This window comes from Candidatus Palauibacter polyketidifaciens, assembly GCF_947581785.1.
In the GTDB taxonomy this organism is placed as follows: domain Bacteria; phylum Gemmatimonadota; class Gemmatimonadetes; order Palauibacterales; family Palauibacteraceae; genus Palauibacter; species Palauibacter polyketidifaciens.
Map to the genome: position 1 here is coordinate 1 of NZ_CANPVO010000020.1, position 57671 is coordinate 57671.

50 protein-coding genes are annotated in these 57671 nt (G+C 69.1%); 21 read left to right on the plus strand and 29 right to left on the minus strand.

Features of this window, described 5'->3' with window-relative positions; genetic code table 11:
- Both RN729_RS06290 and RN729_RS06295 read left to right on the plus strand, forming a co-directional pair.
- The coding region (locus RN729_RS06290; protein ID WP_310782827.1) for an ATP-binding cassette domain-containing protein at positions 1–437 on the plus strand (437 nt) is incomplete at its 5' end.
- On the plus strand, positions 437–1888 hold the full coding sequence (locus RN729_RS06295) for an ABC transporter permease (protein ID WP_310782828.1): 1452 nt from the start codon (positions 437–439) through the stop codon (positions 1886–1888). The genes RN729_RS06290 and RN729_RS06295, both read left to right, overlap by 1 nt.
- Before the next feature lie 79 nt (positions 1889–1967).
- Here RN729_RS06295 and folE2 read toward each other — a convergent pair whose 3' ends face one another.
- Positions 1968–2792 carry a GTP cyclohydrolase FolE2 gene (gene folE2 / locus RN729_RS06300; RefSeq protein ID WP_310782829.1) on the minus strand — a complete coding sequence of 275 codons (825 nt, stop codon included), beginning with the start codon at positions 2790–2792 and terminating at the stop codon, positions 1968–1970.
- Positions 2793–2885: 93 nt separating this feature from the next.
- On the opposite strand from folE2, the gene mog reads away from it, so the two are divergent.
- The 4 genes from mog (at position 2886) to RN729_RS06320 (ending at position 6836) form a co-directional block, all read left to right on the plus strand.
- Entirely contained in the window at positions 2886–3440 is a 555-nt protein-coding gene (gene mog / locus RN729_RS06305; RefSeq protein WP_310782830.1) for a molybdopterin adenylyltransferase, read from the plus strand.
- Positions 3441–3550: 110 nt separating this feature from the next.
- Positions 3551–4876 carry an argininosuccinate synthase gene (locus tag RN729_RS06310; RefSeq protein WP_310782831.1) on the plus strand — a complete coding sequence of 442 codons (1326 nt, stop codon included), beginning with the start codon at positions 3551–3553 and terminating at the stop codon, positions 4874–4876.
- A gap of 9 nt (positions 4877–4885) precedes the next feature.
- Positions 4886–6352 (plus strand): argininosuccinate lyase, encoded by a 1467-nt coding sequence (gene argH / locus RN729_RS06315; protein WP_310782832.1) that lies wholly within the window; start codon positions 4886–4888, stop codon positions 6350–6352.
- A 16-nt stretch (positions 6353–6368) separates the two neighbouring features.
- Positions 6369–6836, plus strand: coding sequence for a hypothetical protein (locus RN729_RS06320; RefSeq protein ID WP_310782833.1), 468 nt, complete (start codon positions 6369–6371; stop codon positions 6834–6836).
- A 43-nt stretch (positions 6837–6879) separates the two neighbouring features.
- On the opposite strand, the gene RN729_RS06325 is transcribed toward RN729_RS06320, so the two are convergent.
- The gene (locus RN729_RS06325) at positions 6880–8412 is read right to left on the minus strand and encodes an amidohydrolase family protein (RefSeq protein WP_310782834.1); all 1533 of its coding nucleotides are present in this window, start codon (positions 8410–8412) and stop codon (positions 6880–6882) included.
- On the minus strand, positions 8409–9806 hold the full coding sequence (locus tag RN729_RS06330; protein WP_310782835.1) for an FAD-linked oxidase C-terminal domain-containing protein: 1398 nt from the start codon (positions 9804–9806) through the stop codon (positions 8409–8411). The genes RN729_RS06325 and RN729_RS06330 overlap by 4 nt, the downstream gene beginning before the upstream one ends.
- Positions 9807–9913: 107 nt before the next feature.
- Between RN729_RS06330 and RN729_RS06335 the strand changes: the two genes are divergently transcribed.
- Positions 9914–10390, plus strand: coding sequence for a DUF2269 family protein (locus RN729_RS06335; RefSeq protein ID WP_310782836.1), 477 nt, complete (start codon positions 9914–9916; stop codon positions 10388–10390).
- 6 nt (positions 10391–10396) lie between these two features.
- Here RN729_RS06335 and RN729_RS06340 read toward each other — a convergent pair whose 3' ends face one another.
- The gene (locus RN729_RS06340; protein WP_310782837.1) at positions 10397–12664 is read right to left on the minus strand and encodes a DUF2723 domain-containing protein; all 2268 of its coding nucleotides are present in this window, start codon (positions 12662–12664) and stop codon (positions 10397–10399) included.
- A gap of 50 nt (positions 12665–12714) precedes the next feature.
- Positions 12715–15042, minus strand: a complete 2328-nt coding sequence (locus RN729_RS06345) for a DUF2723 domain-containing protein (RefSeq protein ID WP_310782943.1) — start codon at positions 15040–15042, stop codon at positions 12715–12717.
- 166 nt (positions 15043–15208) lie between these two features.
- Here RN729_RS06345 and RN729_RS06350 point away from each other — a divergent pair, with 166 nt between their 5' ends.
- On the plus strand, positions 15209–15430 hold the full coding sequence (locus RN729_RS06350) for a type II toxin-antitoxin system HicB family antitoxin (RefSeq protein ID WP_310782838.1): 222 nt from the start codon (positions 15209–15211) through the stop codon (positions 15428–15430).
- Positions 15427–15621, plus strand: a complete 195-nt coding sequence (locus tag RN729_RS06355; protein ID WP_310782839.1) for a type II toxin-antitoxin system HicA family toxin — start codon at positions 15427–15429, stop codon at positions 15619–15621. The genes RN729_RS06350 and RN729_RS06355 overlap by 4 nt, the downstream gene beginning before the upstream one ends.
- A gap of 30 nt (positions 15622–15651) precedes the next feature.
- Here RN729_RS06355 and RN729_RS06360 read toward each other — a convergent pair whose 3' ends face one another.
- From RN729_RS06360 to rocD, 11 genes are all read right to left on the minus strand, one after another.
- Positions 15652–16878 (minus strand): hypothetical protein, encoded by a 1227-nt coding sequence (locus RN729_RS06360; protein ID WP_310782841.1) that lies wholly within the window; start codon positions 16876–16878, stop codon positions 15652–15654.
- Positions 16879–16904: 26 nt separating this feature from the next.
- The gene (locus tag RN729_RS06365; protein WP_310782843.1) at positions 16905–18113 is read right to left on the minus strand and encodes a hypothetical protein; all 1209 of its coding nucleotides are present in this window, start codon (positions 18111–18113) and stop codon (positions 16905–16907) included.
- Positions 18114–18125: 12 nt separating this feature from the next.
- Positions 18126–19256, minus strand: a complete 1131-nt coding sequence (locus RN729_RS06370) for a 6-bladed beta-propeller (protein WP_310782845.1) — start codon at positions 19254–19256, stop codon at positions 18126–18128.
- Positions 19257–19270: 14 nt separating this feature from the next.
- Entirely contained in the window at positions 19271–20497 is a 1227-nt protein-coding gene (locus RN729_RS06375; RefSeq protein ID WP_310782847.1) for a hypothetical protein, read from the minus strand.
- A 57-nt stretch (positions 20498–20554) separates the two neighbouring features.
- Complete coding sequence (locus tag RN729_RS06380; RefSeq protein WP_310782849.1) at positions 20555–21790, minus strand: hypothetical protein; 1236 nt, start codon at positions 21788–21790, stop codon at positions 20555–20557.
- Positions 21787–22893 (minus strand): hypothetical protein, encoded by a 1107-nt coding sequence (locus RN729_RS06385; protein WP_310782851.1) that lies wholly within the window; start codon positions 22891–22893, stop codon positions 21787–21789. Before RN729_RS06385 ends, RN729_RS06380 begins: the two co-directional genes overlap by 4 nt.
- On the minus strand, positions 22893–24146 hold the full coding sequence (locus RN729_RS06390; protein WP_310782853.1) for a hypothetical protein: 1254 nt from the start codon (positions 24144–24146) through the stop codon (positions 22893–22895). The genes RN729_RS06385 and RN729_RS06390 overlap by 1 nt, the downstream gene beginning before the upstream one ends.
- A gap of 14 nt (positions 24147–24160) precedes the next feature.
- On the minus strand, positions 24161–26020 hold the full coding sequence (locus RN729_RS06395; RefSeq protein ID WP_310782855.1) for a HEAT repeat domain-containing protein: 1860 nt from the start codon (positions 26018–26020) through the stop codon (positions 24161–24163).
- A 34-nt stretch (positions 26021–26054) separates the two neighbouring features.
- Positions 26055–27059: a hypothetical protein gene (locus RN729_RS06400; protein ID WP_310782857.1), complete on the minus strand. Its 1005-nt coding sequence runs from the start codon at positions 27057–27059 to the stop codon at positions 26055–26057.
- Positions 27053–27595, minus strand: coding sequence for a sigma-70 family RNA polymerase sigma factor (locus RN729_RS06405; protein WP_310782858.1), 543 nt, complete (start codon positions 27593–27595; stop codon positions 27053–27055). Before RN729_RS06405 ends, RN729_RS06400 begins: the two co-directional genes overlap by 7 nt.
- A gap of 224 nt (positions 27596–27819) precedes the next feature.
- Complete coding sequence (rocD, locus tag RN729_RS06410; protein WP_310782860.1) at positions 27820–29037, minus strand: ornithine--oxo-acid transaminase; 1218 nt, start codon at positions 29035–29037, stop codon at positions 27820–27822.
- Positions 29038–29227: 190 nt separating this feature from the next.
- Between rocD and RN729_RS06415 the strand changes: the two genes are divergently transcribed.
- Positions 29228–30715: an anthranilate synthase component I family protein gene (locus RN729_RS06415; protein WP_310782862.1), complete on the plus strand. Its 1488-nt coding sequence runs from the start codon at positions 29228–29230 to the stop codon at positions 30713–30715.
- Between the two features lie 10 nt (positions 30716–30725).
- Here the strand turns inward: RN729_RS06415 and RN729_RS06420 are convergent, their stop codons facing one another.
- On the minus strand, positions 30726–31100 hold the full coding sequence (locus RN729_RS06420; protein ID WP_310782864.1) for a hypothetical protein: 375 nt from the start codon (positions 31098–31100) through the stop codon (positions 30726–30728).
- 217 nt (positions 31101–31317) lie between these two features.
- On the opposite strand from RN729_RS06420, the gene RN729_RS06425 reads away from it, so the two are divergent.
- Together RN729_RS06425 and RN729_RS06430 are read left to right on the plus strand one after the other, a co-directional pair.
- A complete protein-coding gene (locus RN729_RS06425; protein WP_310782866.1) occupies positions 31318–33297 on the plus strand; it encodes a von Willebrand factor type A domain-containing protein in 1980 nt (659 codons plus the stop codon).
- 75 nt (positions 33298–33372) lie between these two features.
- A complete protein-coding gene (locus RN729_RS06430; protein WP_310782868.1) occupies positions 33373–34113 on the plus strand; it encodes a ubiquinone/menaquinone biosynthesis methyltransferase in 741 nt (246 codons plus the stop codon).
- A gap of 48 nt (positions 34114–34161) precedes the next feature.
- Here the strand turns inward: RN729_RS06430 and RN729_RS06435 are convergent, their stop codons facing one another.
- Positions 34162–34353: an AbrB/MazE/SpoVT family DNA-binding domain-containing protein gene (locus RN729_RS06435; protein ID WP_310782870.1), complete on the minus strand. Its 192-nt coding sequence runs from the start codon at positions 34351–34353 to the stop codon at positions 34162–34164.
- Positions 34354–34511: 158 nt separating this feature from the next.
- On the opposite strand from RN729_RS06435, the gene RN729_RS06440 reads away from it, so the two are divergent.
- The 5 genes from RN729_RS06440 (at position 34512) to RN729_RS06460 (ending at position 39458) form a co-directional block, all read left to right on the plus strand.
- Positions 34512–35462 (plus strand): ATP-binding cassette domain-containing protein, encoded by a 951-nt coding sequence (locus RN729_RS06440; protein WP_310782871.1) that lies wholly within the window; start codon positions 34512–34514, stop codon positions 35460–35462.
- Entirely contained in the window at positions 35459–36790 is a 1332-nt protein-coding gene (locus RN729_RS06445) for an ABC transporter permease (protein WP_310782872.1), read from the plus strand. The genes RN729_RS06440 and RN729_RS06445 overlap by 4 nt, the downstream gene beginning before the upstream one ends.
- A 62-nt stretch (positions 36791–36852) precedes the next feature.
- Positions 36853–37629 carry a substrate-binding domain-containing protein gene (locus RN729_RS06450; protein WP_310782875.1) on the plus strand — a complete coding sequence of 259 codons (777 nt, stop codon included), beginning with the start codon at positions 36853–36855 and terminating at the stop codon, positions 37627–37629.
- Positions 37630–37638: 9 nt separating this feature from the next.
- Complete coding sequence (locus RN729_RS06455) at positions 37639–38337, plus strand: ABC transporter permease (protein ID WP_310782877.1); 699 nt, start codon at positions 37639–37641, stop codon at positions 38335–38337.
- Complete coding sequence (locus RN729_RS06460; protein WP_310782879.1) at positions 38334–39458, plus strand: ABC transporter ATP-binding protein; 1125 nt, start codon at positions 38334–38336, stop codon at positions 39456–39458. The genes RN729_RS06455 and RN729_RS06460 overlap by 4 nt, the downstream gene beginning before the upstream one ends.
- Here RN729_RS06460 and RN729_RS06465 read toward each other — a convergent pair.
- Complete coding sequence (locus RN729_RS06465; protein ID WP_310782881.1) at positions 39455–40687, minus strand: TonB-dependent receptor; 1233 nt, start codon at positions 40685–40687, stop codon at positions 39455–39457. The two genes, RN729_RS06460 and RN729_RS06465, sit on opposite strands and share 4 nt — an antisense overlap.
- Before the next feature lie 186 nt (positions 40688–40873).
- On the opposite strand from RN729_RS06465, the gene RN729_RS06470 reads away from it, so the two are divergent.
- The gene (locus RN729_RS06470; RefSeq protein ID WP_310782883.1) at positions 40874–41326 is read left to right on the plus strand and encodes a hypothetical protein; all 453 of its coding nucleotides are present in this window, start codon (positions 40874–40876) and stop codon (positions 41324–41326) included.
- A 45-nt stretch (positions 41327–41371) separates the two neighbouring features.
- Here the strand turns inward: RN729_RS06470 and RN729_RS06475 are convergent, their stop codons facing one another.
- Positions 41372–41641 (minus strand): hypothetical protein, encoded by a 270-nt coding sequence (locus RN729_RS06475; protein ID WP_310782886.1) that lies wholly within the window; start codon positions 41639–41641, stop codon positions 41372–41374.
- Positions 41638–41928 (minus strand): hypothetical protein, encoded by a 291-nt coding sequence (locus RN729_RS06480; protein WP_310782888.1) that lies wholly within the window; start codon positions 41926–41928, stop codon positions 41638–41640. Before RN729_RS06480 ends, RN729_RS06475 begins: the two co-directional genes overlap by 4 nt.
- Before the next feature lie 182 nt (positions 41929–42110).
- On the opposite strand from RN729_RS06480, the gene RN729_RS06485 reads away from it, so the two are divergent.
- From RN729_RS06485 to RN729_RS06495, 3 genes are read left to right on the plus strand one after another with little or no spacing between them, the layout of a single operon-like run.
- Positions 42111–43298 (plus strand): serine hydrolase domain-containing protein, encoded by a 1188-nt coding sequence (locus tag RN729_RS06485; RefSeq protein WP_310782889.1) that lies wholly within the window; start codon positions 42111–42113, stop codon positions 43296–43298.
- A complete protein-coding gene (locus RN729_RS06490; protein WP_310782891.1) occupies positions 43295–44365 on the plus strand; it encodes a carboxypeptidase regulatory-like domain-containing protein in 1071 nt (356 codons plus the stop codon). The genes RN729_RS06485 and RN729_RS06490 overlap by 4 nt, the downstream gene beginning before the upstream one ends.
- Before the next feature lie 46 nt (positions 44366–44411).
- Positions 44412–45839, plus strand: coding sequence for an MATE family efflux transporter (locus tag RN729_RS06495; RefSeq protein WP_310782893.1), 1428 nt, complete (start codon positions 44412–44414; stop codon positions 45837–45839).
- A 19-nt stretch (positions 45840–45858) separates the two neighbouring features.
- Here RN729_RS06495 and RN729_RS06500 read toward each other — a convergent pair whose 3' ends face one another.
- The 8 genes from RN729_RS06500 to RN729_RS06535 form a co-directional block, all read right to left on the minus strand.
- Entirely contained in the window at positions 45859–47274 is a 1416-nt protein-coding gene (locus RN729_RS06500; protein WP_310782895.1) for a carboxypeptidase regulatory-like domain-containing protein, read from the minus strand.
- Between the two features lie 19 nt (positions 47275–47293).
- Positions 47294–48700: a carboxypeptidase-like regulatory domain-containing protein gene (locus RN729_RS06505; RefSeq protein WP_310782896.1), complete on the minus strand. Its 1407-nt coding sequence runs from the start codon at positions 48698–48700 to the stop codon at positions 47294–47296.
- Between the two features lie 125 nt (positions 48701–48825).
- Complete coding sequence (locus RN729_RS06510; protein WP_310782897.1) at positions 48826–50145, minus strand: 6-bladed beta-propeller; 1320 nt, start codon at positions 50143–50145, stop codon at positions 48826–48828.
- Between the two features lie 94 nt (positions 50146–50239).
- Positions 50240–51568 carry a M56 family metallopeptidase gene (locus RN729_RS06515; RefSeq protein ID WP_310782899.1) on the minus strand — a complete coding sequence of 443 codons (1329 nt, stop codon included), beginning with the start codon at positions 51566–51568 and terminating at the stop codon, positions 50240–50242.
- A gap of 53 nt (positions 51569–51621) precedes the next feature.
- Entirely contained in the window at positions 51622–53568 is a 1947-nt protein-coding gene (locus RN729_RS06520; RefSeq protein ID WP_310782901.1) for a TonB family protein, read from the minus strand.
- Between the two features lie 4 nt (positions 53569–53572).
- Positions 53573–53944: a BlaI/MecI/CopY family transcriptional regulator gene (locus tag RN729_RS06525; protein ID WP_310782904.1), complete on the minus strand. Its 372-nt coding sequence runs from the start codon at positions 53942–53944 to the stop codon at positions 53573–53575.
- A 204-nt stretch (positions 53945–54148) separates the two neighbouring features.
- On the minus strand, positions 54149–57157 hold the full coding sequence (locus RN729_RS06530; RefSeq protein ID WP_310782906.1) for a BTAD domain-containing putative transcriptional regulator: 3009 nt from the start codon (positions 57155–57157) through the stop codon (positions 54149–54151).
- Between the two features lie 175 nt (positions 57158–57332).
- Positions 57333–57620 carry a NifU N-terminal domain-containing protein gene (locus RN729_RS06535; RefSeq protein ID WP_310782908.1) on the minus strand — a complete coding sequence of 96 codons (288 nt, stop codon included), beginning with the start codon at positions 57618–57620 and terminating at the stop codon, positions 57333–57335.
- Between the last annotated feature and the right edge of the window lie 51 nt (positions 57621–57671).

Here is a 57671-nt window from a genome sequence, read left to right on the forward strand (position 1 = left end):
AGCACATCGGCTACGTCTTCCAGATGTTCAACCTCATCCCCTACCTGTCGGTGCTCGACAACATCGCGCTCCCCGCACGCATGACCGCGGGACGCCGCGCCCGGCTGGACGGAGCGGGCGTGAGGGAAACCGCCGCGCAGCTCGCCGATCACCTCCACATCGGCGACCTGCTGAAGAAGCCGGTGACAGAACTCTCGGTGGGCCAGCAGCAGCGGGTCGCCGCCTGCCGGGCGCTGATCGGGTCTCCGGAACTCATCGTCGCCGATGAACCGACCTCCTCCCTGGACTTCGACCGCCGGGAGGCTTTCCTCGAACTGCTCTTTCAGGAGTGCGAGCGCGCCGGCGCCACGCTGGTGTTCGTGAGCCACGACCGCACCCTGGAGGGCATGTTCTCCCGCAGGATCTCGCTCCCCGACGTCAACAAGGCGGTGCTCTGATGCTGGTTTTCGACCTCGCGCTCAAGTCGCTCCGCAACCGCGCCTTCAGCACCTCGCTCACGGTGGGCTCCATCGCCCTCAGCGTCGCCCTCCTGATCGGCGTCGAGAACGTGCGCGCGGGCATGCGCGAGAGCTTCTCCAACACCATCAGCCAGACCGACCTCATCGTGGGCACCAAGGGCGGCACGATTCAGCTGCTGCTGTATTCGGTCTTCGGCATGGGAGCGCCGACGGAGAACGTCTCGTGGGAGGCTTACAGGGAGTGGGCGGACCACCCCGCGGTCGAGTGGACCATCCCCTACAGCCTTGGGGACAGCCACCGGGGGTTCCGGGTCATCGGCACGAACGAGGACTTCTTTCGCCACTACCGCTACCGCGGAGGACAGGAAATCGCGCTGGCGGAGGGACGGGCGAACGAGGGCCTGTTCGACGTGACGCTGGGCGCGGACGTGGCGGCCGAGCTGAACTACGCACTCGGCGACGAGATCGCGGTCACGCACGGGCTCGGCGAGGTGGGCTTCATCAACCACGACCACATGCCCTTCACGGTCACGGGCGTGCTCGCGAAGACGTTCACTCCCGTCGACCGCGCGATCTACGTGACGCTCGAGGGCATGGAGGCCATCCACTGGGAGGACGGCGCGCCGCCGGCGTCGGACGACGAGCACGACCACGAGGCGGAGGCGCAGGCGACTCCCGCAGACGACGGGCACGCCCACGACGAGGCGGAGGCGCAGGCGGCTCCCGCCGACGATGGCCACGCCCACGACGACGAGGCTGACGCGCAGGCGGCCCCCGCCGACGATGGCCACGCCCACGACGAGGCCGACGCGCAGGCGGCCCCCGCCGACGATGGCCACGCCCACACGGAGGATGTCTCGATCGAGGATGTCGAAGTCACGCAGGTCACCTCGTTCTTCGTGGGCACGACGAACCGCCGGGACGTGCTGCAGCTGCAGCGCGAGATCAACGACTTCGAGGACGAGCCGATGATGGCCGTGATCCCCGGAGCCGCGCTGAACGAGATGTGGCAGGGTCTGGCCTACGCCGAGACCGGGCTGCGGCTGGTGGCCATCTTCGTAGTCCTGGTAGGGCTGCTCGGGATGCTGGTCTCGCTCTACACGTCGCTCAACGAGCGGCGGCGGGAGATGGCGATCCTGCGCGCCGTCGGCGCCGGACCCAACCGGATCATCGCCCTGCTCGTGCTCGAATCGCTGTGCCTGGCCTCGGCCGGAGCGCTCGCGGGACTCACGCTGGTGTACGCGCTGCTCTCCGTCGCACAGCCCCTCGTCGAAGCGCAGGCGGGGCTCTTCATCCCGATCCGGCCGCCCGGTTCCATCGAGCTGCTCTTCCTCGGCGCCGTGGTGACGGCCGGATTCCTGATGGGCTTCGTACCCGCGCTCAAGGCCTACCGCACCGCCCTCCACGACGGGTTGGCGGTGCGGGTGTAGCCGGTCGAGGGCCGCCGGGAGCCCTCAGCCTGGCGGCAGCCCTCAGCCTGGCGGCAGCCCTCAGGCGTGGTGGCCGCTCTCAGCCGGCCGGCAGCTCTCGGCTCGACGCGCGGGCGGGCTCCTCCACCTGCGCGTACGCGTCGTGCTCGTGGATCGACTCGAAGTTGATCACGTTGACGCTGAACCAGGTCACCTGGTGCAGCGCGCGGAGACGGAGCGTGACCTCGCGAACCAGATCCTCGACGAACCGCGGATTGTCGTACGCGTGCTCCGTGACCCACTTCTCGTCGGCGCGCTTCAGCACCGGATAGAGCTCGCAGGAGGCCGACGCGTCCACCAGCGCCACGACGTCCTCGATCCACAGCTGCCCCGTGAAGCGCGTCTTGACGGTGACGATGCTGCGCTGGTTGTGCGCCCCGCGCGCACTGATCTCGCGGGAGCACGGACACAGCGTCGTCACGGGAATCTTGACCGTGAGGATGAAATCGTCCTCCACCCCGCTGGAGGCGTCAAAGGCGCAGTCGTACGACAGCAGGCCCGCCGCGCCGGTCACGGGAGCTTCCTTCTCCATGAAGTAGGGGAAGGAGATGCCGAGGTGGGCGGTCTCGGCATGCAGACGCTGGCGCATCGTGCGCAGGATTGCGGGCAGCGCTTCGACCGAGATCTCGTCATCGTAGGAATTGAGGATCTCCATGAAGCGGCTCATGTGGGTCCCCTTGAAGTCGTGGGGAAGGTCTACGGACATGTCGATGTTCGCGATCGTGTGCTGAGCCGCCTTCCGACGGTCCCTCACGGAGATGGGGAAGCGGACATTCTGTACGCCCACGCGGCTGATCGGCACCCTGCGGGTGTCGGGATGGGCCTGCACGTCGGCCAGCGGAGCCGCGTCGAGGATCTTCGTCATATGTCATCAACCTTACCGGGTTCATGCCGTCCATCGGGTTCCACGATCCAGCCAAACTATCGAAAACAGGGCGCGGGGGCTCATATTCCCGCCATGGACGATTCAGCGGAAGGGCCGGGCGGCGTCGTCGCCCGTATCGGCATCCTCTCGGTTTCGGACCGTGCCTCCCGAGGCGAGTACGAGGATCGGGGCGGTCCGGGGGTCGAGGCGTATCTCAGGGATGTCCTCACCTCCCCCTGGGAGGCGGCCACGCGCGTCATCCCCGACGAGACGGAGCTGATCCGCGCGACTCTGATCGAGCTGGTCGACGAGGCCGGGTGTTGTCTGGTCATCACCACCGGGGGCACCGGGCCCGCCCCGCGCGATGTCACCCCTGAGGCGACCACCGCGGTGCTCGACAAGGAACTCGCCGGTTTCGGCGAAGCGATGCGCGCGGTCTCCCGGCCCCACGTGCCGACCGCGATCCTCTCGCGCCAGACGGCGGGGGTGCGGGGTTCGGCGCTGATCATCAACCTCCCCGGGTCGCCCAAGGCCGTGCGCGAGTGCCTGGACGCGGTGTTCGCGGCGGTGCCCGACTGCGTCGACCTCATCGGCGGCCCCCGTCTGGAAACGGATTCGGACAGGGTAGAGGCCTATCGCCCCCACTGACCCGGTGCCACAGCGGGTAGCTTGCATAATTATTCACCATCTGGTATAATCTCCCACTTCTCAAGCGGTTCGTGAGCGATTCTCCCCACTGCCATTCTCGGGATCGATGCATGCATAAAGACACGACGAAGAACGTGAAGCGGGTCGCCCTCGCGTATTCCGGCGGCCTCGACACATCGGTAATGGTCACCTGGCTGAAGGAGAACTACGGCTGCGAAGTCGTCGCGGCCGTGGTGGATGTCGGACAGCGGGAAGACTTTGACGAGATCCGCGACAAGGCGTTGGCGACGGGAGCCGTCGCCTGCCGCGTCGTCGATCTCCGCGAGCGGTTCCTCACCGAGTGCGCGTTCCCGGCGCTCAAGGCGGGGGCCGTGTACGAGCGCCGCTACCTCCTCGGGACCTCCCTTGCCCGGCCCGTGATCGCGGCCGCCCAGGTCGAGGTCGCGCGGGAGTTCGACTGCGACGCCGTCGCGCACGGCTGCACCGGCAAGGGCAACGACCAGGTCCGCTTCGAACTCGCCTACCAGGCGCTCGCTCCGGACCTGGCCGTTATCGCCCCCTGGCGAGAATGGGAGATCACGTCGCGCGAGGACGCCTTCGCGTATGCCGCGGAACGGGACATCCCCGTACCGGGCAGCCCCCGGAAGCTCTACAGCATCGACCGGAATCTGTGGCACACCTCGTTCGAGGGCGGCATCCTCGAGGACCCGACGGCGGCGACGCCGGACGAGTTGCGCGAACTCACGGTGGACCCGGCCGAGGCGCCGGACACCCCGGAGGACGTCATGATCTCGTTCGAGCGCGGCGTTCCGGTCGCGCTCGATGGCGAAACGCTCGATCCGGTGACGCTCGTGCAGAGGCTCAACGAGACCGCCGGAGCCCACGGCGTGGGCCGGGTCGACCTCGTGGAGAACCGGCTCGTCGGCATGAAGAGCCGCGGGGTCTACGAGACGCCGGCCGGGACCGTCCTCCTCGCCGCGCTAGCGGACCTGGAGGCGCTCACCCTCGACCGGGACACGGCGGGCTTCAAGCGCGGCATCGCGGACCGGTATGGGGAACTCGTCTACCAGGGTCTCTGGTTCTCGCCATTGCGGGCGGCGTTCGACGCCTTCCTCGACGAGGCGCACGCCATGTCGACCGGAGAGGTGACCGTGCGGTTGTTCAAGGGTTCCGCGATGCCCGTCGCGCGGACGTCCCGCTACTCGCTGTACCGGGAGGACCTCGCCACGTTCGAGGAGGACTCGGTCTACGACCAGGCCGATGCGGGCGGGTTCGTCCGGCTGTGGGGCCTCCCTTCGAGTCTCGCCGCGCGCGTGCGGGCGAGGGCGGCGAGCGGCGACCGGGACTGGGCCGCGTCCGCTTCCGTCGAGACCGTCCGAAGCTCGGCGAAGCCGATGCAGCGGCCCGGGCGGGCGGTGGCATCCGGGTCGGGCTGAGGCCGCCCGATGCCGGATGACGCTCTCTGGGGAGGGCGCTTCACGGCGCCCGTACATCCGGCGATCCAGGAGTTCACGAACTCGCTGCCGTTCGACCGCCGGCTCGTCCGACACGACCTCCTCGCGAGCCTTGCGCACGCCCGCATGCTGCGCGAGGCGGAGATCCTCGCCGGGAGCGAGAGCGACCTGATTCTGTCCGGCCTGTCGGAGATCCTGCGGGAGGTGGAGACGGGCGAACTCGAGGTCGAGGGCCCGGACGAGGACGTGCACACCTGGATCGAACGCACGCTCGTCGAGCGCGTGGGGGACGCCGGCAAGCGGCTGCACACGGCGAGGAGCCGGAACGACCAGACGGCGGTCGCGCTGAGGCTGTACGTGCGCGAGCGCCTCGAGGACATCCTCTCCGGGGTCGCCGGCCTGCAGCGGGTGCTGACCGGCCAGGCGGCCGCGTTCCGCGAGGCTTTTTTGCCCGGCTACACGCACCTCCAGCCGGGGCAGCCGGTGAGCCTCGCGCACCACCTTCTCGCCCATGTGGCCTCGCTCGGCGCGGACGCGGAACGGCTTCGGGCGGCGCACCGGCTGGCCGGCGTGTCGCCGCTCGGCGCGGGGGCGCTCGCCGGCACGTCGTTCCCGATCGATCCGGCCCGCAGCGCCGCGCTGCTCGGGCTCGACCGCACCTTCGCCAACAGCATGCATATCGTCGGCGACCGCGACTACGTGCTCGATGCGGCCTACGCCTGCGCCATGCTCTCCGTGCATCTCTCCCGCTGGGCGGATGAGATCGTGCTCTGGTCGACGCGGGAGTTCGGGTTCATCGAACTGGACGACTCCGTGGCGCAGGGCAGCAGCATCATGCCGCAGAAGAAGAACCCCGAGGCGGCCGAGATCCTGCGCGGGAAGTCCGCCCGGGCGATCGGGAACGTGACGGCGCTGCTAGCGCTGATGAAGGGTCTTCCGCTCACGTTTAGCAGCGACTTTCAGGAAGACAAGGAACGCCTGTTCGACACGCTCGACACGGCGGACTGGTCCCTCGCCGCAGCGATTGCGGTGGCGCGGGGTGTTAACTTCCGGACGGACGTCATGGAGGACGCGCTCGCGGGCGGGATGCTGACCGCGACCGAACTCGCCGACCATCTCGTCCGCCGCGGCGTCCCGTTCCGGCGGGCGCACCACCAGGTCGGCGAGGCCGTGCGCCTGGCCGAAGAAGGCGGAGTGGAGCTATGGGAACTGGATTTCGAGACCCTGCGGACGTGCTGTCCTTCCGCGGGAGACGAGGTACACGACGTGCTGCGGCCTCAGGCGGCCGTCGCGGCGCACGATTCGCCCGGCGGGCCGGCGCCGGGACGCGTGCTGGAGCAATTGCAGGAAGTCGACCGCGAGCTGGCGGCGCTCGAAGCGTGGCTGGACGGACGCACCGATCCGCCGATCCGGCGCGCCCACATCGAGCAGCGGCTCCTGGATGCGGTGCTCACATGAACCACGCGAGGCTTTCATGACGCTCGAACGCCGCAGGACCCGCGAGCGGGCGATCCTGCACATCATCGATACCCAGGAGATCCGGAGCCAGATCGAACTCGTGGCGGCGCTCGCGCGAGAGGGGATCTCGACCACGCAGACGACGCTGTCGCGCGACTTCCGGCGCCTCGGCATCGTGAAGCGGGCGGACGCGGGCGGACCCAGATACCACCGGCCCGGACGGGATACGACGCCGCCCTGCCCTCAGCGCATGCTCGCGGCGACGCTGAGCGAACTGGCGCTGGACGTCGGCCCGGGCAATGCACTGTTCGCGATTCGCACGCTGAGCGGCTGCGCCAATGCCGTCGCGATCGCCATCGACGAGGCGGATCTCGAGGGCGTCCTCGCGACGGTGGCCGGGGATGACACGATCCTCGTGCTGTGCCGCGACGCGAAGACCCGTTCCGCGCTGGTGGACGAACTCAGGTCGCTCGCCAAACTCTGAGCCCGCGCGTCACCGTGAGAACTGAACCGGGAAGAGCCCCACGCTAGCGGGTGCCGCTTGTGATCGCCTGGCCGGGGTATACGCCGGGCACAAGCCCTCCGTCACGGACCACGGCCGTCCCCTCGACGAGCAGGTGCATCACGCCCTCCGACGGCGCCGCCGGGTCGGCGTACGTCGCGCGGTCGATGATCGTCTCCGGATCGAACACGACGATGTCCGCGTCCGCGCCGACCTGGACCCTTCCCTTCCGCGCCATGACCGGGGCGAACCCCTCGACGCGCTGCGCCGGCAGGATCGTCATCTTCGCGAGCGCGTCCATCAGGCTCAGCGCCCCGCGCTCGCGCACGTAGTATCCGAGTACGCGTGAATACGTCCCGGCGCCGCGCGGGTGGATCGCGGCGTACAGGTACGGGATTCCGTCGCTCGCGATGATCACGTCGGGCTGTGCGACGATCCACTCGTTCGTCTCCTCGCTCCTCCCGTGGATCACGACCCAGCCGCCCTGCTCCCGGTAGCGCCGGAAGCTGCCCGCGTTCAGCCGCTCCGGCGTCCCCGACCACTGCAGGCGGCCGTACTCCTCGTCGGAGCGGCCCTCCCACGGGTCGAACAGGGCCGATTCGATCCGCGTCGAGCCCGCCGTATACGGATAGGACTCCGTCGTGATGTCGATGCCACGCTCGCGCGCCCCGCGGATCATCTCCAGCGTCATGCGCGCCATCTCGTCGGCGCTCGAGTTCATGTGGACGATGTGGAGCGAGGCGCCGGTCGCGAGCGCGTTCGCGATCACCTCCTGGAACGCTCCCAGCGTGCCGCCCGAGTTCTCGCCCCGGATGTGGACGTACGCCGGCGCCCCCTGCGCGGCAGCGAGCTGGAAGACGCGGTAGATCTCCGTCCTCGAGGCGCCCGGCGTGTACGTGATGCCGAACCCGATCCCGAGTCCGCCCTCCTCCAGGCCCGACGCGATGAGCCCGTTCAGTTCGAGGACCTGATCGTCGTCGATCGCCCCGTAGACCGCATCGAACTCGAAGGGGCTGGCTTCGCCCGGCGGCGTCATCACCGAGTGGCCGACATCGAAGCCCGCGAGCAGCTTCGTGCGCGCCCCCGGGTGGCTCACCGTCGCCCCGAAGTGGATGGGCGCCGTCCCCTCGCGGGAGGCGACCCATTCGGCCACCGGGTACACGCCGAGCTCCATCTCGAGGGCCGTCGTCACGCCGTCCAGCGCCTGGAGCTTCGCGCTCACCGTATCCTGTCCGTGTGCGTGCAGGTCGACGAAGCCGGGCGCGACGACGAGGCCCGTGGCGTCGATCGTGTCCCGTCCCGCAACGCCCCCTTCGGCGATGTCCGTGATGCGTCCGTTCGCGACCGCGACATCGCGCACGGCGTCGAGACGCGTCTCCGGGTCCATGACCCGGCCGCCGAGGATGACGAGGTCCGCGACACCTCCCGCCCCGGCGGCCGCGTCTTCGCTTGCGGGGCCACTCTCGGGGGAAGCGCACGCCGCGAACGCGAGGGCCGCCAGCGACGCCGCTCGCCGGCCGCGACCGCCCGTGCGACCCGCGGGGCGATGGATCGTCATGCGACCACCTTCCCGGGGTTCATGAGGCCCTTCGGGTCGAGCGCCTCCTTGATCGAACGCATGGCGTCGACCGCATCTCCGTGCTGCGCCCGCATGTAGGGGATCTTGCCGTAGCCGACGCCGTGCTCGCCGGTGCAGGTGCCGCCGACCGAGATCGCCTGCTCGATCATGCGCGCGTTCACCCGCTTCGCGCGCGCCATCTCCTCCTCATCGTCCGGGTCGATGATGAAGAGGACGTGGAAGTTGCCGTCTCCAGCGTGGGCGACGATCGGGGCGAGGAGACCCTCCGCGTCGATGTCCTCGCGCGTCTTCAGGAGACAGTCGGCGAGCGAGGAGATCGGGACGCAGACATCCGTCGCCCACCCCCGGGCGCCCGGACGGAGGGCGAGCGACGCGTAGTAGGCCTCGTGCCGGGCCGCCCACAGCCGCGAGCGTTCCTCGGCCCGCGTGGCCCACTCGAAGTCCGTCCCGCCGAGTTCCTTCGCGATCAGACCCACCTCGGTCGACTGTTCCTCGACGCCGGCGGCCGTCGCGTGGAACTCGAAGAAGAGCGTGGGACGCACCGGGTAGTCGAAGTCGGAGTACCGGTTCACCGCGTCCATCTGCACGTCGTCGAGGAGTTCGACCCGCGCGACCGGCACCCCGCTCTGGATCGTGTAGATCACCGCGTCCACCGCGTCGGCGAGCGTCGGGAAGGAGCAGACCGCCGAGGCGATCGCCTCCGGGATCCCGTGCAACCGCAGGAGGACCTCCGTGATGATGCCGATCGTGCCCTCGGAGCCGAGGAAGAGCCGCGTGAGGTCGTAGCCCGCGGAGGATTTTCTCGCGCGCCCGCCCGTCCGGATCACCGTCCCGTCGGGGAGCACGACGGTGAGCCCGAGCACGTTCTCGCGCATCGTGCCGTAGCGGACCGTGGTCGTACCCGAAGCGCCGGTCGCGGCCATCCCTCCCAGGCTCGCGTCGGCCCCCGGGTCGATGGGGAAGAAGAGGCCCGTCCCCTTCAGGTGCTGCTCCAGCGCCTTGCGCGTCATCCCCGCCTCGACGCGGCAGTCCATGTCCTCGGGGTTCAGGTCGACGAGGCGCGTGAGGCCGCTCGTGGCGATCGTCACCCCCCCGCGCAGGGCGGCGACGTGCCCTTCGAGCGAGGTCCCGGCGCCGAACCCGATCATCGGGGCGCCGTGCCGGTGGCAGGCGCGCACGACCGCGGACACCTCGGCCGTGGACTCGGGGAAGACGACCGCGTCGGGCGGCTCGTTGGTGTGGAACGACTCGCCTTCGCCGTGCTGGCGGCGCATCGCCTCGGCCGTCGTGAACCGGTCGCCGAACACCTCTTCGAGTTCGTTCTCGAGCGCCGCCGGGAGCGGGGTCCGTTGCGTCGGTGCGGTCGTACTCATGCCGGACGTTGCCGCCGGGCCCCGCCGTTCGTCAAACGCCGTCCCGGGGACGCCGATCCCGCAGGCGGTCTCTTGACCCGTCCCGGCGCCACCCGGACTTTGCGCGCATGGACATGCGTGGAGTGATGCTCTTTCTGCATCTGGTCGGGCTGGCGCTGTGGTTCGGCGTCACCCTTTCGCTCGCGATCCTCGGCGTCCGGGCCAACAAGACGGGCGACCGGAACGTGATCGCGTTCATCTATCGCGCCGGCCACCGGCTGCTCAGGGGCCCCGGGCTCCTCGGCATGCTGCTGACCACGATCGCCGGCTTCGGACTCGCCGGCCTCGGCGGCTACGGCGTCTTCCGGCTCACGCCGCACTGGCAGTTTCAGATGCAGGTGCTGGGACTCATCGCCTTCGTCCTCGCGGTCGCGATCCAGATCCCCAACTCGGGCCGGCTCGCGCGCGCCGCGGAGGCCTCCGCCAACGCCGATGAGGACAGCGCCTCGTTCGTCCGCTTCCGGAAGACGAACGCGATCGTGGCCTCGATCAACGGCGCCCTGATCCTCATCGTCACCCTGCTCGGCACTATCCGCCCCATGTAGGCGGCGTCAGTCGGAGGGCGAAGCGAAACCGCCGAGTTGCGCGAAGTGGTTTGCGCGCCGGTAGGCCCATTCCGCAGCCTCCAGGTTTCCGTGCAACTCCTCGGAAGCTCCCTGGAAGATGTGCGCCGTGTAGTAGGCGCCGGGGATGTTTGATCTCGTGGAGGGATCCGGCCACTCGTCCCATGCCAGGACGTCATCCACGAGGAACACGCCTTCCAGCAGCTCTCCGGTGCGGATCCGGTCGTTCCACGTCGGCAGCGGCGAGTCGGAAAAGTACTCGCTCAGGTCAACGAGGTTTTCGGAGGCCTCGAGCGGCCCGTCCACGAGCTTGAAGGCGAGTCCCTGCCGGACGAGGTGCGGCTGAAGCTGCCACCGGTTCCACACGGGGGTCGCCGTCGCCGCGAAGTACACCGGCCGGTCCCCCAGCGCCTGCCGAGCGATCTGAAACACCCGGATGTCCGCGGGCGGCACCACGTCGCCCCCGCGCACCGTCCCCGAGATCCCGTCCGCGAGTTCGTAGGTCGAGTCCTCCGGGACGGACAGAGACCGCGAGAGGTCGTCGATCCCCGCCTCGGGTGGGGGGATGGCCGAGCGCGTAGGCGGCGTCGCGGCCATCTCCGCGTACAGCTCCGCCGCCGTCGCCGGGTCGAACGGCCGCTGGCACACGATCGTCGTCGGAGAATCCTCCGGTGACTCCCCCGGTTCGCACGGCTTCGTCAGCCGCCGCAGCTGCCGGTGGTACCAGTCCGTCCCCAGGTACGACCGCACGATCACGGTCACGTCGCGCCGGATCCCCTCCACCTCCTGCAGATACCAGAGCGGGAAGGTGTCGTTGTCGCCGTAGGTGAAGAGCACGGCGTAGGGTTCGACGGACTGCAGCATGTTGTAGGCGAGGTTGCGCGCGGCGCGGTCCCCCGTCCGGTCCGCCTGGCCGAAGTTGAAGAAGAAGGGGATGAGGCCGAGCGCGAGGAGCGCCGCCGCCTTCCGGTGCCCGGGGCCGAACCCGGCCGGTATCCGCTCCGGCTCGCGCCCCGCAGCGGACGCGGTCCACCGTCCCCACAGGGCGGCGAGCCCCAGCCCGGCGTAGATCCCCCACATCTGGAAGCCGATGATGAAGAAGTAGTCGCGTTCGCGGACCTCGTGGGCCGCGATGTTCGGCGCCTCCTCCCAGTACATCGAGTAGCCGTACCTGAAGTTCAGGTAGTAGACGAGCAGCAGCGTGACGGTGAAGAAGAGCGTGCCCGCGTAGACGAACGTCTTCCGGTCGCTCCGCAGGTGGGTCCACAGGCCGATGAGCGCGAGGAAGAGGAAGAGGATGCTCACGGCGACCCGGGCACCCGGAGGCAGCGAGCGCGCCCACTGCCAGTCGAAGTACTGCCAGTAGTTCGCGTACTGGGCCGACAGCGGCGCCTGGCGCAGCTTGACCGGGGTCGGAGCGTACTGGGCGCGGATCAGCGATAGAGCGAGCGGTTCGCACGCCACGGCGAGCTTGCTCTGCCCGTAGGGGTCGTCGATCCGCCGCGGCGTGACGGCCGCGAGGAGCGTGGGACACTCGGGGTCCGCCTCGTCGATGATCGGGTTCTGCGCCGAGCGGATGGGGACGAAGAGGAACTGCAGCGAGTAGCCCACGGCGAGGAGCGCCACGGCGGGTCCCAGGACGCGCGGGTTCAGGGCGGCCCGCCAGCGGTGCAGCAGCACGAAGGCGGCCAGCGCCAGCGCCGGGAGCATCGACATCGTGTGGTTCGCCCACCCCAACCCGAGCAGGAGCGCGATGAGCAGGAGAAGACGGTTGCCGCGCACGGCGTCCGCCCGGTCCATCCAGACCATGGCGAGGTAGCTCACGAGGGCCACGACGAACATCGAGAGGGGATAGACCTTCTCGTTCAGGTTCGACTGCGTCCACACGGTGAAGGCGGTGGCTCCGATCCATACGGCCGCGATCGCGGCGACGAGCACCTCGTGCCGGTTCTCCCGGAAGCGCCCGACGATTCGGACAACGGCCAGGAACCAGAAGAAGCTCGCCCCGGCGGAAAGCGTGGCGCCGAGCGCGTTGATCCGCAGCGCGACGGGGAGGCCCGTAAACCCGGTCAGGAGGTCCCACACGCGACCGACGACGACGAAGAGCGGATTCCCCGGCGGGTGGGGGAGCCCGAGGATGTGCGCGGTGGTCACGTACTCCGACGCGTCCCAGAACCCGACCGTCGGAGCCAGCGTCAGGAGGTAGAGAACCCAGATCGCGGACGCGGTCAGCAGCCCCCAGGCCCGCAGCGTCAATGGGCCGACCTTCTCCCGCTGCACGTCAGTGTGGTGTCGCGACATCACACTCAGTTCGCGGGGGCGCCGAGACCCGCAAGGAACCCGAAGCGGTCCGCGCGCTGATACGCCTGTTCGGCGGCTTCCACGTCGCCCAGGTGCTCCTCCGTCATCCCCTGGAGGTAGTACGCGAGATAGTACTGGGCCGGGATGCTCGACTGGGTGGACGGCTCGGGCCACTCCTCCCATTCCAGCACGTCTTCGACCTCGAACACCTCCCACAGCAGTTCCGCCGTGCGCGACCGGTCGTTCCACGTCGGCGAGATCGTGTTCGGCATGTACTCGCGCAGGTCCACGAGGTCGTCGGTCGCCTCCAGCGGCGCGTTCACGAGCTTGAAGGCGAGCCCCTGCCGGACGAGGTGCGGCTGCAACCCCCACTTCCCGTACACCGGCGGGGCGGTGGCCGCGAAGTAGACCGGCCGGTCCCCGAGCGACTGCTGCATGATGTGGAACACGAGGATGTCGGGGTACAGGACCGAGTCCCCGGCGCGCACGGTCGCCGTCACCGCGCTTGAGACCCGGAACGCCGTGTCCCGGGCGATCGCGATCCCCGGCGTGAGTCCGTCGATCTGCTCGTCGGTCAGGGCGATGATCGAGCGCGAGGGGGGCGTCGCTTCCGCGTCGGCGTACGGGCTCGCCGCATTCGCCTCATCGAAGGGGCGCTGGCACACGACGGTCGTCGGGGAATCCGCCGCGGACACCCCCGGCTCACACGGCGTCGTCAGCGACCTCAACTGCTTGGGATACCAGTCCGTCCCGAGGTAGGAGTGGACGATGACGGTCACGTCGCGCCGAATCCCCTCCACCTCCTGCAGGTACCAGAGCGGGAACGTGTCGTTGTCCCCGTTGGTGAACAGCACCGCGTACGGCTCCACCGACTGCAGGATGTTGTACGCCCAGTCGCGGGCCGCGCTGTCCTCCGTCCGGTCCGCGCGCGCGAAGTTGAAGAAGAAGGGGACGAGCGCGACCGCGAGGATCGGCGCCGCCCTCCGGTGCCGCGCGCTGAATCCGGCCGGGTGGCCCTCGGGCAGACTTGTTCTTTCCGGGGACACCACGCTCCTCTGCCCGGCCGGGACGGTCCAGTTGCCCCACAGCGCGACGAGCCCCAGTCCGGCGTAGATCCCCCATAGCTGGAAGCCGATGATGTAGAAGTAGTCCCGCTCCCGGACCTCGTGCTGGAGGATGTTCGGCACCTCCTCCAGGTAGAGGGAGTAGCCGTGCTTGAAATTCAGGTAGTAGACGAGGAGCAGGGTGACCGTGAAGAAGAGCGTGCCCGCGTAGACGAAAGTCTTCCGGTCGCTCCGGAAGTGGGTCCACAGACCGAGGAGCGCGAGGAAGAGGAAGATCATGCTGACGGCGACCCGGCCGCCCGGCGGCAGCGAGCGCGCCCATTGCCAGTCGAAGTACTGCCAGTAGTTCGCGTACTGGCGGTGAAGCGGAGCCTGGCGCTGCGTGACCGGCCCCGGGCCGTACTGGTCGCGGATGAGCGAGAGCGCGAGCGGCTCGCACGCCACCGAGATCTTGCTGTTCCCGAACCGGTCGTCGATCACGCTCGGCGTGACGGCCGAGAGGAGCGTCGGACACTCCGGGTCCGCCTCGTCGATGATCGGGTTCTGCGCCGACCGGATGGGAACGAAAAGGAGCTGCACCGAGTAGCCGACCGCGAAGAGCGCGACCCCCAGCCCGAGGACGCGCGGGTTCAGCGCGGCCCGCCATCGGTGCAGGAGGACGAAGAGCGCCAGCGCCGGACCCGGCAGCAGCGACATCGTGTGGTTCGACCAGCCCAGACCGAGCAGAAGCGCGATCAGCACGAGCAGCCGGTTCCCCCGCGCCGAATCCGCCTCGTCCACCCACAGCATCGTCAGGTAGCTCACGAGCGAGACGACGAAGAGCGAGAGCGTGTAGACCTTCTCGTTCAGATTCGACTGGGTCCACACGGTGAAGGCCGTGGCCCCGATCCACACCGCGACCATCGAAGCCACGAGGATCTCGTGCCGGTTCTGCCGGAAATGCGCGACCATGCGCGCCACCGCGAGGAACGAGAAGAAGCTCGCCCCGGCGGAGAGCGTGGCGCTGAGGATGTTGATGCGCAGCGCGACCGGGAGTCCCGTGAACTCGAGCAGCACCGTCCACACGCGCCCGACGAGGACGAATCCCGGATTCCCCGGCGGGTGCGGGAGCCCGAGGATGTGCGCCGTCGTCACGTACTCCGACGTGTCCCAGAACCCGGTCGTCGGCGCGATCGTCAGCAGGTAGAGGGCCCACACGGCGAGGGCCGTCACGAGTCCCCACAGACGCAGCGTCAGCGGACCGATCTTCTCGCGCTCGATGCCGTTCATCACGCCTCTGCCAAGCTCCTCTGCTCAGGAAGTTCGCGCGGGAAGATACCGCCTCCCCAGCTTTGCCGCCGCACCCGCAACACCTATTCTCATGACTGAGCCAGGGCCGCGGCGCTCCGCCCGCCCTACCACCCAGTCGGCGACCCAGATCGCCGGGAGGTCAGTTGTGGACCTGCGATGCACGGCGGTGTTCCGGAAAGTTCCTGAAGGCTACATCGCCTTCATCGAGGAGTTTCCCGGCGCCAACACCCAGGGCGCTTCGCTCGAAGAAGCGCGGTCCAACCTCCGCGAAGCCATCGCCCTGGTGATCGAAGCCAACCGGGAAATGGCCCGCGAGGACGTCGGCGGCCGCACGGTCATAAGAGAGCCCATCACCGTCACGGCGTGAAGCGCCGGGCTTTGCTGCGGCACCTGACACGGCACGGTTGCGCCTTCCTGCGTGAGGGCGGCAACCACACGCTCTACATCAACCCGACGGCCAAGAAGGTCTCGACGATCCCCCGACACAACGAGATCAACCGGGACCTCGCCCGAAAGATCTGCAAGGACCTCCAAGTTCCCCGGCCTCCCGACAGCTGAAATGGCGAGCGGCTCGCGAGACGTCGCGCTTCACGAACCGGAGCGGGTGAGGGGCCAGAGTTGGACGTATTCGATCTGGAATTCGTCGTAGGTGGCGCCGAGGAGGTAGTCGGGGCCGATCTCGAAGATGCGCAGACCCGGCGGGGTCTCCAGGAGACCGAGGACCCGGCCCGCGGGGTCGAATACGGTCCAGATCCGGCGCGTTTCGCCATAGTGGCGGTATTCCTCGACCCAGAGATGCTCGAGTTCATCTACGCGGACGCTAGTGAAGGCCGGGAAGGCGTCCGTCAGCGGCATGTCGGCCACGTCGGCCAGCGCGGCGGACCGTTCCGGGCCGGACAGGTTCTCGTACCGCCGGGCGAAATGGGCGTTGAGGCCCGCGCGGGTCGGGCGCCGGGCCTCGTGCTCCAGCCGCACGATCCTCGCCAGCCGGCCGTCGGTGGCGTGGGCGCGGAATTCGTAGCGGTCGTTCGTGCCCAGCACGACCAGGTCGCCCCACACGGCGGAGATCGGGTTGCGGCCGAAGGGGTGCGGCCGGACGGACATGTCTTCGGCACTGGCCGCCCACTCGCTGCCGGGATGCGTGCCCAGCGTCGCATGCACGCCGCCGTCCGGCTCGACGACCGCGTACTCCACCTCCCGCCGCGACAGGCCGTCCGGGAACTCGCCACCGGTGAAGCGAAACCCGGATGAGGACACGACGACCAGCTTCCCGTCCGGCAGAACTCCGGCCAGGCTCTGGTAGGGATCCGGCAGCCGCGAGGTGCGGCCGAGTTCTCCGTTTGCGTCGAAGACGGAGAACCGCCGCTCGCCAGTGTCCGACGCCGAGATGGAGTCGCCGGGCCAGGCCCCGACTCCGGAAGGAGCGCCGAGGCTGAACTCCCCCGGCCCCTCGCCCTGCCCTCCCCAGGACTGCAGATGGGTCCCGGAGGCGTCGAACGCCCGCAGTTCGCCGGAACCCGCGTTGGCGACGAGGATCCTTCCATCCGGCAGGCGCGTCGCGTCCGCCACCCGAAACAGTTCGTACGCGGGGTCGCCCTCGACGGCCCCGATCGAGAGCGCGGGCTCCGCCCCGATCCTCCAGCCGACCCGCGTGTCCGCCGCGGGCGCCTCGTTCTCCACGATCGTCACACCCGCACTGTCCCGCACCACCGCCTGAAGGCCCGCGCTCGCCCCCTGTGCGCCGCCGTACGCAGCGAAGGAGGCCGCCGTCGCGAATAACCCGCCGCAAACGATGTGCCGCGTGGCGTGCCGCATGGTGTGCCACTCCGGATTCCGGGGTCTCACATACGTCCTCCAATATCCTGCAGTGCCGTGGGAAGGGGGTAGAGGGAGACGTATTCGATGTCGAGTTCGTCTTGCTCAATGACGATGAGATGCCGCTCGCCAACGCGGGTCAGCCTGGTGCGCGCGGGGAGCGCGATGCGACCGAGAAGACGCCCTGCGCCGTCAAAGGCGAGCCAGCGCTCGCCGTCCGGATCGCCGGGGCGGCTCCACTCCTGCACCCAGAGGCCGCCGGCCGGAGTGGCGCGAAGTCCGGACACGGTACCGAACGCCTCGGCGGCCGGCGCGGCGTCGAAGAACCTCGCCGCCTGCTGCCGCGCCTCGGGGGGCGCGCCCTGGATCGTCTCCTCCCGCGCCGCGTCCACGTGCGCCCGGGTGACGGTCCGGTCGCGCCCCGTCCAGCGGATCCGTCGGGTCAGCCGCCCGTCGGGATCCAGGATCCTGACCTCGTACGCGTTGCCCGTCGTCAGCGCGATGGCGTCGTCCAGGGCCGCCGCACCGGCCAGACCTTCGAAGTGCCGGGGCAGGAGCCGCGTTTCCCCCCCGATGTCGACGGGTCCGAGGTGCCATCCCGGGACGTTGAACACCGTGTCCCGCAGCGCTCCGGACCCGGTGTAGCGGAGGCCGATGAGCGGCGACCAGGCGAAGTCCCGCGCTCGCGTCATCAGCAGGCTGGTAACGAGTACGGTCCCGTCCCGGAAGCGCCCTCCGGGCAGCGGGGCGGCCGGGAGCGGGCGCATCGGGTTTACCGAGAGGAAGCTCCCGCCCGCGGTCCAGTAGGCGAGGCGTCGATTGCGCCAGTCATAGATGACGAGGGAATCCGACCCCGCCTTCCACACCCTCTGCGGGAGACCGAATTCGCGCGGGCCTTCGCCGAGAGACCCGAAGTGCGCCCGGAGCGTGCCATCTGTGGCGAAGATGCGGATCAGGGGCTCGATCTGGCTCACCACGACGACGGATCCGTCGTCCAGTTCGAGGGCGTCGGGGACGCGGAACATCTGGTATTCGGGCGGACCGTCCTGTCTTCCCAGGCGCAACGTCGCCGGCCCCGGCAGGCCGAACTCCGGGATATCGCCGCGGTTCTCGACGATCTCGACGCCCGCGCTGTCGCGTACCTGGAAGTCCTGGGGCGAGGCGCCGGACGCCGTATCGCATCGGATCCACAAGGCGGCGGCAACCAGGATCGTCGTCCTGCGGACGTTGTTCATGTGTTCCTCCCGCTACGGGATTCGGGTGAAGCGGACGCGGGCGGCGCGCGAGACGTCGAGCGAGTCGCGCGTCGTGCCGTAGAGTTCCGTTTCGGTGACCCAGGCGGGGTATGCGAGGTTGCTGACCCCGCGCGGCCAGCGGTATCGCGCCTCCAGCGTGCCCTCGCGATAGACGTCGGCCTCGCGCATCTCATCTCCGTCGACCCCCGTCTTCTCCACCCACAGCCGGCCGGCGCGGTCGAAGAAGAGTTCGGCCAGGACCGGCTTGCGGTCGGGGACACCGAACGGATGGTCGCGCAGGTCGAACCTCTCCTTCTCCTGGTCGATCCGGGCCTGCGCGCGGCGGCGCTCGTCCGGACTCAACTCCGGTCCCTGCAGCGGCGCCTCGAGGCGCGACGTGCTCCCGTCGGGATGGTGGAGCGCGATCGCGTACGCGGAGTTGACGGCCGTGGCCCACCAGCCGCCCGACCCGTGCCCGTGAATCCACAGCGGACCGAAGGGCTGGTAGACGAAGAATGTGGCGGCCTGATCTCCTATCCTGATGTCGACGGGGCTGAAGCCGGTGGCCTGCTCCTCGGCCGTGGCCATCGGGACCGTGTCCACGGCCATGCCCGGACCCAGGTGGAAGCGCGTGAGCCGGGTTTCGCCGGCCGCCATGCCGAGGTCCACGAGCCGGCCCTCGGCGTCGAAGGTGACCGGAGCGACCAGGTTGAAGGAGGCGTTGACGCTCCTGAGGCTGCGCGCGTACTCCGCGCCGTCGTCGCCGAGCCTGAACGCGCTGTAGCGGGCGCTCTCCCGCACCCACAGGAGTCCATCGGGCCCGAACGTCATGCAGCAGGGGTTCGTCAGCTCGCCGGGACCGTCCCCCTGGCCTCCCAAACGGAAGGCGAAGCGCCCGTCCGCCTCGAACACCCGCACCTCGTGCGTCTGGTAGTCCGCGACGATCACCCGCCCGCGGTCGTCCGCCACCACGGAGCCGATTCTCGTGAACAGGTACGGATCTTCTCCCTCGACTTCGCCGATCTCGAGGTCGATCGCCCCTTCGAAGACCGGGACCTCGGGAGGCGGAGCGGGGGGTTCATCGGCGCACGCGGCGACGCCGGCGAACAGCACGACCGCGACCGCGAGGAGCACGACCCTCACCGGGATTCCGGGCTTCACGAGCCGGAGCGGTCGAGAGGCCAGGATTCGACGTACTCGACGTCGAGTTCGTCATCCCGCGAGCCGAGGATGTAGTCCTCGCCGATCTCCTCGACGGAGAAGCTCCCCGGCATCTCGACCAGGCCGAGGACGCGGCCCTCCGGATCGAACACGGTCCACAGCCGGTGCTGCTCTCCCGGAAGCCGGTACTCCCGGACCCAGAGGTAACCCAGCCGGTCGACGCGCACCGAGGCGAAGGCGGGGAACGCCTCGACGAGCGGCATGTCGCCGACCGCGTCCAGCGCCTCGGGACGGTCGGGGTTCTGCCGGGCCACAGCGTCCCGCAGGTCGCCCCGCGTCGGTGCGCGGACCTCGTGGTCGAGGCGGACGATCCTCGCCAGCGGCCCGTCGGGCCGGTACGCGCGGATCTCGTACTCGTCGTTGGTGGTCATGACGACCAGGTCCCCCCACGTGAACTGGAACGAGCTTCGGGGGAAGGGATAGGGGCGTGGAAAAGGCGACCCGTCGACCGTGTTGACCATGTACAGTTCCGATCCGCGGTACGCTCCCAGATCCCGCTGCACGCTCCCGTCCGCCTGGAGGATGCCATACTCCACATCCGGTCGGATGATCTCCGAGGTGCCCGGCTCACCGCGCTCGAACGTCGTGAGAGTGGCGGCGAAGACGCTCCCGTCGGTCAGCGGTCCGACGACCGACCGGTAGCCGCCTTCCGGCCTGAGAGCGCGGCCGAACGTTCCATCCGTGGAGAAGATCGAGATCCGGCCGCTGAACGGATCTCTGGCCATCAGCGAGTCGCCCGGCCACGGTTCCAGTCCACTTGGAGCCATGGCTCCGAATTCGCCGGGACCGTCGCCCTGGCCACCCCACGACGCGAGGTGGACGCCGTTCGCGTCGTACACGCGGAGTTCGCCGGTCCCCGCGTTGGCAACCACGATCCGTCCGTCCGAGAGGCGCATCGCGCCGCCGACGCGGAAGAGTTCGTAGGCGGGGTCACCCTCCGCCGTCCCGATCGACACGGTGGCCTCGAGACCCACCCGCCACCCCAGCCGCGAGTCGAGCGGAGGCCGCTGGTTTTCGACGATCGTAACCCCGGCACTGTCACGCACCGTGCTTTGCAGGCCGCCACCGTCGCCGCCGCCGCCGCACGCCGCAGAGAGGGAGCCGAGGATGAGCGCGGGCGTGGCCCGCAGCGTCCGCATCGTTCGCGCCATTCGGATTGTCATGACGTGTCCAGGGAAGGAAGGCGGGGTCGGTTCAGCCGCACCGAACCGGAGACACGATCAACGACGCCTTGGTTGCGCGGAGATGAGCTCGTACACGGCGACGCTTTCTACGTCCAGGTTGTCGCGGAGGACGGCGAGGACGAGGTCTTCGGTCACGTCGAGGATTCGGAAGCGGGGTGGGGTCTCGACCGTGCCCAGCCACTCGCCGTCGGGGGAGATGACGGTGTAGGGCGAGCCCTCTTCCGGGTAGGCCGGGCGGTAGGAGGGCAGCCATACGTTGCCGTCGGCGTCGGCGAAGGGGATGCCGAAGAACGGCACCGGCTGGCCGATCATGGCGCGATACGCGGCCATGTCTTCCCGGATGATATCCTCGCGCCGAGCTTCGGACCCTACGCGGTGCCTGCGGTAGAGCATCCGCATGTAGGCCTCGCCGTGCTCCAGGAGTTCCGCGGCGAGCAGGTTGGGCCCGGGCCGCCATCGCACGATCTGGGATATCGCGCCGTCCGGCAGGCGCCAGGTGATCTCGGGCCTGTCGGATCGGGTGTAGACGAACTGCCCCGCGGCCACCGTCACCTCGCCCATGGGCCGGATGATCGGGGCTTCCTCTCCCGACCGCTGCCTCGGGAAGTGGTCGTACGACGCGACCGTGTCGAGGGCGCCGGTCTCGGTATCGAAGAGGGTCATGTGCCCGGCGAGCCACTCGTCCTCGATATCGATCCAGAGACTGGCAGGGTGTCGGTTCCAGAGCAGCAGCTCGCCGGATGGGCGGATCCCGGCCACGCCGAAGTGCCCGGCCCGGGGGAGGCTTGAGATGCGCGCGACCGAATCACCGACGAAGAGCGTGAGGCGGGACAGACGATCATCGGGCACGAGGACGCTGTCCTGGCCCTGGACGAACACCGCGTGGGGGGAGATGACTTCGCCCGGTCCCTCTCCGGCGGTGGCGAGCACCTCGTGCGTCGTGCCGTCCGGACTCAGGACGACCATGCCGCTGTACCAGGCGACGACGGCGCTTCCATCCGGCAGGAGCCGGCCGGCGTCGACGAACTGGAATTCGTAGTCGCCGGGGTTCGCCCCGTGCCGGTACCGCGGTTCCGCCGCGAGGCCGAAGGGCGCCTCGCCCTCCGGCCGGCCGGCATACTCGACGATCCGCACGCCGGCGCTGTCCCGGACCTGGACCCCGATGTCGTCGGTAAGCCGGGGCTCCCCCCCGCAGGCGGCGAAGGTCGCCGCCAGGACCGGTATGCGGCTCGGCGCGAGTAGGCGGCTCAGCGGCTGTGCGCGGTGCCTCACCGGGCGAAGGGCAAGTCGGCGATGTCGTACCAGTCGAGCGCTCGATCGGGAATCCCGTCGCCGTCGTCCGGGCCGACCTGCCGGTCCACCAGCACGACCAGCGTCGAGCCCAGGATGTCGAAGGCGCGGAGCCGATCGCGGACCCGCACCGACCCGAGGTAGGCGGCATCCTCGTACACGTCCAGCCAGGACCATTCGTGCTGGTCGCGCTGGGTGGCGATCCAGTAGCGGTTGGCGGCGTCGAACAACTGCTCGCCCGCGCGCAGGTAGTAGTTCTTCGGAGTGGCGCGGTAGCGCTCCAACGCCTCGTCGATGGCGGGCGTGCGCGGGAGACCCTGCGACCTGTTGAGGGCCAGGAGTTCCTCTTCCGTCCGGGCCACGTCCTGCTCGTTCGGGAGTTCCGGGACGTACAGCGGCGCGCGGAGCACGGTGGCGTCGCCGGCGCCGCCGACGAAGATCAGGTGCCCCTCGCAGGCCACGAACGCCCAGCCCCCGGCCGGGTCCGGGATGCCGTGGACGACTTGCTCGCACTCGATGTCCCACGGCCCGGGCGGCGACTCTTCCTGCCCCACGACCCCCCCGGAGGCGAGGTCCACATCGTACCGGGTCATCAGCGATCCGGACATCCGGCCGAGCATCACCATGTAGTCCAGCGACACGCCTGAAACGGCGGCCTCGAACGACGGGAAGGGCTGGAATACCTCCGGCAGCATCACATCCAACACCCAGACGCCCGATGGCTCGAAGACCGTGAAGCGGCCCAGGTCGGAATCCACCACGCCGACGGTTCCCGCCTCTCCGCGCGCGAGATACGCGGGGTCGATGAACTCGCCGGGACCTTCGCCCTCGCGTCCGAAGACTCCGACGACGCGGCCTCCCCCGTCCACGCAGCGGACCTGCCCCTCGTAGGAGTCGATGACGCAGGCCGTACGCTCGTCCGCGAGCAGCGCGACTTCCTCGCTCTCGCTCAGCGGTACGGCCGCCGTGCTGATGAGTTCGGGCGTGAAGACGCCCGAGCCCGCGGCGTCACCCCGACCGCACGCCGCTGCGAAGGCCAGGAGTGGAAGCCACGCGGTTCCGCGAATCCCTTGCACGCGGCTCATCATGGCTTTTCGAGGGAATAGAGGCGGACGTATTCGATGTCCTGCGCATCGCGCCATACGCCGAGCAGGTAGTCGTCGCCGATCTGGAGGCCGGGGGCCATGTCCGCGGTGAACCCTCGGCGCAACCCGGACGGCACGGAGACGGCGCCCAGCCAGGTGCCGTCGGCGGCGAAGACCTCGAAGGGCCCGACATCGATCCCCGCGCCGAAGAACGGCTCCACCCAGAGGTTTCCCGCCTCATCCAGTCGGATGGAACGCAGGATCGGGAGCGTCGGAGCTCTGGGATCGTCGCGCCGGCCCCGCCCCATCTCCTCCGCCTGCTCGCGGGAAACGCCGCCGTAGGTGACGTTCGTCTCGATGTACTCCTCGATCTCAGCGTCCACGTGGGCGCTCGTGACTGGAGTGGGCGCGATGTCGCGGCGAAGGATGCGCTCGGCCCCGCTGTCCCCGAGGGAGATCGATCGTATGTGGAACGCCTCCGTATCGACCGCCGCGAGCCACCCGGGAGCGACGGCGAACCGCGGCTCCTTTCCGAAGTCGTAGGCCATAAAGGCGACACTCTCACCGTATTGCCGTACCACCTGCTCGGCGCCGGGGAAGTCCGAGACCGCCTCGATCGCCCCGTCGGCCAAGTCGACCGTTGCGACTCTGATGTCGGGCCATCTCACGACCCCTCCCTCCGGGATATCGGTACGATCCGCGAAGGACATGACGAGCTTGCGACCGGAGACGCCGAGTGCCCTCCACGGCATGAACCCGCGCCACGGCGATTCGACCGTGAGCGTGCGGACGCGTTCGCCCGCCGCGTCGAAGATCTGCACGCGTTGCAACGCGAGGTCGTACGAGACCAGGGAGTCGCCGGAGAGCGCGCCCAGGAAGGAGAGAAACTGGTGTTCGCCGGGGCCTTCGCCTTCTCCGGCCGCGCGCCACACGAAGGTCCCGCCGGGATCGTAGCGGCGGAGTTCGCCGGAGCCCCCGTCGCCGAGCACGATGTCGCCGGAACTGAGGCGGACCGCCCCGACGACACCGTCGAGCTCGTAGTCGGGATCTCCGGTCGCGGCCCCGATCTGGAGCAGCGGCGGCTCGCCCACCGTCCAGCCCCCGCCCGGACCCCAAGCCGACTCGACCGCCGTGGCGACCGCGACGCCGGCGGAATCCGAGTGCAGCGTGCCCGCCGGCGCCCCCGCCGAATCGCAGGCCTGCGCGGCGAGTGCGGCCAGCAGGGGAACGAAGGCGCTACGGCCGTGCCTCATGCCGCGGCCTCGTTTCAGCCGGGTCGCCTGGGCACCGTATCGGCGGCCGGAGGAATCACCGTATCCGCGGCCGGGGGGCTCAGCAATTCGAGGAGGAAGTCGACCGCCTCCTCCGATCCGGTGCGGCCGAGCCAGTAGATGCCGCGCTCGCGCACCTCCTGGTCCGGTTCGTTGCGGATCAGTTCCATCAGGACCCGGGGGGCGTCGGAGTCGGAATCGGCCCGCTCGAAGATGGCGTAGATGGCCTGCATCTTCAGGAAGGGCTCCGAAATCTCGCCGTAGAGGTCGGCAAGGTACGCCACCGTCACCGTCGGGTGACCCGCCCACGCGGTGAAAGCTTCCTCGCGCACGTCCTCGGACTCCTCCGTGTCGAAGGCGACGGAGCGCGCCCAGGCGGCGGTTTCCATGTCCTCCTCTTCGCGCACCTTTCGTTGCACGGCCCAGAACACCGAACCCTTGAGGACGTCCGCATGGAGTCGTTCGTAGACCGGAATGAAGGCGGCGGCATGCACGTCATCCCGACGGCCCATCGCTCTGATCGCCGCGCTGCGGATGCTCTCCGACTTCGATTCATCGAGGGCCGCGTCGAGGAGCGCATTCACGGCCCCGTTGCGAAGGCCATACTGCATCCAGGCGGCACCGGTCGTCGTCCCCTCGAACGCACTCCTGCGAAGGGCTTCGATCGCGTCGCTCTGCATGGCGTAGTCGTCCGAGTGCTCGAGCGTCCGCTTGAGCACCTGGTACACATCCCAGGAGTTGAAACGCCACATTTCCTGCAGCGCGTGCCGGCGGACGGACCTCTCCGAATGGGTCTCGAAGATGCCGAGGAGAACGTCCTCCGCATCGTCGGTTTCCTCTCTCGCGATGAGTCCGACGGCCTCCTCGTGTAGCCGCGTCGAACACTCGTCGTCACGGGCCAGGACGCCGCGAAGCACCTGCATCCGGTTGATCTCGTAGCGCATGACCGCTTCGAGCGCCGCCAACTGCACTGACACGTCGTCGCACGTTCCTCGCTCCTGCGACGCGGCGCGCAGGGCCTCCTGGTATTCCGCCCGCTGCCAGTCGTAGTCCGGGACCGTCCGCGCGTCGTAGTCCGGGACCGTCCGCGCGTAGTCCGCAACCAGCCGCTCGAAATCGGTGATCCTCTCCGAGGATTCCGCCAATCGCTGGAGGTAGTCCTCCGCCGCGTCTTGTGCGTCCGGCGCGTCCGGCTCGCCCAGTGCGTCCGGCTCGCCCTGAGCGTCGGCCAGCGAATCGGCGGCCAGCGAGTCCGGCACAGCCGTCAGGTCTGCCACTCGGACAGGAAGCGTGAGGGTGCGGTCCCCCACCTCCATGGGCATCACGCGAAAGCCGGGCGTCGTGGCGAAGTCGAGGGTTTCCTCCGCCTCGCGCAGCAGCCGCTCCGCATCGCCGGCGTCGCCCTGCGACGCAAGCTGGCCCCGGATCTCGAATTGCAGGGCCCGCGCGTCATGGTACAGCCGCCCGGCCTCCCTGTGCAGGCGAGGCTCGGCCTGGCGCGCCTCGGGGAACCCGACCATCAGTATTTCGAGCAGCAACTGCGCCTCGGCCAGGTCGCCGAGGCGATAGCGGGCGAACGCCTCCCAATAGTAGGAATCGGGCTCGAACGGGGGCGTCGTCAGCGCGGATTCGGTCCGCACCGCCTGGAAGAGCGCCACCGCGCGCTCGAACTCCTCCGCGTTGATGGCGCGACGCGCCTCGAGGAATCGCGCCACCTCTCCCTGCTGGACGGTCTGCGCGGCAAGGGTTCCCGCCCCGAGCACGGGCAGCGCATCGCCCGCGGGGGCGGCGTCCACGATCGTGAGGCCGGCCAGCAGCAGTCCGGTCCACGTCAAGTGCCTTACGCGATTATTCATGGTATGCCTCCGTACGGTTCATTCACGTGCCGCTTCATGTGCCGCTCGCGGACCGCAGCCGCATCAGCGTCGCCTGCCGTTCCATGCTCTCGCGGGCCAGTTCGCGCTCGAAGTCCGGGGCGTCCGGGCCGAGGCGCGCGATCTGCACGAGGACGAGTTCGAGATCCTGCAGCAGTGCCCGCTCCCGCTGGCCTTCCGCGGCGGGCGTGTTGAGCAGCGAACGGGTCTCGACCAGGAACTCGCGCGCCCACCTGGCGAGGTCGCGCTGCGATTCGTCGGTCCCGATATCCGTGCGGAACGCGACCAGCAGGGCCTGGGTCCGGTCCAGGTGACGAGAGATCCGGGACATGTCGTATTCGTCGGCGGCGGCGCGGACGGGCGGGTTCGCTGCGGCCCGGCCCGTCGCGGCCGGGGCCGGGTCGGCGGCCGGCGGCGGATCGGCCGCCGCGAACTGCCGGTTCGTCTCCAGCGGCTCCTCGAGGACGGAAAGCGCCAGCGCCTCCTCGGCGGCCGTCGGAGCGAGGGGGCCGGAGTCGGTCGCGGCGACCGTTTCCGGCTCGGCGGGCACAGGCAGCTGCGAGCCGCGGTCGAGCGCCACGGCCAGCACGACCGAAGCGGCGGCGGCGCCCGTCAGCCACACCGAGGTCCGGCGGGGCCGCCGCGCGAGCGTCCGAGCCACGAAAAGCCGCAGCGGGCCGCGCGGCGCCGTGCGCGCGCCGGGGTTCTCCGGCTGCTGCGCGACCCACTCCGCCTCGATGCGTTCCCACATTGCCTCGCGCGGAGCGGGCGGCGGGTCGTGGTAGCCCAGCACATCGAAGGAGTGATCGACGGCGCGGCCGACGGCGTCGCCGACGCCGGCCGCGGCCCCCGTCACGTCCGCCGTCTCGGGCGAGTCGGGCACGGGCGGCGCCCCAAGCCGCGTTTCGATCCCGGCCCACATCGCTTCGACCGGGGTCTCCGGCGGGTCGTGGTAGTCGGCCGCCTCCCGGCGGACAAACCGGGCGAAGCGGCTCGCGTCGTCCATGCGATCCTTCAGCATGCCCATTCTCCCGCGAAATCCGCGAGCTTCTCCCTCAGGCGGCTGCGCGCCCGGAAGAGCTGTGACTTGGACGTCCCGGCCTTGATGCCGAGCATCGTCCCGATCTCCTCGTGCGTGTAGCCCTCGAGGTCGTGCAGCAGGAAGACGGTTCGATAGCCGGCGGGAAGCTCGTCGATGGCGCGGTGCAGCCGCTCCTTGACGTCGGGTTCGAGGCCGTGCACCCCGCGGGTCGAGCGCAGGTCGTCGTGAAGCGCGGTCTCGCGGCTGCGAAAGCGCTTCACCTTGCGGAGCCCGTTCAGCGACACCGTCGTGGCGATCGATCCCAGCCACGTCCCGAACGCGGCCTCGCCGCGAAACGTGTCGATCTTCGTGAACGCCCGCACGAACGTCTCCTGCGTGAAATCCTGGGCGAGATGGTCTTCGCCCGCGAACCGGTAGCAGATCCGGAACACGCGGTCGACGTGCGCGTCGTACAACGCGCGCGCCGCGTCCTGGTCTCCGTCCCTGAGCCGCTGAATGAGTTGCGGTTCCGTCACCGTGCCGGGATCTCCGGGTACACGTCGGTTCTTCCGCTTCTTCTGCTTCTGGACCGGTGACACAGGCAACCGGGGATTGGTTGCGCGGGGATCGGGCGGACCGCCGGAGGGGGAATCGACGGTCGGACCCGTGGGGCGACCGGACCGCGACGAGGATGCGCCGCGGCCGGTCGACCGGCGGGGTTCCGGGAGCGGTGGAGGCTCCCGGTCAGGCGCCCGGCGCTCTAGGCGACGGCGACCGCCGCGCCCTCCAGCACCTCGGCGATGTTCTCCAGCGCCCATTCCAGGCTCGCCTTCTCAATCGTGAGCGGAGGCGCGAACCGGATCACCTGCTCGTGCGTCTCCTTGGCGAGGATCCCGCGCGCCTGCAGCGCCTCGCAGAACGGACGCGCCGACCCCGACTCGTCCCGCACGACCACGCCGATGAACAGGCCGCGCCCGCGCACGTGGTCCACGTGCGGCGAATCGATCGCCTCCAGTTCTCCCTTGAACCAGGAGCCCAGTTCGTTCGACCGCCCGGCGAGATCCTCATCCCGGATCACGTCCAGCGCCGCCATCCCGACCGCCGCCCCGAGCGGATTTCCGCCGAAGGTCGAGCCGTGGTCTCCCGGATGGAACACGTCCATGATCTCGGAGTTCGCGAGGATCCCTGAGACAGGGAACACGCCCCCGCCGAGCGCTTTGCCGACGATCATGATGTCGCCGCGGTCCGCCTCCCAGTCGGCGCAGAACAGCTTGCCGGTCCGTCCCAGACCCGTCTGGATCTCGTCGTTGATCATGAGGACGCCGTTCGCGCGGCAGATCTCCAGCGCCCGCGCATAGAAACCATCCGGCGGCACGACGACGCCCGCCTCGCCCTGGATGGGCTCGACGAGGAAGCCGACGGTGTTCTCCGTGATCGCCGCCTCGAGCGCGTCCGCCTCGCCGTAGGGGATGGGCACGAAGCCCGGCGTGAAGGGACCGAACCCGAACGTGGATCCCTCATCCGAGGAGAACCCGACGATGGTCGTCGTCCGGCCGTGGAAGTTCTGCTCGCAGACGATGATCTCCGCCCGGTCCTCCGCCACGCCCTTTACGGTGTAGCCCCACTTGCGGGCCGCCTTGATCGCCGTCTCCACTCCCTCGGCGCCGGTGTTCATCGGCAGCGCGCGCTCGAACCCCGTCATCTCGCACAGCTTCTGGAGGAACGGGCCCATCCGGTCGTTGTGGAAGGCGCGCGACGTGAGCGTGAGCTTCTCCGCCTGCGCGCGCAGCGCCTCGATGATGCGCGGGTGGCGGTGTCCCTGGTTCACCGCGGAATAGGCGCTCAGCATGTCGAGGTACTTCCTGCCCTCGACGTCCCACACCCACTCGCCTTCGCCGCGCTCGAGCACGACGGGAAGCGGGTGGTAGTTGTGGGCGCTCCACGTGTCGACCTGAGAGATGTAATCGCTGGTGTTCATCGCTTCCTCATTGGGCTGCCGAGCAGTACTCGGCCCGCGGTTGGACCTGAACCCCGTCGAGGGACGGGCACCGTTCTCGCCGGATCGAACCGGACCTGAAAGGGTAGGCATCGATCCGACCTCCGACAAGGTAGGCTGCCACGCTACTGCCGGGTGCCCGTCCCATGCCGCGGGCTGCTACCTTGGGCGCATGAGCGACGCTTCCGCCATCCCCGACTTTACCGAATTCTCCCGCCTCGCCGAGCCCGGGCGGATGGTTCCCGTGGCCATCGAAATCCCGTTCGATCTGGACACTCCGGTTACGGCGTTCTCGAAGCTGCGACGCGGCCCGTTCTCCTTCCTCCTCGAGTCGGTCGAGGGAGGGGAACGCTGGGCGCGATTCAGCTTCGTCGGCTCCGAACCCCGGGAAGCGTGGCGGCTCGACGGTTCGGAGACCCGGCTCTGGACGCCCGCGGCGGGTTGGGGCGAGCCCGAGACCACGAGCGACCCCTTCGGCGCCTTCGAGGCATGGATCGCGCGGTACGAGCCCGTCGAGATCGCGGGCCTGCCGCGGTTCTGGGGCGGGGCCGTCGGGTTCTTCGGCTACGACACGGTGCGCTGGATCGAGCGGCTGCCGGACGCGCCTCCGGACGACCTCGGCGTGCCGGACGCCTGCTTCATGGCGACGGAGCGCATGCTCATCGTAGACAACCTGTATTCCCGCGCCTTCGCCATCGCGGCCGTGCCGGTCACGCCCGACGACGACCCGGCCGAGCTGTACGGGAACGCCGTGGATCGACTCGCCGACTGGGTAGGCGGCCTGGAGAGAGCGCACGGGCTGGGGCCGCTCGGCAACGGCGGCGAGGCGAGCACGCCGGAGGTGGTCGGAAACCGCTCGCGGGACGACTACGAGGCGGCCGTCGAGCGCATCCGCGAGTACATCGTGGCGGGGGACGCGTACCAGGTCGTGGTCTCGCAGCGCGCCGGCGCCCGTTACGCGGGCGATCCTCTGGAACTCTACCGCGCCCTCCGTCGCAGCAATCCATCCCCCTATCTCTTCTTCATCGAACTGGACGGCATGCGCCTCATCGGTTCATCCCCCGAGACACTCGTCCGGGTGGAAGACGGGATGGTGACCGTCCGCCCGATCGCCGGGACGCGTCCGCGCGGAGCCACGCCGCGCGAGGACGAACGCCACGCGCGCGAGCTGCTCGCCGACGAGAAGGAGCGGGCGGAACACCTCATGCTGGTGGATCTCGGCCGCAATGATGTGAGCCGCGTCGCCCGTCCCGGCTCCGTCGAGGTGTCGCGCTTCATGGAGATCGAGCGCTACAGCCACGTCATGCACCTCGTGAGCGAGGTGGCCGGTTCGCTGAAGGTCGGAGCCGACGCCGTCGATGCCTTCAAGGCCTGCTTCCCCGCCGGCACGCTCACCGGCGCCCCGAAGGTGCGGGCGATGGAGATCGTCGATGAACTCGAACCGACGCGGCGCGGGCCCTACGGGGGGGCGGCGGGCTACGTCGGTTACGGCGCGACGAGCCTCGACATGGCCATCGTCATCCGCACGCTGCTCTCCGTCGGGGAACGCGTGTACGCGCAGGCCGGGGCCGGGATCGTCTACGACTCGGAACCCGCGCGCGAGTGGGAAGAGACCCGCCACAAGGCCCGCGTCCTCCTGGAGGCCCTGACGAAGGTCTAGCGGGGTGTCGCTAGCGCGCGAGGCGCTCCTCGCGGGCGACGATGGGGTCGATCTGGTCGGCGTATTCCTCGGCATAGGCGAGGGCTTCCTCGAGCGCCTCCGTCCGCGTCCCGGCGAAGCGCTGGCCCACGGCAGCGCTCATCGCCCGGCCTGGTCCGGCGGCCGCCGCGATCTCCCAGACCTCCGGCCCGCCGCGGAGCGCCGCGCGCCGGCCCGCCCGCGTCTCCCGGAACTCGATCTGCGGGAATCGCTGCACGGCGAGCCACTCCAGCAGGATGTTTCTGAGCCCTTCCGAGGGAGTCCATTGCTGCTCGAGGAACACCCGTTCGAGTTCCGACTCGATCTCGCGTGAGACACGCGTGCAGAGAGGACGGGGCAGAGGCATGTATACATGGTATACCATCCTCCGGAGACGTGCCAGTCCGGGCGGAGCCCGCGGCGCGGCGGCGAACCTCGGTGTAACCCTTTCGCCATTCGCGGCGTCTACGGGTGTATCGGGGGGCGCTGCCGCTCCCTGAAGTCGGATGGAACCGGAACGACGTAACGCGCTTCGGCCTCGGTTTCGCACCCGGTTTCGGCCCTGGACAGGAGACGACGCGACCATGGCAACCCTGAACGTATGCGGAATCCGGCAGCGAATCGGCGGCCTGTTGGCACTGACGCTCGCGATCGCGGGCCCGGCCCCGGCTCACGCCCAGTCGGAGACGGGCGCCGTGCGCGGGACGGTACTCGATGCGACGGCCAACGTCGGCGTCGCGGGAGCCCAGGTCTTCGTGGCGGGGACGGCAATCGGCACGCTGACCGACGCGAATGGCGCCTACTTCCTCCCGGGCGTGCCCGCGGGGGAGCGGGTCGTCACGGTCCGGTTGATCGGCTACAGGGAAACGAGCAAGTCGATCACCGTCACGGCGGGCGAGACGGTCACGCTGGGTTTCTCCGTCGAGCAGACGGCGCTGCGGCGGCAGGATCCCACCGTGACGGGCGTGGCCGGCGAGACTCCGCGGGTACTCCCGTACGCGATCGATCGCGCCGCGCGCGGGCTTGCGGCCACTTCGGTCATGCGCGCGTACGCCGACTTCAACACCGAGTCGTACGCCCGGATCGAGGAGAACGGTTTCCGCAGCGTCGGCTCGTCGCCTCTCTCCACCTTTTCCATCGATGTGGACCGCGCGTCGTATGCAAACGTCCGGCGCTTCATCCAGGCGGGGGAGCGGCCGCCCGTCGACGCGGTCCGGATCGAGGAGATGATCAACCACTTCCCGTACGAGTGGGACTCCGAGCGGGACTCGGCAGCCGGCAGGCGGAGCTCGGCAGCCGGCGACCATCCCTTCCGGATCCTCACGGAGGTCTGGGACGCGCCGTGGAAGCCGGAGCACCGGCTCGTTCGCATCGGACTCCGCGCACCCTCCATCGACACGGAGAATCTGCCGCCGAGCAACCTGGTCTTCCTGCTCGACGTTTCGGGGTCCATGTCGCCGCCCGACAAACTTCCGCTGCTGAAGAAGGCCTTCGCCCTGCTCGCCGAGCAGCTCCGACCGCAGGACCGGGTCGCGATCGTCGTCTACGCCGGCGCGGCGGGGCTCGTGCTTCCCTCGACGCCGGGGAACCGGCGCGCCCGGATCCTGTCGGCGGTGGAGCAGCTACAGGCGGGCGGAAGCACGGCGGGCGGCGCCGGGATCGCACTCGCCTACGAGGTGGCGCGGGAGCACTTCGTCGAGGACGGCAACAACCGCGTCATTCTCGCGACCGACGGGGACTTCAACGTGGGCGCCTCCAGCGACGCCGAGATGGTGCGCCTCATCGAGAAGGAACGGGAGAGCGGGATCTTTCTCACGGTCCTCGGCTTCGGCACCGGCAACCTGAAGGACTCGAAGATGGAGCAGATCGCGGACTACGGGAACGGCAACTTCCACTACGTGGATGGCCTCCTTGAAGCCCGCAAGGTGCTTGTGGAGGAGATGGGAGGGACGCTCCTCACGGTCGCGAAGGACGTGAAGCTGCAGGTGGAGTTCAACCCCGCGCGCGCCGCCGCGTACCGGCTGATCGGGTACGAGAACCGGCTGCTCGCCGACGAAGACTTCAACGACGACACGAAGGACGCGGGCGAACTCGGGGCCGGCCACACGGTGACCGCGCTGTACGAGGTCGTGCCCGCCGGTCTCCCGGTCCCCCGCAGCGCGGATCCGTTGCGGTACCAGCGGACGGCCGAGCCGCGGCCCCCGGTTGAAGCGCCCCCGGCTGAAGCGCCGCCGGGTGCGTTCGAAGACGAACTGCTCTACGTGAAGGTCCGTTACAAGGACCCGGACGGCTCCGAGAGCAGGCTCCTGGCACATGCGGTCGAGGACCGCGTCCGGTCGCCCTCGCGGAGCTTCCGCTTCGCCGCGGCCGTGGCGGGGTTCGGCATGCTGTTGCGGGACTCGCCCCACGCCGGAGGGCTCACGCCGGACAATGTCATCGCAATGGCGGAGAGGGGACGGGGCGACGACCGGCGGGGCTATCGCGGCGAGTTCATCCGACTCGTGGAGGCCGTTCGCGACCTGGATCTGCTCGGAACGGCAGCGGAGGAGGACGACCAGCGTTAATGTGGCGCCTCATCCCCGGGCCGCGGCGCCGAGCAGTACCGTCGCGGCGGTCCGCACCGGGAGGAGCCGCGCCCGTTGAAGCTCAATCGACGCATCTCCGGCCAGATCGAACGGCCGGCGGACAAACGCCGCTACGTGCGACGGCTGTTCGCCGGCGTGGCCGGTCGCTACGACGTCACCAACGATCTCATGTCGCTGGGTCTCCACCGCCGCTGGAAGCGCCGGCTGCTTGAACGGGCCGAACTGCGCCCGGACCACCGCGTCCTCGATCTCGCGGCCGGTACGGGAGACCTCGCCCGGGGAGCGCTGGGCCAGGCCGCGCGCGAGGCGTTCGAGATTCACGTCGTGGCCGCGGATCTCACGCCGGAGATGATGCGGGTGGGGCGTGGACGTCCGGGCCCCGACCTCGCCGGCTGGATCGGGGCCGATGCGCTTCGTCTGCCCTTCCCCGACGGCGCGTTCGACCGCGTCGTCATCGGCTACGGGCTGAGGAACTTCGCCGGCCTGGACTCCGCACTGGCCGAGAGCTTCCGCTGCCTGCGACCGGGCGGGCGGCTGATCTCGCTCGACTTCGGCCACCCTCGCTCCGAGGCATTGCGCCGCCTCTACCTCGGATACCTCGACGTTTCGACCCGCATCGCGGGTTGGGCGCTTCACCGCGATCCGGAGTCCTACGTGTACATCCCCGAGTCGCTGAGGCGGTTCCCGGATCAGCGGGAGATGGTCCGCAGGATGGAAGCGGTCGGGTTCGTGGAGTGCGGCTACGAAGACCTGATGATGGGCACGATGGCCATCAACTACGGAGACCGCCGTTAGCGTCGCGGCTGGTCGGCGTCGCGGCTGGAGACTCGGGCTGGCAGCCCGCTACATGCCCGGGCTGGATTCCGTCTTCCAGACGGTGAACTGGCGCTGGCCGGATTCGCTTTCCTCGAGGCGAACCTTCAACGCATCGCCATCGGCCAGTCGCATATGGTCGCGCATCTCCAGAGGAATCGTGATGCGGCCGCCGCTTCCTACGGTGATGTCGCGGTAATACATGACGCGGAAGATCGCCATCTAACCTCCCCATGGAGGGTTGGATTCGGCAAAGTGAGGGGAATCCTCAATATGGGGATTCGACGGCCCCTGCGGTAGGCCGCGTCCGACGGACACCCGGGGCGGACGACGGGGCTGCTGCTTGGCGACGGGTGCGGGCAGTCCGTATGATCGGGGCCGTGAATACACCGGCCATTCGCCTCCGGGGCGTCACGAAGCGCTTCGACAGGAAGACTGCGGTCCGCGACCTCGACCTCGAGATCCCGCACGGATCGATCTACGGGCTCATCGGCCCGAACGGCGCCGGGAAGACGACGACGCTCCGCATCATCCTCGACATCATCGGGCCCGACGCCGGCTCCGTGGACGTCTTCGGTTCCCCCAACGTCGAGTCCATGCGCACCCGCATCGGGTACCTGCCGGAGGAGCGCGGCATGTACCAGAAGATGACGGCTGCGGACCACCTCGCGTTCTTCGGCCAACTGAAGGGACTGAAGCGGAAGGATGCGCTCGCGCGGGCCCGCTCCGGCCTGGACGCGGTGGGCCTCGGCGACCGGGCCGACGACAAGGTGGAGACCTTCTCGAAGGGGATGGCCCAGAAGGCCCAGTTCCTGGGGGTTATCCTTCATGAGCCCGACCTGCTGGTGCTCGACGAGCCGTTCAGCGGCCTCGATCCGCTGAACGTCGAACTGTTCAAGCAACTTCTGCAGGAACGACAGCAGGCCGGAGCCACGATCCTCCTCTCGACTCACCTCATCGAGGACGCCGAGCGGCTGTGCGAGCGGGTGTGCATGATCGCGGGAGCGACCAAGGTGCTCGACGGCCGGGTCCGCGACATCAAGGCTGCGGCGGGGCGGCGCGACATCGCGCTATCCTTCGAGGGGAACCCCACGTTCCTCGATGCGCCGGACCTTATCGAGGACATTTCGGCGCACGGCACGTACGTGGAGGTCCGCATGCTGGAGGGGGCGGATCCGCAGGCGCTGTTGCGGCGGGCGGTGGACAGCGGGGCCCTGATCTCGCGCTTCGAACTCATCGAACCCTCGCTGCGCCAGATCTTCATCGAGAAGGCGACGGAGGCCGGACTCTCGCACGAGGACGAGAGCGAAGACGACGAGGCGGCGGCATGAACCCGTTCACGCCCAGGGTCGCGGCCGTGGTCCGACGGGAGTTCATCCTGCGCGTAAAGTCGAAGTGGTTCCTCCTCTCCACGCTCGGCCTCCCCGTGCTGATCGTCGGGCTCGGCGGCCTCGCCGGCTTCCTCGCCGTAAGGAGCGCGACGGATGCGGGCGAGGAGCGCAGGGTCATCGGGGTCGCCGACCCCGCCGGACTCATTGGCGACTTCCTCGTCGAAGAACTCCTCGCGGATTCGCTCGACGCCGTGCGCGCAGCGGACATGGAGGCGTTGTCGGTCGACGAGGCGCGGTCGCGGCTCTCGGGCTCCTCCTACGATCTGCTGCTGATGATCCCGAGGAGTGAGGGCCGGCGCTCCGCGGAGATGCCGGGGGCGACGCCGGACGCGGACGAAGGGGAGGGCGACGACGACCGGACGACGCTGCTCGCGCGGGCCAGCGTGCCTTCCGTCATCGAGAGCTCGGTCCGGGGCTCCCTTCAGCGGGCATCGGTACGGGCGCGCCTGCGCTCGGTCGGCGTGCAGAGCATCGATCCCGGGGCGCTGCTCCAGCGGACCTCGTTCGACGTCATCAACGTCACGGAGTCCGGCGAAGCGCGGTCCCAGGATATCTACCGGGCGCTCAGCTTCGGCATCGCGTTCTTCTTCTACTTCATCCTGCTCATCTACGGGCAGATGATCGTGCGGGCGATCCTCGAGGAGAAGCAGTCCGACATCGTCGAGATCATGGTCTCCTCCCTTCGCCCGTGGGAACTGATGCTGGGCAAGATCGTGGGCGTCGGCGCCGTGGGTATCGCGCAGATGGCGGTCTGGGCGCTGGTCTTCGCGCTCGCCGCGGTCTACGGCCTCACCGCCGGGGCATCCACGCTGGCGGAGGCGGGGATCGACATCGCGAGCATCCCGATCCCGTGGGGCACGCTCGTGCTGATGTTCTTTTTTCTCGTCTTCGGCTACCTGCTCTACGCGGGCATGTTCGCCGGGGCCGGCGCGACGATCAGCAACGAGCACGACGCCCAGCAGGTCATGCTCCCGATCACGATGCTGATCATCCTCCCCTTCATCGCGACGCAGGGCGTGATCCAGAGCCCGAACGCGGGCTGGGGCGTCATCCTCTCCCTCGTGCCGTTCTTCAGTCCGCTGGTGATGCCGGCGCGGCTGTTCGCCACCTCGGTCCCGGTGTGGCAGTGGCTCGCGTCGCTGGTTCTGCTGGGAGTCTTCGTCCTCGGGGCGGCGTGGGTCGCGGGCCGCATCTTCCGGGTCGGGATTCTGATGAAGGGCCAGCGCGCCAACCTGCCGCAGGTGCTGCGGTGGATACGCCACGGCTAGCCGGCCCTGACAGACGCGCGCGGCGGAGCGCCTTCGCCCTTCTCTTCGCTCTCGGCGGGGGAGTGGGCGCCGGAGCGTGCGGGACCGACGCGGACACGTTCGTGCTCGGCGCCACGACGTCCACTTACGATTCGGGTCTGCTCGAACACCTGATCGCCCGCTTCAACGAAGACCATCCCGGGCTCCGGGTGCGCACGGTCATCGCGGGGAGCGGCGAAGCGCTGGAACTCGGTCGCACGGGAGACGTGGATCTCCTGCTCGTGCACGCGCCCGAAGCCGAGGCCCGCTTCGTCGAGGCGGGGCACGCGCCCCGGCGGAGTCCCGTCCTCGTCAACGGGTACGTGATCGCGGGGCCGCCCTCGGATCCGGCGCGGGTTCGCGGGTCGGCATCCCCGTCCGACGCGTTCGCGACCCTCGCGCGGGTGGAGCACGACTTCGTCTCGCGCGGCGACAGTTCGGGCACGCACTACCGCGAAATCGCCCTCTGGCGCGAGGCGGGGGTGGCCGGGGCCGGTGCCTGGTACGTGGAGTCCGGGCAGGGTCAGGCCACGACGCTGCACGTGGCGAGCGAACGCCGCGCCTACGTCCTCACGGATGTCGCGACGCTCGCGATGCTCTCGCCGGTGCTCGACCTGGATCCGCTCGTCGCGGACCACCCCTCGCTGCGCAACGTCTATTCGCTGCTGGCGCCGCGCGCCGCGGCCCGGCCGGAACGCGCCGCCGTCTTCGCGGACTGGCTGCGCTCAGGAGACGGACGCCGCGCGATCGGGGAATTCCGGGTGCGGGGCGGCGCAGAGGCCCACTTCGCCCCGTGGCCCCACGACGACCCGATTCCCTAGATTCGGCGCGTGGATCCGCTGCTCGAGGCTCTCCGGCTCATCACGTCGGGTGACCTGTACGTCTGGAACGTCATCCTCCGCTCTCTGCAGATCAGCGGATCGGCGCTCCTCCTGGCCATGGTCATCGGACTCCCCATCGGGATCGCCGTCGGGCTGACGCGATTCCGGCTCCGGCTGCCCGTGGTCGCGGTGATCAACGCGGGTCTCGCCTTCCCTCCCGTCGTCGTCGGCCTCGGGGTCTTCCTCTTCCTGTCGCGGGCGGGCCCGCTCGGCGACCTGCAACTGCTCTACACGCCGGCCGCCATGATCGGCGCCCAGGCGATCCTCGCGGGGCCGTACATCGCCGCGGTGAGTCTCGCCGCGGTGGAGAACATCCCCCGGGACATCGCGCTTCAGGCGCGGGCGCTCGGCGCGAGCCGGCGGCAGGCGATCCTCCTGCAGTTGAGGGAGGTGCGGACGTCGCTCGTGGCCGCGGTGGCGGCGGGGTTCGGGGCCATCATCAGCGAGGTGGGGGCGGTGATGATGGTGGGGGGCAACATCCTCGGAGAAACCCGGGTGATGACGACGGCGATCGTGCTCGAGACGCGGCGCGGCAACTTCGACGTCGCGATCGCCATGGGGATCGTACTCATGCTCATCGCTCTCTGCGTGAACGCGGCGCTCCTCCTGCTCGGCCGGCGGGCGATCCGCCGCGGCCACGTCGCGTGAACGCCGCAGCGGGGCCGCTCCTCGACGGCATCGGCCTGCGCCGCAGCTACGGCGGAAGGACGGCCGTCGAGGTGGACCGCATCGAACTGCGGGAGGGCGAGATGCTCGCGGTGTTCGGGCCGAACGGGGCCGGAAAGTCCACGTTGCTGCGCCTGCTCGCCATGCTGGAGAAGCCCGACGCCGGAGAGGTCGCGTTCCGCGGCGGGTCGGGACGGCCGGCCGAGCGGGCACTCCGGGCCGCGTCCGCCGTCGTGTTTCAACGCCCCCATTTCTGGAGCGACTCCGTCGAGTACAACGTGGGGCTCGGGCTGGCCCTGCGCGGCGTGCCCCGGCCCGAAGCCCGCGCCCGCTCGCGCGCGGTGTGCGAGCAACTCGCGATCTCGCACCTGCTCGGAGCCCCGATATCGCGGCTGTCCGGAGGAGAGGCACAGCGCGTAGCGCTCGCGCGGGCGCTCGTCCTCGACCCGGAGATCCTCTTCCTCGACGAGCCGACGGCGAATCTCGATACGGATTCGCGGCTCGACCTCCGCCACGACCTGGAGCGCGTGGCCCGGGAACGGGCGACGAGCGTCTTTCTGATCACCCACGACCGGGGCGAGGCCTTCCACCTCGCGGATCGGGTCGCCGTGATCCGGGACGGGAAGCTGGTCCAGACGGGTACGCCGAAGGAGATCTACGAGAATCCCGCGGACGTCTACACGGCGCGCGTCACCGGGGCGGAGTTCACGATCTCCGGCGCCGTGACGCGGGCGCACGAGCGCATGGTCACCGTCGACATCGGGGGCGCTTCGCTCGTGGCCCTCGGCGAGGCGGTCCCGGGCACGCCCGTGAAGATCGCCTATCGGCCGGAGGACCTCGTCCTCGGGCCCCCGGACGTCCCCCCCGCGGATCTGAGCACGCGCAACCTGGTCGTGGCGACGGTGGAGGAACGGCGCGACATGGGCGGGCTCGTGCGGCTGCGGCTTCGCGGTCCCGTCGAACTCGTGGCGCTCGTCACGCTCGACGCCGCGGAGGAACTCGGCGTCGACCCCGGCGTGCGCGTCGCGGTGCGGGTAAAGGCCACGGCGTTGCACGCGTTCCCCGCCGCGCCGGTCGAACCGAGGGAATCCGGCACCTCCTAGCCCGAATTCCGCCGGAGCGAGGGGCCCGTCCAGATGACGATGGCTCCGCAGCGCCCCACGGCCCCGCCAAACTCGGCCGGCAACTCGCTCGCGCCCCGATAGACTTCGATCCCGGCGATCTCGGACGGCGAGACGAAGTTGTCGATCGATTCGCCGGCACCGCCGTCCCGGATCACGCGCACGCCGTCCAGGTAGACGTTCGCGTTCATGCACCCGAACTCGGCGCGGCTGCTCAGGCTGGGCACGCCACGCGTCATGCGGATGATGCAGTTGTTGTTCGCGCCTCCGCTGCACTCCGTGCGCACGCCCGGAATCCGTCCCAGGTAGTGCGTGACGCGGATCGCGCCGGCGTCCTGGATGTCGTCCCGCGTGAGGAATACTCCGGAGCCGATCGCCTCGCCGAGTTCTCGCCGGTCGTAGAACCCCTGCAACTCCAGCCGCTTCTCGCGCAGCGCCGTGACGACGATCGGCGCGAGTTCGATCGGGTCCACGCTGAGTTCGAAATCCACCTGCACGGTTCGGTCGCTCGGGAGACGCACCAACTGGTCGAGGGGGTCGAAGGTGAGGTGGTCCACGGTCACCCGGTACATTCCCGGATCGAGTTCGGAGAACATGAAGCGGCCGCTGCCGTCGGTCATTCCCTGCCGGTCCTCCGCAAGCAGCGTGTCCGAAAGCACGACGTTCGCCGCTTCGACCGGACGGCCGGAACGCCGATCCACCACCCGACCCACGATTCGGCCGGGCACGGTGAGCAGCCTGGAGAGCGCGCCTTCCTCCACGCCCACGAGGATGTCCCATCCGGCCGGTGGGCCGGGTGCGATGCTCACTCGAGTCGGCTCCGTGCGGAAGAACGGGAACCTTGCGCTCACCGTGAGATCCTCCCGGGGCGGAAGGCCACAGAGGACGTACACGCCCTCGCTGTCCGCGTCCACGGAGACCGTGCGCTGCCGTCCTGCGCCCTCGGTCCAGCTCGCGGAGACCGTGGCGCCCGGAATGAGGATGCCCTGGAGCGTATCGCGGACGACGCCGGCGAGGCCGGTCAGGGACGGATCCATCTCCGCGGGACACGTCACGATGCCCTGGGGAGGGGTGAGGGTCAGGCTCTGAGCGGCCAGCCGGGACCCGGACGACGTCAGGATGGCGGCTCCCGCCAGGGCGAAGAACGCAACTCGGCAGACCGTTCTTCTCTGCGCCTGCGCCTCCGAACGACCCTCTCGCTGTGTTCGCATCCGGCGGTCTCCGCCACAACGTCGACAAGCCACATGTAGAAAGTAATGCAGGCGCGTACCGCGCACACGACGCGCGCCGGCCCGGGGCCGCCCCGGGCTCCGGGGGTTTGCGACGCGCGCCGGTATTGCGAGACACTCCCGGACGCCGTCACTCTTTCGAGGGTTCCTCGGCCGCGGAGTCTCATCTTGCAAATCGTGCGAAACCGGCAGGCACGCTACGCAATCGGCGTCGCTTGCATCCTCGTTGGATTGTCCGGCTGCCTGGATCTGGGGCTCGGAATCTCCCCGACCGTGGGGAAGATGCTCTCGTCCGTGGTCAGCGAGGGATCCGCCCTGCCCGAGTTCGCGCGCGCCGCCGGGGGGCCCGGATCCATGCGAGTCTCGGGCCAGATCGTAGGCAAGCTGCGGTGCGACTACCTGTCCCCCGATCTGCGGGAGGTCGACGGAGGGCTGGAACTGGCCATCACGATCGTGTCGGGCCGGCAGGGCTGCAACAGTCTGACGCCCTCGACGCTGTCCTACGTGGCGAACATCTACAACGTAGAGCCCGGGTCCTGGTCGATTCTCGTGGAGCACCGCTACGAAGGCGTGGACGGAAAACCCGGCGAGCGGCTGTACGACGTCGTCACGGTGGACTAGCCGCCGGAGGCTCGCGCCCGCTGCGTCACTCCGGCGCCCGCTGCGTCACTCCAGAGGCGTGGAGCGGGAATGGAGTCCCAGCAGATCCGCGTCGCTCATGTCGGCCAGGGCGCGCGTCGCCTCGGCCACGCTGCGACTCTCATGCGGCAGCCAGCGCGGCGGCGCGAACGGATCCTCGAGGCACACGAAGTAGATGCGGGCCGCGTGCGGCGTGTTCGGCTGGCCGCCCGACACGTAGGCCTCCCAGCGGACCATTCCCCCGTCGAGGAAGGTGCGGGAGAGCGCCTTCTTCGGATCCACGCTCGCGCCGCTCACACCTTCACCGAGCGCGCGAGCAGTTCGCGGAGTCCCGCCTCGTTCATCTCTGACACGGCCTGCTTCGGCACCTTGGAGATGCCCGGCGGCGCCTGGTTGTAGCGCTGCGGGATGGTGATGTCGTCCCGGTTCCGGAACATCACGAGCAGCCGGGGCGACTGTTGCGTGGTGCCCGAGAAGATCGAGAACTCGGCCTCCCAGGTGGCCCCCGACTCGCTCGTGAACCGGGTGCGGGCGCTGTCCGCAGCCCCGTCCATCCGGAAGATCAGTTTCTTCAGAAGCGACATGTGTGCGCGCGGTTGGTGCGTTTGCGTGGCTAGGCGCGGAGACACTAGGCGAGTCGGGCTCGACCCGCCAGCCTGCCGCCGGCCCGAAGGCTTCCGATGCAGGCGAGAAGCTGCGACTATGCATTGGATTCGAGCCCGGCGGAGGCTTTCCGGCCACCCGTCGGCCACGCAAGGAGAACGTCATGCCGGTCCACCGTCGCTCATCCCTCGCCGCTGCGGCGCCCCGCCCGTATGCCGCGACGATCGTCTTCCTTCTCGGCTTTCTCGGCGTCCTCCTCCTTCCGTCCGCCGCGGCCGGTCAGGACGCGGACGTCATCGATGCGTTCTCGCGGCAGATCGCGGCGGATGTCGAAGCGGACGGCATCGGCGGGATCACGGCGGCGGTCTTCAGGGGAGACCAGGTGATGTGGTCGCAGGGGTTCGGCTGGGCCGATCCGGAGAACCGCGTGCCCGCGGGAGTGCGGACGATCTACCGAACCGGGTCGATCTCGAAGTCGGTGACGGCGATCCTGATGGCGGACCTGGTGGAGGAAGGGACGGTCGCTCTCGATGACGCCGTCGTGGACCACCTGCCCGAGGTCGCCGGCTTCGGGGATCCGCCGGCCGACATGGCGCCGATCACGCTCCGGCAACTGGCGAGCCACACCGCCGGCCTCATTCGGGAGCCTGAACTCGAAGGCGCGGCGGCGGGGCCGATCGAGGACTGGGGATACAAGATCCTCGCTTCGATCCCCCACACCCGCTACGACACGATGCCCGGAGCCCGGTATCAGTACTCGAACATCGGGTACGGCGTGCTCGGTTACGCTCTGCAGCGGGCGGCCGGGACGTCCTTCATGGATCTCGTCGAGGACCGCCTGTTCGAACCCCTGGGGATGCGCTCTTCAACCTTCATCGCCGGCCCCGACATGTGGCGCCGGGTCGCGGTGGGGTACGTCAACTGGGACGACGGCACGGTGGACCCCGATCTCCCGGCGCTGGAACACGAGGGGCGCGGGTACAAGGTGCCGAACGGCGGCGTCTACGCGACGGTCGGAGACCTCGCGACGTTCGCGGCCGCGGTCATGGGCATGACCGAACACGAACTCCTGGAGCCGGCGACGCGACGGGAGGTCATGACGGTCCAGACGCCCGAGGATCCCGACGCGGGGTACGGTCTCGGCTTCTCGATTCGCACGGTCGCCCTCGAGGGAGGCACCGTGCGGTTCGTCGGCCACGGCGGTTCCGTCGCCGGGTACAACATGTATCTCGTGTTCGAACCCGAGAGCGGCTACGGCGTCGCGCTCGGCCGCAACTACAATCGCGGCGCCACCAGCCTTGGCGAGGTCGGGAACGGGCTCCTTCAGGCGCTGCTCGAGGCCGGCGGTTGAACGGCTGCGGGCCGCCCCCGGGCAGGGTCGCGCCGCTCCTCACGCCGGCGGCCGCTCTCGCGCTGGCGGCGGTCGCCCTCGTGCCGTCCCCGGCCGCGGGACAGGAAGAGGAGGAGGAGCGGGTCCTCCGCATCTGCCGGCAGCTCGGACAGGCGGAACTCGAGGTCGGGATCGAGGGCACGATCCGGGACGATGAGAGCAAGGTCCCGCTGCCGGGGGCGACGGTCGTGATCCGCTACGAGGCTGAACGCGGGCTGCCCACGCCGGAGGACGTACAGGTCGAGGCGGATGGGCGAGGGCGATACCAGGCCTGCGGCCTCGAAGCTTTCCGGGAGATCCGGGTGCGCCCGAACTATCGGTCCCGGCGCGGGAAGGACCGCAAGGTCGAACTCGACCGGTCGAAGTTTGTCGACCTCGAGGTGGATATGGGGGACGCGGCCTTCGTCGTCCTTTCCGTCGTGGACGCCGCCGACGGGCGACCGGTGGCGGGCGCGCAGATCGACTTCACCCCGCTGCCCGTCTCCGGGGTCACGGATTCGCTCGGACGCGCCGCGTTCCGCTCCTTGCCGCCACTCACGTACGGTCTGCGCGTCGCGCACATCGGTTACGCGCCCCTCGAGACCGAGATCAACGTCCTCACGGACCAGAACGCGGAGTTCCGCGTCGAACTCAACACCCAGGCGATCGCGCTCGCGCCGATCGAGGTGAGAGTGACGGGCCGCGATCCGTTCCTGCTCACGTCGGGGTTCTACGAGCGCCGCCAGTCCATCGACGAGGGCTACTTCGCGACCTATCCGGAGATCGACCAGTTCATCCACCTCGGACAGCTGTTCCAGTTCAAGCGGGAACTCTCCATCCGATACCGCCGTAACCAGCTCATCCTCCTCAACGGGCGGCCGGCCAGCCGCCTCGGGTTCACCCGGAGAAACCTGGGCGAACTGAAATTCGACACCGTTCGGGGCGTCGAGGCGTACAGGTGCAGCGAGGCGCCGCCCGAGATCATGAACCAGGTACCCAACACCCTGCTCCTGACCGACTGCAACCTCGTCGCGATCTGGACGTACTGACTCCCCACGGCCGGCTAAACCGCTTCCTCCCGACAGGACGATTCCCTTGAGCGACACTGGCCGGCCCGAAGGGGAAACTGCGGCTCCCCGCCGGTCCGGAGTGGGGGGGACACTGCGGGCGCTGCTGTGGGGAACGCGCGAGGACTTCACGTCGGGAAGCCTGAACCGCGGGGTCCTGCTCCTCGCCATCCCGATGGTGCTGGAGATGGCGGGGGAGTCGCTGTTCTTCCTCGTGGACATGGCGGTCGTGAGCCGACTCGGGGCCAACGCGCTCGCGGCGATCGCGCTCACCGAAGCGATGCTGGCGGTCATCTACTCGGTCGCGGTGGGATTGGCGATGTCCACCACGGCGATGGTCGCGCGACGGACGGGCGAGAAGGACGAGCGCGGGGCGGCGACGGCCGCCGTGCAGGCAATCGCGCTGAGCGTCGGCATAGCCGTGGTCCTCGGCCTGGCCGGTGCGCTCCTGGCCCCGTGGCTGCTGCGGGTGATGGGCGGCTCACCGGAAGTCGTGGCCCAAGGCACCATGTACGCCCGCATCCAACTGGGCGGGATGGTCGTCATCATCCTCCTCTTCGTGAACAACGCGATCTACCGGGGCGCGGGGGACCCGTCGATGGCGATGCGTTCCGTGTGGCTGGCCAACGGGATCAACATCGTGCTCGATCCCGTGCTCGTATTCGGCCTCTGGATCTTCCCCGAACTCGGACTCCCGGGCGCCGCCGTGGCCACGACGACCGGGCGCGGGATCGGGGCTCTGTACCAGTTGTGGCACCTGTCCCGCGGCGAGCGTATCCGGGTGCGGCGGAGCGATCTCCGGGTCCGCTGGCCCGTGATCGGCCGGCTCGCGCGCGTGTCGGTCGGCGGCGTGGGGCAGATGCTCGTGACGCAGGTCAGCTACATCATCTCGATCCGGTTCCTGTCGGAGTTCGGGACGATCGCCCTCGCGGGCTACACCATGGCGATCCGCGTCGTCATCTTCATCATCCTCCCCGCCTGGGGCCTCGCGAACGCCGCCGCCACGCTCGTAGGCCAGAATCTCGGCGCCGGGAAGCCCGACCGCGCCGAGCGGGCCGTCTACCTCACCGGCTTCTGGAACATGCTGTTCATGGCCGTGGTGACGGTGGTTTTCGTGGCCTTCCCGGGGCCGATCCTCGCGCCGTTCGCGCCGGATCCTGAGACGCTCGACGTGGGCGTGCGCGCGCTCCGGATCATCAGCTACGGGTACATCTTCTACGCCTGGGGCATGGTGACGATGCAGGCCTTCAACGGCGCGGGCGACACGGCGACGCCGACGTGGATCAACATCGGCGTGTTCTGGTTCTTCCAGCTGCCGGTCGCGGCGCTGCTCGCCTTCGTTATCGGGTGGGGCGAGACGGGCGTGTTCTGGTCGTTCGCGGTCGCCTACTCGCTGTCGGCCGTCGTCGGCCTCTGGATCTTCCGGCGCGGCCGCTGGAAGCAGAAGGTGGTCTAGCTTCCCTGGTAGGCCGTGCCTAGGCGGTGCACCGCGTCCGGCCTGCCGCTCCCTTCGACCGGAGGCCGATCACGACGCTCGCCTGCTGCCCCTCGGCAAGTTCCACCTCCCGCACTCTGAGGTCGAAACCCCCGCAGAGGGCGCTGATCCTGTGGGTTCCCGGCGACAACCCCTCCAGCGAGAATCGGCCGGCTCGATCCGTCGTGACGCGGACACCCGTGCCGGCCACCGTCACGCTGGCGGCCTCGAGCGGCCGTTCGGTGCGCTCGTTCACGACGATGCCCGTGATCCGCCCGGGTGATGTCACGGTCAGGGCGAGCCCTGCCTCGACGCCGGCCTCTGCGACGACCGTCGCGGGCTGGCCCCGGTGCGGACCGTAGGCGGCCGTCAGTTCCAGCGATACGTCGGCGGGAACCTCGCACAGCCGGTATCGTCCGAGCGAGTCCGTACGGACCACGGTTTCCACGCGTTCGAGGCCGGTGGGATCCCCGGGATTCGCGTAAGAGGCGAACACGTGCGCGGCGGGCAACCGGACTCGGGTAACCTGATCTTCCACCAACCCGTCCACCGCCACCTCGCCGGGCCGGCCGGCCGGCTCGCACAGCTCGACCTCGATCTGCGGTATCTCCGGTGTCTCCGCCGTCCAGTTGGACCACAGGATGATCGCGCCGCAGCTCATGGAGGTCCCGTCCCAGGCAAAGAACGGTATCTTGCTACCAGGTTGGTACAACTCCGCCGCACCGAGGTCGTGCACGGAGAGTTCGTCGAGCAGCGTCGGCGGCGGCGCCTCTGGAGAACTGAAGGTTCCCGCCGGATTCAGGGAGTACGACCGGCTCGTTCCCGAGCCGTCTGCCGCTCCGATCCGCCTCCGGTCGAGGTATACCGGAATCCTCGCGCACCGCGGGAGAGGGGCGCGCATCTGGAGGGTCGACATGAAGTCGGCGAGGCGCACGAAGCCCCGCTTGTTGGCTTCGATCCATGCCGGCTCGACGAACGCACCCCAACCCTCCTCCATCCGGTCGTAGAAGCCGGACTCCACGAGGCGGGGCGGGCGGCCTTCCACGCCGACCTCCAGCGGCTCCAGCGGGATCGCCTGCGGGGTTAGCTGTACCTCCAGCGGTGGCGTGGCCCTGGGGCCGATTTCCAGCGGGATGGAGAGGACTTCATAGCCGAGGCGGCGGACCCCGAGCGTGTATGTGCCCGGCACGATCTGAGCGAAGGCGAACGCGCCGTCGGGTCCCGTGATCGTCTCCCGAGCCGAACCCGACGGATCGACCAGCCGCACCGTAGCGCCCTCGATCGGCGCCCTTGTCCCGCCCTCGGTGATGATTCCCTGGATCCCGACCGCCTCCTGGGCGCTCGCCGCGTCGGACAGGAAGGCGTTCCCCGCCACGAGGGCGACGGCCAAGGCCAGCAACGGCGTCCGCTTCGTCATTCGCAACGGCTTCTTCCAGCTAGACCGAGCACGTCCCCCGCCTGGCAAGATTCGTCGCGCGTAGCCGGAGGACCACGGCCACGTTCCCTCCCTCGGCCAGTTCCACCTCCTGCGCGGCACCGGTATAGCCGGCGCACACGGCCCGGATCGTGTAGGACCCCGGTGGCAGGTCCTCGAGGGAGAATCGTCCCGCGGCGTTCGTCACCGTACGGAAGTCCGTGTCGACGAGCACGATCCGCGCGCCCTCCATCAGCGCCGAGGTCGCCTCGTTGAGGACCATGCCGGTGATCGTCGCCGGAGACGTTACCGGCACCGTCAGCTTCAGCGCGTCGCCGTCCGCCGCCGCAAGCGCAACCAGCGGCCCGCCCGCGTGCGGGCCGTACTCCGGAGTGAGATGGATGACGGCGCCCTCCGGCAGGTCGCACACGCGATATCGTCCGAGCGAGTCGGTGCGAACGACCGTTTCCACGCGCTCGAGGCCGTCCGGATCTTCGGGGTTCGCGTATGACGCGGACACATGCGCGGCGGGCAGCCTCACTTCGGTAACCTCGTCGTCGACGAAGCCGTCGAGCGCCACTTCTCCCGGACGGCCCTCGGGGTCGCACAGCTTCACCTCGATCGTCGGTATCTCCGGCAGGCCCGCCGTCCAGTCGGACCAGAGGATGACCGCGCCGCAAACCGCGGTCGTGAAGGTCCAGGCGAACATCGGAATCTTCGTTCCCGGCTGGTAGACCTCAGCCGCGCCGAGATCGGACACGGACATCTCTTCGAGCAGCGGGGGAAGGCGATCCAACCCCACAGTGAAGATCCCTCCCGGATACGAATCGTCTGTCCCCCAGCCTGGCGTCGTGCCGATCGGCCTCCGGTCGAGGTACACGGGGACCTTCTCGCACCGGGACAGGGGCGCGCGGTTCTGGAGGACCCAGAGGTAGTCCTTCAGTAGTACGAAGCCGACCTTGCTGGCCTCGATCCATTCGGGCTCGAAGAACGTGCCCCAGCCTTCTTCCATTCGATCGTAGAAGCCGGACTCCACGAGGCGGGGCGGGCGGCCTGCCACGCCGACTTCCAGCGGCTCGAGCGGGATCGCCTGCGGGGTCAGGCGGATGTCCAGTTGCGGGGGCGCCTGCGCGCCGATCTCCAGCGGCGTGCTGAGCAACTCGTATCCGAAGCGCCGCACGGCGAGCGCATATGTGCCCGGCGCAACCTGGGCGAAGGCGAACGCGCCGTCCGGTCCCGTGATGGTCTCCCGAGCCGAACCGGACGCGTCGGCCAGCCGCACGGTCGCGCCGTCGACCGGCTCGCCCGTCCCATCGTCGACGACGGTTCCGGCGACCTCCACCGCCTCCTGAGCCGTCATGCCGTCGGGAGCCATGCCCGGGATCGCCGTCAGCGCTAAGGAGATCAGGAATGCACGGGTTTGTGTCATGTGAAACGTCCGCGAGGTTGAATGGCCCGGATCCCGGACCGGGAGAATAGACCATGGCACCGCCCGTGAGTAGACGGGGCAACCCGCGTTCGCGTCACTTTCGAGGATTCGACCGGGCGCTGGCTCTACGGAGTCCGGTTCTCCGTCAGTGGGGCATCCGGGGCCAGTTGGACGACGCGCACGATCGGGTAACCGAGGTCGTGCGTGTCCACGTAGGCCATGAGGCCGTCCGGGCCGAACGCGTCCGGGACTCGGAGTCCTCCCGGTTGGATCGTGCCCAGGTAGCGGGCGTCGGGCGTCACAATGTCGATCGGCCCTTCCTCGTTGGGGAGCGGGGTCCGAACCACCCACAAGCGATCGTCGAAGTCCACCGCCAAGGCCTCGATTGCGGGGATGACCTCGGCGAACGTCATCTCTCCGATGCGGGCCCGGAGAGCCTCCTGCAACTGGCTCGCGAAGTCGTCCGGCATGCGGATGTCCGGGCGCCCCGCGAGGGAAAGGGTCGTCGGGCTCCGATTCCCCTCCAGCTCGGCCAGCCGACGCTCCCGCTCCGCACTCCGCACGGTGTTCGTCACCGGGGTCGGCGTGAGCGGCCGTTCCAGAACCTCACTCACGGCACCGTCCTCGCCGATCAGCCTGATCCGGTATCCCGAGGAGTCGACGACGGCGATTCGCCCGTCCGATAGCGCGGCGAAATGCAGCCCCGCGTCGAACGCCCTCACGGGGCTGAGATTGAAGGAAAAGCTGCCACCGCTGGCTTCCGCCGCGTCTCCGGTGGGCGGCGGCGGCTCCCAGGCCGTGTAGAACGGCTCGCGAGTTCCGTCCGTCCGGTAGCGGACGAGGGGGCGTCCGGGTGCGTCTCCCGTGCCGCCGACGGAGCTGCTCACCGACATGGCCTCCGCCGTTCCACTCACCACGAACTCGCGGGCGGTGATGATGCTCCCGTCCGAGAGCCACGCGCCGACGCGCCTGGGCGCGCCCTGCTTCGGATCGAAGGGCGCCGATTCCGCGTATTCGCCCTCCGGCGTGAAGAACTGGATTCCGTTGCGACCCCCGTCGAACACGGCGAGACGACCATCGGCGAGCAGGGATATCGATTCGGGATCGGTCAGTTCGCCGGGGCCTTCGCCCTGCCGGGAGATGGTTCGAAGGTAGACCCCGTCCCGGTCGAACACGACGACGTGCCCGGCCTGTTCGTCCAGTATGAAGAGGTCGCCCGCCTCGTTGAAGATCAGGTCGGCGATGGACCCGAAGACTTCCCAGTCCTCCCCATCCAGGGCCCCGGCGATCCAGCGGGATTCATGCGCCGGAGCGATCGTAAAGTCGGGACCGTCGATGACCCCCGACCCGCCAACCGGCGTCCCACCGCCGCCATCGCCCCCGCACGCGGCCAGGAGCCAGAGGCCCGCACCAAACAGGGAATGACGCCGGATTGCGTGGATCATGGGTTCCTCCCCGGGTTGTGCCGTCTCCTGCTCCTAGGGAAACCGTAGCCCCGAGGATGGTTGCCAAGGGGGGGCCGCCCCCCCCCGCCTCACCCTAGATCACCTGGAAGGTCACCCACTGGGAGACCCAGACGGCGGTCGGTTCACCCTGGTTGCTCGCGGGGCGGAACCGCATCTGCCGGGCGACTTCCATGGCGGCGCGGTCCAGCACGTCGTTGCCGCTGCTCGTCTTGATCTCCTGGTTGGCAACGGCGCCGGACAGGTCGACGTACAGCCACATCTCGACCCGGCCGCCGGTACCCGCATTCATCAGGTCGCGCGGATAGGCCCTCTGCAGAACCTGCTGGATCTCGCCCCCGTTCTGAAGAACCGGGGGCGTGTCGTACGCGACGGAGGTCGTCCGCTCCGCCTGCGCGGCCCTCTCGGCCAGGAGGGCCAGCGGGTTCTCCTCGATAGGGAGACCCCGGTCGGCATCGGCTTCGGGCGCGGGAGCATCCATCGACGCCTCGGGCTGCGGGGTGCCCAGCACGAGAATGAGGGCGAGCGCCGCCACGCCGGAAGCGCCCAGGGTTCTCGGAATGCGGAGCCGGGCCAGTGGCTCGGTCATGCGGCGCAGCCGCTTCTCCACGGCCGGCTTGCGTTCGGCGAAGGCGGCCGCGGCCAGCAGTGGCGCGGAGACACGACCTCCCACCGTGATGAGGGCATCCGCGTAGTCGCGCGGGGACTCTCCCCGTTCCAGCACGCGTCGGTCGCAGTCGAACTCGATCGCCAGCCGCAGCCGCGATGCCTGCCACCACAGGAACACGTTCCACGGCATCAGCACGAGGGCCGCGACCGCCGCGGCGAAGAGACGGTGGTCACCGGCGCATTGGTGTTCGTGCTCGTGCAGGAAGACCAGGCGCAACAGCCGGTCTTCGAGTTCGGGGATCCACCTCGGCATCACGACGACCGAGCGCCGGATTCCGACCACGGCCGGGCCCCGGTCATCCGCGATCATGACCCGCGATCCGAGGACGCAACCCGGCGTCCACGTCCGCATTTCCGACCGCAGGCGCCCGTACGCCCGCCCGAGATGGAGGAGCATCCCCACCGCGAGCAACACCCAGACCCCACCCGCGAGGACACTCATCGCGCCGGTATCGAACCACGCCGTGGGCACCGCCTCGAGCGCAGCGGGCGCGGAGGCCACGACCACCGGCTCGCTCAACCACACGAGAGGAGCCCAGGGTGCCGCGCCGATGCCCGGGAAGAGGCCGGGAGCGAGAAACGCCGCGAACGGGAGCGTCACGGAGCCGACGATCGCCGCGAACCAGCCCCAGCGCACGGGCTTCCGGAAGTGACCCAGAGCCCGCTCGGTCGCGAATGCGGCCAGGGCGAGGAGTCCCGAAATCAACAGGCAGTATCCGATCCAGGCGATGACCATGTCCCTACTCCTTCGAGGTCAGGCGTTCGTGCATCCCTTCCAGGGCCGGGGTTCTACCGGCCGCCAGCCCCCGCCCTCTCTTTCGTCGTGATTTCGATCACGCCGTGTTGGGCCTTCTCCCCGTACGTCTCTGTGGCACGCTCACCTCTCACGATCGTGACATGATCGATGTCGAGTGTGCCGAACTCCGACAGCCCCGCAGCGTCGGAAATCACGCCATCGATGACGATCAGCGGATCGGGCATGTTCCCCGAACGGGGCACGATCGCGAAGTCCAGCAAGCCATCCCCGTCGACATCGTCGAGGACCGCCGTGCGAACGATGTCTTCGATCTCGAGGCCACGGTCGGTAGCGGGCGGCGTTCGGGAGGGGGCTCCTTCCCTCATGCGGCTCATCAGGAAGGATGGGCGGTCAGCCGCCGGAGACTCGCTGTCCGCAGCGCCGTCCTTCGTCGTGATCTCGATCACGCCGTTCGTGGCGCGCTCGCCGTACAACTCGATGGCCGCGCTCCCCTTGATGACCTCGACGTGGTCGATATCGAGGGCCCGGAGGTCTGCCATGCTCGTGCCCTCGGATTGAATGACGCCGTCGACGATGACGAGCGGAGCATCCTCATCGGTTGGGGAAGAACTCCGGGCGGGGGCGGTGTCCGCATCGCTCGCCATCTGGAAGGTGATCCACTGGGCAATCCAGACGTCGGTCGGCTGGTCGCGGTTCATCGCGGGCTCGAAGCGCATCGTCGCGACGACATCCGCGGCGGCGGCGTCCAGGTCGCTGTTGCCGCTGCTCGTCTTGAGTTCCGTGTTGCGAACCATGCCGGACGTGTCGACGTACAGCCACATCTCGACCCGCCCGCCGATGCCCGCTGCCTTCAGGTTCGACGGGTAGGCTTGAACCAGCGCGTTGGATACTTCCGCCGCGTTCTGAAGCACCGGAGGCCTGTCGAACGCGATGAAGGACGGCCGGTCGCCGCGCCCGACGGCCTCCTCGTCGGGCACCACCGGGGGCACCCAGTCACTGGCTTCGGAGGGCGGAGTCACTGTCGCGGTGGGCGCTTCCGGCGCGTTCATGCCGCTCTCGGGCCCGGGGCAGCCGAGTACGAAGAGGACGGCGACCATGGCCAGCCCCGAGGCGCCGAGCGTGCGGAACAGGCGCATGTTGGCGGGCGGCTCGGTCATGCGGCGCAGGCGTCGCTCCACGGCCGGCTTGCGTTCGGCGAAGGCGGCAGCGGCGAGCAGCGACCCGGAGACGCGGCTTCCCACCGTGATGAGGGCGTCCGCGTAGTCGCGCGGCGACTCTCCCCGACCGAGCACGCGACGGTCGCAGTCGAACTCGATCGCGAGCCGCAGCCGGGACACCTGCCACCACGCGACCGGGTTCCAAGGCATCAGGACGAGCGCCGTAACCGCCGCCGCGAAGAGCCGATGGTCGCCGGCGCGCTGATGCTCCCGCTCGTGGAGGAAGACGAGGCGGAGCAGTCTGTCGTCGAGTTCGGGGATCCACTTCGGCATCACGACGACCGAGCGCCGGATCCCGACGACGGCCGGCCCCCGCTCGTCGGAGAACATGACCGGCGACCCCGCCACGCGGCCCGGCCGCCACGTCCGCATCTCCGACCGCAGCCGGCCGTAGACGCGTCCGACGTAGCCGATCATGGCAGCGGCCATGGCCAGCCAGCCCCACCCCAGCACCGCACCCACGGCCACCGCATCGAAACCTCCACCAGCCGCCGCGGCCGTTGCGGGCAGCTCCGCAGCCGTGGTTGCGGCCGGCAGACCGCTCAACCCGACGCCCGGCGCGACGGACGACACCCCGAAGCCGGGAAGGAGTCCGGGCGCGAAGAAGGCGACGACGGGCACCGTCACGGATCCGACGATCGCCGCGAACCACGCCCAGCGCACGGGCGTCCGGAAGTGACCCAGCGCCCGCTCCGAGGCGAAGGCGGCCAGGGCGAGGAGTCCCGAAATCAACAGGCAGTATCCGATCCAGGCGATGACCATGTCCCTACTCCTTCGAGCTGAGGCGTTCGTCCACCATGCCGCGCAGGTTCTCGAGGTCCTCCTTCGAGAGCGCACGGTCGGAGACGAGGTGCGTGAGCAGCAGTTCGGGCGACCCCTGGAACATCTTCTGAACCAGCCGGCGCACCGCGCTCGCGCCGGCGCAGTCGCGCCCCACGAGCGTGTGATAGCGGTAGGCCTTCCCCTCCTGGGTGTGCCCCACGTACCCCTTCTCCTCCAGCGTCCGGAGGATCGTGAGCACGGTGGTGTAGGCCAGCTCGTCGCCGAGGCGTTCCTGCACCTCCGCGACGGTCGAGGCCCCTCTCTCCCACAGCACCGCCATGAGGTCGAGTTCCCGCGTCGTGAACTTGATCTCCACGAGACAGGTCCTTTCGTCCCGAACCGTCAGCGTCGCCCCCCGCAGCGGCCGCCCGTCGCCGAAGCGACGGCGGGCCGAGCGGGCATCATTCCCGATTGAGCGTAAACGCGTCAGGATGCCGCTGTCAACTAGACACGTAGTAGAAACGTCCGAGGGACCCCGCCTCTGACAGGGCGCGGGAGGCGGGGCAGATGCCGCAGGCTGCTAAACGCGCAACCAGTTGTGTGCGAAGCGCACGAACCAGGAGGCGCCCGCGGACCGCAGGAAGCCGCAGGCCTCGCGTTGATCGCCGGGCCGGTTGGGTGGAGCGTAAGTGCCGGCCAACACTCTCAGCTTCTCGGCGCTCAGCCTGTCTATCTCGGCGGTATGATCCGCCGCTTCGATGAGACCGGCGATGGTCTTTCGGCGATCGCGAGTCCCCATCGCCGCGGCACGAAACCAGGTCACCAGGTAGAGGTCGTTCTCCCCCACTACGGCGGAACAGTCCTCCAGCGACTCGAGGCAGGCCTCGACCTCGCGCTGATCGTCGTCGGCCATCGCCAGGAGGCCGGTGAGCGCCCATGCCTGCGCCGCGAACGGATGCCGACCCGTGTGCCCGGAACCCCGGAGCAACTGCTCCATGTATTCCCGGCAGAGAGCGTAGTCCCCCTTGAAGAAGACGCACTGCGCCTGATTCAGCAGGGCGTAGGCCCGGGCTTTGGGTGGACTCTCGAGCTCCTCGTCGATCGCGCGGCTGCGGCCGAGTTCATCGAGCGCCCGTTCGAAGTTGCCGAGTTCGAGCAGCACCGCACCCAGGTTGTTGAGGTTCGCGGATTCGTGTCGGTTCTCGTTGCAGCTCTCCGAGGTGTCTTCCAGCAACTGGAGGGCGTCATGAAGACGCGCGCCTCGCATGGCCACCCAGAACTCCGCGGCGGTGGCGGCGCGGAGACCCTCGTAGCCGAGCCGGACAAGCCCGTGACGGCAGGTCTCGAGAACTCGGCGAGCCTCCGCAAGGCCGCTCTGACCTCCAACCCGATGGAAGAGAAGCCGAAACGCGTCGCACCAGACACCTGCGTAATCGGCGTCCTCGGGGACGATCCCGCGGAGGCGCGTACGGAACCTCTCGAGACGGGGCTTGCCGTTGCGCCGGGGCGTAGCTTCCGTCGCGTCGAGGACAGCGGTCTGCATCGCCAGCGCGCGGATTAGCGCCGGGTCGGTCGCATGCCCCAGAGACTCCGCGAGATTCTGACGGTGGAGATCCGTCGCGAGTCGATCTCCCGCCGCCAACGCCGCCCGCGCCAACGCCAGGTGGACGCGGCTCAGGTCGTTCCCGGTGTCGGCCACGGCGGCAATCTGGTGAAGGACGCTCATGGCCCGCCGAAACCGTCCCCGCTGCAACTCGGCCTCCGAGAGGAGGAGGCCGGAACGCAGGCGGTCGGCCCCGCCACTGGCATGCTCGAACGCCAACGCCGCCGCCTCACCCGCTACCGGTGACCGACCCTCCCCCAACGCCCCCTTTGCCACCTCACAGGCCAGACTGAAGGCGCGGGAGGACTCTCCGGCCGCGGCGAGCTCGGAGGCGGCCGCCGCCCGCGCGCCGAGACCCGCGTTCTCGAGGACTCCGGCCGCCGCCCGGTGTACCTGCGCCCTCTCGTCCGGCGGCAGATTCCACGCGAGCACGGCACCGGCCAGGGGGCGGCTCAACGTCCATCGATCCGTTTCGGAGTGTAACCAGCCCTTGGCGCGGAGCCCTTCAACAGCACCCCCACTCGAATCTGCGCCCACGATCGATTCGGCGTGGGCCCGTGCCGGGCGCGTGAGCAGCACCAACGTCGCCGCCAGTCGTCCTTCCCGGAGCGAGAGCGTCTCCAGTTGATCGCCGACGAGCGAACGAACCTCGGTGGACCGCTCGTAGGCCAATCGCCCGCCCGATTCCCGGTCGCCGACGGTCGTCGGGCTGAAGTTGTGACGCATCCACACCCTGAGGATGGCCCGGGCCAGAGCCGGATTGCCGCCGGAGAGCCTGGCGCATTCAGTCGCCTGTACCGGACTGCAGCCCCTCTCGGTTGCCTGAAGCGACGCCGCACACGCGTCGGTGGTGAGTGGATCGAAGGTGATCACGAAGTCCACGAGACGCGCGGCTTCTGCCCGCCGAGCCACGTCCGGGTTCGAAAAGCCGACCACCATGGCGCCCGGGAAATCCGCGGTCCGCATGACTTCATCCACGGTGGTCCAATCCGGAACGTCGGCCCTGATGACGATGAGTCGGGTCTTTCGAGGGTATCGGCCCAGCTCCGAGGCCAGATTCTCGCGCGTCCCCGCAAGGTCCGGCGGAAGCCACTGCACCGACCCTCCACCGCTGGATACGAATCTGGCGAAGTCCCGCACGACGTCTTCCCGTCCGAGACCGCGCTCGCCGGCCAGAGCCAACCGTATGGGCACCGCGCGGGACGAACGGAGAGCGAGGCTCAGCTGGCGGAACTCTCCTCCTCGATCCGACATCCGCGGTTCCCGGCGCTCGCGGACGACCAGGGGTGCGGCGTCAAGCTGGTTCCGAGCCCACGCCGCCGTCTCCGTCAGCTCCGTGGCGCTGGCGACCCAACCGCATTTCTCCAGCGCTCGGTAGTAGGAAAGGGCGGAGGCGTAGTCGCCCTTCATGCACAAGGCACGCATGAGGGTGCTGTGCGCGTGTTCGTCGAACTCGTTCTGCCTCACGAGCCGGAGCGCAGCCAGACACGTCCGGTCCCAGTCGCCGCTCTCCTCGGCGGCTTGTTGCACGGTCTTGAGCGCCATGGCGACCAGGACGCGACAACGCTCCCGTTCGCCGTCCAGCCAGCGCTCGAACTCGTCCGCTCCCAGGTTGAGCAGACCGGGGGCGAAGTCTCCCCGGTACAGATCGATGACGGTCTCGTGGTCCCTGGCCTGGAACGCCCGTTCGAATGCATCGAGTTCGTATGTGATCCGCTGCGGCACGAGTCGGACCGTGTTGGCGTCCACGGTGATCACCGGACCCATGGACGACCGGATGTCGTAGAGTGCCTGGCTGAGCGAGTGTCGCGCTTTTCTGTCGCGACTGTCCCACAGGAGATCGGCGAGCGTCTCCCGCATGTGGACGGTTCCGGGGTGTGCAACGAGATACAGCAGGAGACCCGTGTGCTTCCGTGACCGCAGCGGGATCCTTGCCCCGCGTGGGTCCGAGGTCGCGACCTCGCCGAAGCAGCGCAGCGTAAGCATGTTCCTTTCTCCCCTGAGAGATTGACGTGGCGGCAGTGGTTCTGTCGCCCGAGAACTACTTACGGGGGAGATATCTACATGGTATCAACATATTGTGATATAATAAGATAAAGCGATGTGTCGAACTCGTCGACCGCACATTCAACCCCTCTGAATTGGGGGGTCGGACGAACGTTTACCGGAGGGTGTCGAGCGCTCTCAGGATCGCCGCCTCGATCTCGTCCAACAGCTCCGGCCAGTCGAGCGTTGCGGTCTTCGTCACCGTGATGAAGTTCTCGACGATGAGCAGGGCCCGGACTCCATCGACCTCGAACAGGCGCGCCGCCAGCGGGTCTTCGGCGGCGGACTCGGGATCGAAATAGCTCCGGCTCCCCTTGCCGGGGATGTCGCGGTCCAGGACGAACTTCGCCGCGTGCGGGTTCGGGGTCCCCTCAACCGTGATCTGGATATCGGAGTCTGTCATCGGGTCCCGAGTTGAAGCCGTGGATGCGATGCGTTTGAGTATCGGCGGGCT

What these genes read in the sequence shown, in the direction of transcription:
- RN729_RS06295 (WP_310782828.1), top strand. Translation starts at nt 437, where the DNA reads ATGCTGGTTTTCGACCTCGCGCTCAAGTCGCTCCGCAACCGCGCCTTC.
- folE2 (WP_310782829.1), bottom strand. Translation starts at nt 2,792, where the DNA reads ATGACGAAGATCCTCGACGCGGCTCCGCTGGCCGACGTGCAGGCCCAT.
- mog (WP_310782830.1), top strand. Translation starts at nt 2,886, where the DNA reads ATGGACGATTCAGCGGAAGGGCCGGGCGGCGTCGTCGCCCGTATCGGC.
- RN729_RS06310 (WP_310782831.1), top strand. Translation starts at nt 3,551, where the DNA reads ATGCATAAAGACACGACGAAGAACGTGAAGCGGGTCGCCCTCGCGTAT.
- argH (WP_310782832.1), top strand. Translation starts at nt 4,886, where the DNA reads ATGCCGGATGACGCTCTCTGGGGAGGGCGCTTCACGGCGCCCGTACAT.
- RN729_RS06320 (WP_310782833.1), top strand. Translation starts at nt 6,369, where the DNA reads ATGACGCTCGAACGCCGCAGGACCCGCGAGCGGGCGATCCTGCACATC.
- RN729_RS06325 (WP_310782834.1), bottom strand. Translation starts at nt 8,412, where the DNA reads ATGACGATCCATCGCCCCGCGGGTCGCACGGGCGGTCGCGGCCGGCGA.
- RN729_RS06330 (WP_310782835.1), bottom strand. Translation starts at nt 9,806, where the DNA reads ATGAGTACGACCGCACCGACGCAACGGACCCCGCTCCCGGCGGCGCTC.
- RN729_RS06335 (WP_310782836.1), top strand. Translation starts at nt 9,914, where the DNA reads ATGGACATGCGTGGAGTGATGCTCTTTCTGCATCTGGTCGGGCTGGCG.
- RN729_RS06345 (WP_310782943.1), bottom strand. Translation starts at nt 15,042, where the DNA reads ATGAACGGCATCGAGCGCGAGAAGATCGGTCCGCTGACGCTGCGTCTG.
- RN729_RS06360 (WP_310782841.1), bottom strand. Translation starts at nt 16,878, where the DNA reads ATGCGGCACGCCACGCGGCACATCGTTTGCGGCGGGTTATTCGCGACG.
- RN729_RS06365 (WP_310782843.1), bottom strand. Translation starts at nt 18,113, where the DNA reads ATGAACAACGTCCGCAGGACGACGATCCTGGTTGCCGCCGCCTTGTGG.
- RN729_RS06375 (WP_310782847.1), bottom strand. Translation starts at nt 20,497, where the DNA reads ATGACAATCCGAATGGCGCGAACGATGCGGACGCTGCGGGCCACGCCC.
- RN729_RS06385 (WP_310782851.1), bottom strand. Translation starts at nt 22,893, where the DNA reads ATGAGCCGCGTGCAAGGGATTCGCGGAACCGCGTGGCTTCCACTCCTG.
- RN729_RS06390 (WP_310782853.1), bottom strand. Translation starts at nt 24,146, where the DNA reads ATGAGGCACGGCCGTAGCGCCTTCGTTCCCCTGCTGGCCGCACTCGCC.
- RN729_RS06395 (WP_310782855.1), bottom strand. Translation starts at nt 26,020, where the DNA reads ATGAATAATCGCGTAAGGCACTTGACGTGGACCGGACTGCTGCTGGCC.
- RN729_RS06400 (WP_310782857.1), bottom strand. Translation starts at nt 27,059, where the DNA reads ATGCTGAAGGATCGCATGGACGACGCGAGCCGCTTCGCCCGGTTTGTC.
- rocD (WP_310782860.1), bottom strand. Translation starts at nt 29,037, where the DNA reads ATGAACACCAGCGATTACATCTCTCAGGTCGACACGTGGAGCGCCCAC.
- RN729_RS06415 (WP_310782862.1), top strand. Translation starts at nt 29,228, where the DNA reads ATGAGCGACGCTTCCGCCATCCCCGACTTTACCGAATTCTCCCGCCTC.
- RN729_RS06420 (WP_310782864.1), bottom strand. Translation starts at nt 31,100, where the DNA reads ATGCCTCTGCCCCGTCCTCTCTGCACGCGTGTCTCACGCGAGATCGAG.
- RN729_RS06425 (WP_310782866.1), top strand. Translation starts at nt 31,318, where the DNA reads ATGGCAACCCTGAACGTATGCGGAATCCGGCAGCGAATCGGCGGCCTG.
- RN729_RS06435 (WP_310782870.1), bottom strand. Translation starts at nt 34,353, where the DNA reads ATGGCGATCTTCCGCGTCATGTATTACCGCGACATCACCGTAGGAAGC.
- RN729_RS06445 (WP_310782872.1), top strand. Translation starts at nt 35,459, where the DNA reads ATGAACCCGTTCACGCCCAGGGTCGCGGCCGTGGTCCGACGGGAGTTC.
- RN729_RS06465 (WP_310782881.1), bottom strand. Translation starts at nt 40,687, where the DNA reads ATGCGAACACAGCGAGAGGGTCGTTCGGAGGCGCAGGCGCAGAGAAGA.
- RN729_RS06480 (WP_310782888.1), bottom strand. Translation starts at nt 41,928, where the DNA reads ATGTCGCTTCTGAAGAAACTGATCTTCCGGATGGACGGGGCTGCGGAC.
- RN729_RS06485 (WP_310782889.1), top strand. Translation starts at nt 42,111, where the DNA reads ATGCCGGTCCACCGTCGCTCATCCCTCGCCGCTGCGGCGCCCCGCCCG.
- RN729_RS06500 (WP_310782895.1), bottom strand. Translation starts at nt 47,274, where the DNA reads ATGACGAAGCGGACGCCGTTGCTGGCCTTGGCCGTCGCCCTCGTGGCG.
- RN729_RS06505 (WP_310782896.1), bottom strand. Translation starts at nt 48,700, where the DNA reads ATGACACAAACCCGTGCATTCCTGATCTCCTTAGCGCTGACGGCGATC.
- RN729_RS06510 (WP_310782897.1), bottom strand. Translation starts at nt 50,145, where the DNA reads ATGATCCACGCAATCCGGCGTCATTCCCTGTTTGGTGCGGGCCTCTGG.
- RN729_RS06515 (WP_310782899.1), bottom strand. Translation starts at nt 51,568, where the DNA reads ATGGTCATCGCCTGGATCGGATACTGCCTGTTGATTTCGGGACTCCTC.
- RN729_RS06520 (WP_310782901.1), bottom strand. Translation starts at nt 53,568, where the DNA reads ATGGTCATCGCCTGGATCGGATACTGCCTGTTGATTTCGGGACTCCTC.
- RN729_RS06530 (WP_310782906.1), bottom strand. Translation starts at nt 57,157, where the DNA reads ATGCTTACGCTGCGCTGCTTCGGCGAGGTCGCGACCTCGGACCCACGC.
- RN729_RS06535 (WP_310782908.1), bottom strand. Translation starts at nt 57,620, where the DNA reads ATGACAGACTCCGATATCCAGATCACGGTTGAGGGGACCCCGAACCCG.